Consider the following 55048-nt stretch of genomic DNA (forward strand, 5'->3'; position numbering starts at 1 on the left):
TATATTGTAGGTGGCGTCGCGCACCACACTGCCATCAGCACCCCACTATTCGTAGACAGCGTCAGATGTGTATAAGAACCAGGTCTATACCGACGCGCAGGGCACACCGCTGGCCGAAGCCGATGCCAGCGGCAACATCACGGCGACGTTCGACTACGCGCCCTACGGCAACCAGGCGTTGGGAACCCCGCCGAGCGGGCCGGGGTATACCGGGCATGTGAATGATCCGGATACGGGATTGGTGTACATGCAGGCGCGCTATTACGATCCAGACGTCGGGCGCTTCCTCAGTGCCGACCCGGTGGGGCCCGGACAGGGGAACGTATTTAACTTCAATCGGTTTGCGTATGCGGATAACAATCCGGTGGCGAATGTGGATCCAGATGGGCGGTGTACAGGATCGCATTTGTGTGTAGATTCGGTGGGAGTGGCAGGGATAGGTAGTGTGACGTTTGTGAGTCCTGGTCAAAGCGGTGGAGGTTCAACATCGCATTCAGTTCCTAAAAACACGCCAGTTTCGATGAGGCATTATTTTGAAAAATCGGGTCCCGAGGAAATGCGAAAAGCAGCAGTCGGCGTTATGGATTATTTTGGCATTGACCATACAGGCGTCGATTGCTGTGACATCGCAACAGGCGGAAACGTACGTGCTGAGATGTGGCCGGATGGGAGGTTAGACATTGGCGAAAAGCTTTTTTCTAACTCGTTTGGAATGATTGCCGCTACTCTGTATCATGAAGTAGAAGTTCATTGGAACTTGCAACTTTCCAAGCCCGACGTGGTTCTGGGTGACACCCAGGCTTGGTACATGCGCGAGGTCCAGGCCTACGACTTGGAAATAAAAAATAGTAGTAGATTTAATTTGAGTCCAGACGAAGTTAAGTCGTTAAAAGATAATCGTGCATATTACCTAAATGGACTTAATAGTTGGAACCGGTCTAGCGTTGAGAGCGGTATCTATAAGCCATAAATGAATAACGGATCGTTGACGCTATGAAAAAAATGATTCTATTACTTTTGCTTTTGCTTTTAATCCCGTTTGCGCAAGGTAGGGCCGCCGATGTCCTGTTGAACTTAAATAGAAGTGGTGATTTAATTATTGTTTCTATAGTTAATTCGTCAAGACACGATATGACGGTCAGTAAGGTTTTTACGATAAATCCAGCGTTTGGACTAATTAAATTTTACGTTAATGTCAATGGGCGCATACACCCCGCCGTGGGCTATCCGGACGAAATACTACCAAGTGTCTCAGATTACACAATCTTGTCGCCGTTTGACGTGGTCGGTAGGGCATTCGATATATCGGAAATAAGAAGACGATACCGTACCGGAAAAGATTGTTTCGATCTCCACGTTGAATATCATGATGCCATGGCCAAAAAATTCGGTGCGTACCAAGGGATATTAGAATCTAATACAATTGATGTTTGCGAGGAATGAAGGGGAGCAAAGGCCGGGAGGAAAGGGGACGGAGGCTGAGGTTTCCCCACGTTTTCATGCCGCCGCACCTATCCGATCGAGTAGCGCCGGACTTGGCTTTCGTATCTGCTCCATGAGTTCGTCGAGCTTGGCATTTGACCATCGTCGCACCATCGCCTCAAGGCCGAGTCGCATGATCGAGGACTAAAGGGGACGTGGGGATTAAAAGGGGACGTGGCTAATTAAATTTGTTCCGGTCGGCCTCAGGGACTACGGACTGGAGAGCCATGGCATACCTCCCTACGTTGTTGTCAAGCTGACAAAGCCGTTCAGCGCTTGATCTCTTCGTCCATCACGTCGCTCATCTGTGTCTTCCCCTCGAAGTATCACCTGAGCAGGATTTCACTGGGTCGTTACAGAGATTCGAAAGTCCGCCTTGGCACCATGTTGTTACCCGCCGCCGGATTGACACCTTCACCGCATCGCACCACAATGCGCGCGCCCTCCGGCGCGCTGCGCCGCATGGCTTCCAGTCCTGACAAACCAAGGCATATGGACGTTTACCCTAGTCGCAACGTCGACATCCGCTCGCTTCGGGTGCCGGCGCCGCACAACAACAAGCTGAACGCCTGCGGCGACCGCCTGCGGTCGGCTGGTGCTTTCCACTAGGGAAAGTCCGGCCCATCCCTGAGGACGCCGACGGCGTCGTTACCAGGAGATGAGCCGATGAAGCTCCTTCACGATTTCTTCCGCTGGCCCTTTGCCGGCGTCCGTGCCGTGGCGTCCCGGCCGGCGGCATTGCCGCGTGATTTCAGCGTCACCGTGCCGGCACCGCTGGCCGGGTCGGCGAGCGCTTCGCCGCTAACCCTCGAACCTTCACGCAACGAACGACGCGAGCCGGCCTCGTTCCTGCGCTCGCCGCGCCGCCGGCGACTGGGCCGCGCGCACCGATGATCCACCGCGGCGGACGCGGCCACGGGCAGTCCCCGTGGCCTGCCCGCGCCTCGCGCACTCGCTGACGCCGCGCGCGTCTTTCCCGGCCACGCGTTACCCGGACGCACCCGATGAGCAAGCCATTCCCGACGCGCGGCCGCGATGCCGCCGGCGCGCCGTCGCCCGCCCTTGCGGCCACCCTCGGGCATGCGTTTCGCAGCCCCGACGCGCTGCTGGACGTGCTGCAGAGCAACCCCGGCGGACTCGACGCCGAACAGATCCGCGCGCGCCTGCAGCGTGACGGCCTGAACGAGGTCTCGCGCGAGAAACCGCCGCACTGGTCGCTGCAGTTGCTGCGCGCGTTCCGCAACCCGTTCATCGTGGTGCTGCTGGTACTGGCCGGCGTGCAGCTGGCCACCGACGGCAACGACCTCACCGGGCCGCTGATCATCGCGGTGATGGTGGGCATCAGTGTGCTGCTGAGTTTCACCCAGGAATACCGCTCCTCGCGCGCCGCCGAACAGCTCAAGGCGATGGTGCGCAACACCGCCACCGTGCGGCGCCGCGCCTCGGACGGCCACAGCGAGCAGATCGAGGTGCCGGTGCGCGAGCTGGTGGTGGGCGACATCGTGCAGCTGGCCGCCGGCGACATGGTGCCGGCGGACCTGCGCCTGCTCGCCGCCAAGGACCTGTTCATCAGCCAGGCGATCCTCACCGGCGAGTCGGTGCCGGTGGAGAAGGCCGCGCCGGCGGCGACGGCGTCTGGCGCGGGCGACCCGCTGGCGCTGGCCGGCGTCTGCTACATGGGCACCAACGTGGTCAGCGGCACGGCCAGCGCGGTGGTGCTGGCCACCGGCGCGCGCAGCTATCTCGGCTCGCTGGCGCACAGCATGACCGGCGCGCGCGTGCAGACGAGCTTCGATCGCGGCATCCGTTCGGTGAGCTGGCTGCTGCTCCGCTTCATGGCGGTGATGGTGCCGGTGGTGTTCGTGATCAACGGGCTGGACAAGCACGACTGGGGCGAGGCGTTCCTGTTCGCGTTGTCGATCGCGGTGGGTCTGACTCCGGAGATGCTGCCGCTGATCGTCACCGCCAACTTGTCCAAGGGTGCGCTGGCGATGTCGCGGCGCAAGGTGGTGGTCAAGCGGCTCAACGCGATCCAGAACTTCGGCGCGATGGACGTGCTGTGCACCGACAAGACCGGCACGCTGACGCTGGACCGGATCGTGCTGGAGCGCCACCTCGGCCTCGACGGCGAGGCATCCGACCAGGCGCTGGAATACGGCTATCTCAACAGCCGCTTCCAGACCGGTTTGAAGAATCTGCTCGACAAGGCGGTGCTGGCCCATCGCGAGCTGGAACCGGTGGCCGCGCGCTACCGCGTGGTCGACGAGATCCCGTTCGACTTCCAGCGCCGCCGCATGTCGGTGGTGCTGGCCGACGGTGCGGGCGAGCACTTGCTGATCTGCAAGGGTGCGGTCGAGGAGATGCTGTCGATCTGTGCCTGGGCGCAGACCGGCGACGCGATCGAGCCGATGACCGAGCAGCATCGCCGCACGATCAAGGCAATGACGCACAGCCTCAACGAGGACGGCCTGCGTGTGCTGGTGGTGGCGGTGCGGCGGCTGCCGGCGCAGACGCGTGCCTATGGCGTGGCCGACGAGGACGGCCTGGTCGCGGTCGGCTGCCTGGCCTTCCTCGACCCGCCGAAAGACTCCGCCGCCACCGCGATACGCGCGCTGCACCAGCACGGCGTGGCGGTGAAGGTGATCACCGGCGACAACGAGGCGGTGACGCGCAAGATCTGCCGCGAGGTCGGGCTGGACGTGGCCGATTCGGTGCAGGGCCGCGACATCGAATCGCTCGATGACGCCGCGCTGGATGCGCTGGTGCCGCGCGTCACCGTGTTCGCCAAGATGTCGCCACTGCAGAAGGCGCGCGTAGTGCGCTCGTTGCAGCGGCTGGGCCACACCGTGGGCTTCCTCGGCGACGGCATCAACGATGCGCCCGCGTTGCACGACGCCGACGTCGGCATCTCGGTGGACACCGCCACCGACATCGCCAAAGAGTCGGCCGACATCATCCTGCTGGAAAAGAATCTGATGGTGCTGGAGGAGGGCGTGCTGGAAGGCCGCGTCACCTTCGGCAACATCATGAAGTACATCAAGATGACCGCCAGCTCGAACTTCGGCAACGTGTTCAGCGTGCTGGTGGCCAGCGCCTTCCTGCCGTTCCTGCCGATGCTGCCGCTGCAGATCCTGGTGCAGAACCTGCTGTACGACATCTCGCAGCTGTCGATCCCGTTCGACCGCATGGACGAGGAATACCTGAGCAAGCCGCGCAAGTGGGACGCCGGCGACATCGGCCGCTTCATGGCTTGGATCGGCCCGGTCAGCTCGATCTTCGACATCACCACGTTCTGGCTGATGTGGCGCGTGTTCGGCGCGAATTCGCCGGCACGGCAGTCGCTGTTCCAGTCCGGCTGGTTCATCGAGGGCCTGCTCTCGCAGACCCTGATCGTGCACATGATCCGCACCCGGCGCATCCCGTTCCTGCAGAGCGTGGCCTCCGCGCCGGTGCTGGGGCTGACCATCGCGATCATCGTGCTCGGCATGCTGATCCCGTTCAGTGCGCTTGGCGCGAAGATCGGCATGGTGCCGCTGCCGCCGATGTACTTCGCCTGGCTGGCGCTGACCCTGGTCAGCTACTGCGTGCTGACTCAGCTGATGAAGCTCATCTACATCCGCCGCTACGGCCGCTGGCTCTGAGCCTGTCTTGCGCCCTGGTGACCCTCCTGTAGGAGCGCACTTGTGCGCGATGCTCTTCCTCTGAAAACAACGAAAGCAAGAGCATCGCGCGCAAGCGCGCTCCTACAGAGGCGAATGATCGATCGCTCCGCCCAGCGCAGCCCCATGAAATCAATCCGCCTCGCGATCGTCCTCGCTGACGCGAGCTGCCCCGCGCGCCGCATACCGCCGCGCCACCACCGCACACACCATCAGCTGCAACTGGTGGAACATCATCAGCGGCAACACCAGCGCGCCAAGGCCGCCGGCCTGGCCGGCGAACAGGATCTTGGCCATCGGGATGCCGCTGGCCATGCTTTTCTTGGAGCCGCAGAACACGATGGCGATCTCATCCTCGCGTGAAAAGCCGAGCCGGCGTGCGGCCCAGGTGATCGTCGGCATGACCAGGGCCAGCAGCACGGCGCAGGCGATCAGGGTGGCGAGCAGGGCGGACACCGGCGTGTCGCGCCACAGGCCCTCGACCACCGCGGCGCTGAAGGCGGTGTAGACCACCAGCAGGATCGTGGCCTGGTCGGTGATGCCGAGCAGCGGCTTATGCCGGTCGACGAAGCCGCCGATCCAGCGCCGCGCGAGATGGCCGATCGCAAACGGCAGCAACAACAGCAGCACGATGTCCAGCACGCCATGCCAGGAAACGCCGCCGCCGCGGCTTTCCAGCAGCAACCCCACCAGCAGCGGAGTCAGCACGATGCCGAGCAGGTTGGACGTCGATGCGCTGACCACGGCGGCCGGCACGTTGCCGCCGGCGATCGCGGTGAACGCGATCGACGATTGCACGGTCGACGGCAGCAGGCACACGAACAGCAGGCCCAGGCTCAGTTCCGGCGTCAGCATGGCGTCGCCGAGCGGGTGCAGCGCCAGGCCGAGCAGCGGGAACAGCACGAAGGTGCTGGCCAGCACGGTCAGGTGCAGGCGCCAGTGCGTCAAGCCCTGCACGATCGATTGGCGCGGCAACTTGGCGCCGTGCAGGAAGAACAGCAGCGCGATCGCCGCGTCGGTGATCAGGTCGAAGGCACGCGCCGTGCCTTCGCGCGCAGGCAGCAGCGAGGCCAGCAGCACGGTGGCAAGCAGGGCGAGGGTGAAGTTGTCCGGAATGCGTCGGGGCCGTGCCATGCCGCCGATCAGTCCAGCGAGCAGCGGGCGCGGCGGCGATGGCGCCACCAGGCGATCAGCAACGCCAGCACGAGGATGCCCAGCAGCAGCCACAGGCTGGCCTGGCCGCGATGCATCCACTTCAGCAGCCACTGGTGGTTGTCCGCACCGACGAAGCCCAGGTAGACCCAGAACGGCACGCTGATCAGCGCGGCACTGCCATCGAGCAGCAGGAAGCGGGTGAACGACACCCGGTGGGTCATGCCCGCGGTGAGATAGACCGTGGTGCGCATGCCGGGCAGGAAGCGCGCGATGAACAGCACCCGGTTGCCATAGCGGTGGAACTTCTCCTGCACCTTGGCGTAGCGCGACGGAGTGAGGATGCGCGCCACGAAGCGCCACTGCAGGATGCGCGCGCCGTAGCGGTAGCCGAGCAGGAAGATGGCACAGTCGCCCAGCAGCACGCCGAACATCGCCAGCGCGACCATCGCATGCACGTTGGCGTAGCCCAGGCCGGCGATCACGCCGCCGGCGACCAGGGTGATGTCCTCCGGCAGCGGCAAGCCGGCGCCGCAGATCATCAGCGCGATGAATACCGCCAGGTAGCCGTTCTCGGCAAAGATCGTGACCAGGTGCTGCAGCAGGTCCATCAGTGTTCTCGTGCCTTCCGCCGTCGCGCGCCGGTCGCAACCGCGCATGATCCCACAGCCGTGGCTTCGCGGCGGCACACCGGGACAGCTTGCCGCAGGTCGGGGGCAGTCCCGCACGAACCGGCGAGCATCATGCCGGCGCCGTCGGCGGGGCCACGCGGGCGGCCAGCAGCTCGCGCAGTTCGGCCTTCTCGGCGCTGTCCAGCGCGCCTTCGCGGCTCTTGGCGGTGAGCGCGTCGCGGCGCTGGCTGACCGCCTGTTCCTCCATCCGCTGGAGGGCATCGAAGAACTCTGCGGCCTGCGCCTCCGCCTCGCCCACCACGGTGGCGGCCATCAGTTTCTGCAGGGCCGGGTACTCCGGGCGCTCGGCGAAATGTTCCACCAGCATCGCCGGGTTGATGCCGGGACGCGCGCGCGCCAAGTCGAGCAGCTCGGCCAGCAGCTCCACGCCGGGCTTGTCCAGACGCAGGAAGCGATAGGGTTTCTCGACCCGGTCGGCCATGCCCGGCTGGGTCAGCAGCAGCGAGATGGCGCTGCGCACCAGGCTGCGCTGCACTGCCATCGGGCGCTGCACCGCACGATGGGCGGCGGGGTCGGCCTGCAGCATCGCGCGGGCACCGCTGCGCTTTTCCAGCTCCTGCGCCATCAGGTCGCGGAAGGCACCGTCGGGCAGCTTCGCGATCAGCGGCCGCGCGCGCTCGGCCAGCCGCGCGCGGCCGTCCAGGCTCGCCATGTCGACGTCGCGCGACAGTTCGCCGAAGAAGTAGTCCGACAGCGGCATGGCTTCTTTGATGCGCCGTTCGAAGCCCTCCTTGCCCTCCTTGCGCACCAGCGAATCGGGGTCTTCGCCGTCGGGCAGGAACAGGAAATACGCCTGGCGCCCGTCGCGCAGCCGCGGCAACGCCGACTCCAGCGCCTTCCACGCCGCGGCGCGGCCGGCGCGGTCGCCGTCGAAGCAGAACACCACGTCGGGCGCGGCGCGGAACAGCAGTTCGGTGTGCTCGGGGGTGGTCGCCGTGCCCAGCGTGGCCACCGCGATCGGCAGGCCGGCCTGGTGCAGCGCGATCACGTCCATGTAACCCTCGACCACCACGATGCGCGCGAGGCTCGTGTTGGCCTGCTTTACTTGCCACAGGGCAAACAGCTCGCGGCCCTTGTGGAACAGCGTGGTTTCGGGCGAGTTGAGGTATTTGGGGGATTGCTCCGAGCTGAGCACCCTCCCGCCGAACGCGATCACGCGTCCGCGTCGGTCGAGGATCGGGAACATCAAGCGCTCGCGGAAGCGGTCGTACTTGCTGCCGCGCTCGCCGGTGGACACCATGCCGGCTTCGTCGAGCAGCTCCATGCGCCGCGGACTGCTGCCCAGCGCCTTGCTCACGCCGTCGTAGCCGGCCGGCGCCCAGCCGAGGCGGAAGCGCGCGATGGTATCGGCGTCCAGGCCGCGCTTGGCGCAATATGCCTTCGCCTCGGCACTGCCGGGAAGCTGCTGCTGGTACCAGCTGGCGCTGGCGTCGAGCAGGGCATAGAGATCGGTCTTGTCCTCGCGCGGGCGTTCGTCGCGGCCGCCTTCGCGCGGCACGGTGAGGCCCACCGACTGCGCCAGTTCCTCCACCGCGTCGGGGAACTCCAGCCGATCGTAGTCCATCAGGAACTTGATCGCGCTGCCGTGCACGCCGCAGCCGAAGCAGTGGAAGAACTGCTTGGCCGGGCTGACGTAGAACGACGGCGTGCGCTCGTTGTGGAACGGGCAGCAGGCGGTCCACTCGCGGCCGGCCTTCTTCAACGGCACGCGCCGCTCGATCACGTCGACGATGTCGACACGGGCAAGCAGTTCATCGATGAAGCTGTCGGGGATCAGGCCGCGCATAGACCCCCTAGTCTAGTCGGTCGCCGCCGGGGAGGCGTGCGGGTGATCCCGCCAGGGGCGTGCCGGCGGCGGGACCGGGCCGGCTAGAACAGGCTGATCACGCCGACCAGGGCCAGCACGGCCAGCAGGAACAGGATCACGAAGCACGCGAACAGCACCTTGGCGATGGTCGCGGTGGCACCGGATACGCCGCCGAAGCCGAGCCAGCCAGTGATCAGCGAAATGATGGCGAAGATGATGGCCCACTTCAGCATGCGGTCCTCCGGAAGACGATGGGGTTTGCGGAGGTTGTAGCCGGGGCGGCGTGAAGGCGGCGCATCGCCGGCCATGCGAGGCGTCAGCCGGCGAGGCGTGCCTTGATGCGCGCCGAGACCACGCCCATGTCGGCGCGGCCGGCGGCCTTGTCCTTCACCGCGGCCATCACCTTGCCCATGTCGCGGGGCGAGCTGGCGCCGGTATCGGCGATCGCGGCGGCGATCAGCGCGTCGATCTCGGCCTCGGCCAGCTTGGCGGGCAGGTAGGTTTCGATGATGGCCATCTCGGCGCGCTCCACCTCGGCCAGGTCTTCGCGCCCGGCGGCGGCGTACTGGCTGACCGAGTCCTTGCGCTGCTTCATCATCTTTTCCAGCACGGCGAGCACCTGGCCGTCGTCCAGCTCGATGCGCTCGTCCACCTCGCGCTGCTTGATCGCCGCCAACATCAGCCGGATCACGCCCAGCCGCGGCTTGTCGCCGCCACGCATGGCGGTCTTCATGTCCTCGGTGAGCTGCTGCTTGAGCGCCATCACGATGCCTCGCTGGGGTGGATTTCGATTCGTCGGAAACGGCAAAGCCGGCGTTGTCCGCTTCGGAACAACGCCGGCCATGGCCTATCCGGATGCTTGCGGCGGCAGCGAGAACCCGCGCCTGCCGCATGACCGTTGCCGCTCGACCCGCCGACGCACGGCGGGGAGGGCACTCAGTACAGGCGGACCTTGCGCGAGACGTCGCGCGAGAGACGACGCAGGTGGCGCTTCACGGCAGCAGCGCGCTTGCGCTTGCGCTCCTGGGTCGGCTTTTCGTAGAACTCGCGCTTGCGCGTCTCGGCCAGCACGCCGGCCTTCTCGCAGGTACGCTTGAAACGACGCAGTGCGATCTCGAACGGCTCGTTCTCGCGAACTTTTACGTTGGGCATGGAAACTCCAGGTGGTAATCTGCCCGCTCTTGCGGGACAGTGGAAAGTGGTGAGCCGCGAATTATACCGTGGATAACAAAGAATTTTCAAAGCCGGCCAACCGGCCGGTGCTGGGCATCGAGAGCTCCTGCGACGAAACCGGGGTGGCGATCCTGCGCTGGGAGCCGGACGCCCCGGGCAAGGGCCTGCTGGCCCACACCCTGTACAGCCAGATCAAACTGCACGCCGATTACGGCGGCGTGGTGCCGGAACTGGCCAGCCGCGACCACGTGCGCAAGCTGCTGCCGTTGATCCGCGAGGCGCTGGCACAGGCCGGACTGGGCGTGCGCGACCTCGGCGGGGTGGCCTACACGGCCGGCCCGGGCCTGGTCGGCGCGCTGCTGGTGGGTGCGTCAGTGGGCCGCGCGCTGGCCTGGGCGCTGGATGTGCCGGCTCTCGCCGTCCACCACATGGAAGGCCACCTGCTGGCCCCGCTGCTGGAGGAGGACCCGCCCGAGCCGCCGTTCGTGGCCTTGCTGGTGTCCGGCGGCCACTCGCTGCTGGTCGAGGTCAAGGCGATCGGCCAGTACACCATCCTGGGCGATACCCTGGACGACGCCGCCGGCGAGGCGTTCGACAAGACCGCCAAGCTGATGGGCCTGCCGTATCCGGGTGGCCCGGCGCTGGCGAAGCTGGCCGAGCAGGGCCGGCCGGGGGTGTTCCGCTTCTCGCGGCCGATGACCGACCGGCCCGGGCTGGATTTCAGCTTCTCCGGCCTGAAGACCCAGGTGCTGCTGGCCTGGCAGAAATCCGACCAGAGCGAGCAGACCCGCGCCGACGTGGCCCGCGCCTTCGAGGAGGCGATCGTGGACACGCTGATCATCAAGTGCCGCCGTGCCCTCGAGGCGACGGGCGCGCGGCGGCTGGTGATCGCCGGCGGCGTCGGTGCCAATCGCCGGCTGCGCGCGGAACTGGTCGCGGCCGGCGAGCACGATGGCTTCCGGGTGTACTTCCCGCGGCTGGCCTTCTGCACCGACAACGGCGCGATGATCGCGCTGGCCGGTGCGATCCGGCTGGCCAGCGGCCAGCGCCAGGACGAAACCGTGCAGGTGCGCCCGCGCTGGGACCTGCAGAGCCTGCCGGCCGCCTGACCTGCTTGTAGGGCGGGCACGGTCCGCCGCCGTTCCCGAGGTCGCAAGCGCCGGCGGGCAGTGCCCGCCCTACGGACGCGTCGCGGTTACGCGCTCACCATTGCGTGCGCCCGGGCAGCAGGCCTTTCAGTTCGGCGTCGGTGAGATTGCGCCACTGGCCGGGTTTCAGGTGGGCCAGCTTGACGTTGTCGATGCGCACGCGGCGCAGCTGGGTCACGCGGTAGCCGAACGCAGCGGCCATCAGGCGGATCTGCCGGTTCAGCCCCTGGGTCAGCACGATCGAGAAACCGAACTTCGCGATCCGGCGCACGCGGCAGCGCTGGGTCAGCTGGCCGTGGATGCGCACGCCCTTGCCCATGCCGGCGATGAATTCGTCGGTGACCGCCTTGTTCACCCCGACCAGGTATTCCTTCTCGTGGTGGTTCTCGGCGCGCAGGATCTCGTTGACGATGTCGCCGTTGCTGGTCAGCAGGATCAGTCCTTCGGAATCCTTGTCCAGCCGGCCGATCGGGAAGATCCGCTGCGGATGGTCGACGAAGTCCACGATGTTGCCGGCCACGGCCTGGTCGGTGGTGCAGGTGATGCCGACCGGCTTGTTCAGCGCGATGTAGACCGCCTTCTTCGCCGCCGGCGTGGCCGCCAGCACGCGGGCCCGGACGACCTCGCCGTCCACCCGCACCTCGTCGCCGTCCAGCGCCTTGGCGCCGGTACCGACCACCTCGCCGTTGATGCTCACGCGCCCGGCGAGCAGCCATTCGTCGGCTTCGCGGCGCGAACACAGCCCGGCTTCGCTGATGTATTTGTTGACGCGCATGTCGGGCCTCGATGCGGGGCGTTCCCCGCCGCCGTTTTCAGGATCGAAGCCCCACGCCGCGTCTGAGCAGGTACAGCGCCGCCATCGTCAGCCCGGCGATGAACATCAGCATCACGGCGAAGGCTCCGCCCACCGACACGTCGCTGATGCCGAGGATGCCGTAGCGGAAGGCGTTGACCATGTACAGGATCGGATTGGCGTGGGAAATGGCGCGCCACGGCTCGCCCAGCATGTTGATCGAGTAGAACACGCCGCCCAGGTAGGTCAGCGGCGTGATCACGAAGGTGGGCACCAGGGCGATGTCGTCGAACTTGCTGGCGAACACCGCGTTGATGAACCCGGCCAGCGCGAAGATCACCGCACCCAGCAGCACCGCGGCCAGCGCGGTCAGCGGGTGCGCCACGTGCAGCGACGTGAAGAACAGCGCGACCACCAGCACCAGTGCGCCGACCACCAGGGCGCGTGCAACCGCGCCGATCACGTAACCGTACAGGATCGCCCAGTTGGCCATCGGGGCCACCAGCATCTCCTCCACCGAGCGCTGGAACTTGGCGCCGTAGAACGAGCTGGAGATGTTCATGTAGCTGTTGTTGATAATCGACATCATCACCAGGCCGGGCACGATGTATTGCATGTAGCTGAAGTCGCCCTCGATCTTGCCGATGCGGCTGCCGATCAGCTTGCCGAAGATGATGAAGTACAGCGTCATCGTGATGACGGGCGGGATCAGCGTCTGGGTCCAGATGCGCAGGATGCGCACGATTTCGCGCCGCGCGACGGTGTACAGCGCGACCAGATTGGTGGAACTGCTCATGCCGCCTTCTCCCGCTCCGGGGTACGGCCTTGTTCGACCAGTCGCACGAACAGTTCCTCCAGCCGGTTGGTCTTGGTGCGCATCGAATGCACCGTGATGCCGTGGTGGGTGAGTGCGCTGAACAGCGTGTTGAGATCCTGCTTGCGGGCCATCTCCGCTTCCAGCGTGCGCTCGTCGATGCGGCGCAGGGCGATGCCGGCCACGCTCGGCAGCTCGCCCGGCGGTTCGGCCAGGTCGAGCACGAAGGTTTCCACGTCCAGCGTCGCCAGCAGGCGCTTCATGCTGGTGTTCTCGATGATCGTGCCGTGGTCGATGATCGCGATGTTGCGGCACAGCGACTCGGCTTCCTCCAGGTAGTGCGTGGTCAGGATCACCGTGGTGCCGGCCGCGTTGATCGCGCTGACGAAGTGCCACATCGAACGGCGGATCTCGATGTCCACGCCGGCGGTGGGCTCGTCCAGGATCAGCAGCCTGGGCTCGTTCATCATCGCGCGGGCGATCATCAGGCGGCGCTTCATGCCGCCGGACATCTCCCGCGCCTGGTGGAAGGCCTTGTCCCACAGGCGCAGTTCCTTCAGGTATTTCTCCGCGCGTTCGGCGGCGAGCTTGCGCGGAATGCCGTAGAAGCCGGCCTCGTTGACGCAGATGTCGAACGGCTTCTCGAACTGGTTGAAGTTGATCTCCTGCGGCACCAGCCCGATCAACCGCATCGCTTCGCTGCGCTCGCGCGCGACCGAGCGGCCGAACACGCGCGCGTCGCCGCTGCTGGCGTTGACCAGCGAGGAGAGGATGCCGATCAGGGTCGACTTGCCGGCGCCGTTGGGGCCGAGCAGGGCGAAGAAGTCGCCGGGCTGCACGGTGAGGCTGACGCCCTTGAGCGCTTCCACGCCGTTGCGGTAGACCTTGCGCAGGTTGTCGACGACCAGCGCGGGGGGCGAATCGTTTTGCGTGAAGGACATGGGCTGCGCCAAGGGGGACAAGCCGCTTATTATACGGGGCTGACCACCACCGTCCGGGTCCGCCCGACGCACACACTGTTTCGGGAATGCCATGGCCGACCACTTCCAGCTCCGTCTCGTCGACGGCTACATGCTCGCTCCGACGGTGCGCCATCTGGTGTTCGAGCGCGTTGACGGACAACCGCTGGCGTTCCAGCCGGGCCAGTTCCTGCAGGTGCATTTCCATTACGACGACGGCACCGCCACCAAGCGCAGCTATTCGGTGGGCAGCGTCGGCGACGGCTCCTCTCCCGTGCGGCACATCGAGATCGCGGTGAGCTACGTCGAGGGCGGCGCCGCGACGAAGCTGCTCGGCGAACTGCCGGTCGGCGGCGTGATCGACGCCAGCGGCCCGTACGGCCGCTTCTGCCTGCAGGAGGCCGACACCCACCCGCGCTACCTGCTGCTGGCCACCGGCACCGGGGTTACCCCGTACCGCGCGATGCTGCCGCAGATCGAGAAACTGCTGGCCGGCGGCGATCGCGAAGTGGTGCTGTTGTACGGCGCCCGCAACGAAACCGAGCTGCTCTACGGCGAGGAGTTCGAGGCGTTCGCGCAGAGCCACCCCGGCTTCCTGTTCCATGGCTGCCTCAGCCGCGAGGCCCGCGCCGTGCCGCGCCCCGGCGATCGCGCCGGCCACGTGCAGAACGTGCTGGCCGAACTCGGGCCCAGCGCCGAACGCGACATCGCCTACCTGTGCGGCAACCCCAACATGGTCGATGCCGCCTACGCCGCCCTGCAGGAGTTCGGCCTGCCGGTGAAACAGATCCGCCGCGAGAAATACATTTCCTCGCGCTGACCTCGCCGACCTTTCCCGTTCACGACTCTTCCACGCGCGCGTCACCTGCGGTGCGGTATGCAGGCGCAGATGGAATCGGCATGCCGTTCTTGCCCGGCTGGAATGTGACGTGCATCACAATTTGCGATGCGCGCCGGCGCCGCCGCTAAAGTCCGCGCGAGCACTGCCGAAAGCCACTTGAGTTACCCCGTCATGGGCGGGGGTCACGCAAGAGGTGCAGGGCATGAAGAGTCCGCTGGGCAGCGGCATGGTCGGTGGCGCATGGCTGGCGCTGGCGCTGGCGGCTGCCTTTTCGGTCGCCGAAGCCGGCAATGGGCGCATCTCGTTCTCCGGCGCGGTGGTCGAACCGACCTGCGCGGTCGCCCGTAACCAGCTCGCCGCCAGCCTCGTCGTGCACGCCGCCGAGGCGCAGTCATCGCAGCGGCTCGTCTGCGGGCGGACGTCCAGCGATCCCGGTCGGACCTATTCGCGCGTGGTGGTGGATCTCGATGCCGCGCGCGCAGCCGACGATCGCCTGCTCAACTACATGATCCGTCGTGCGTCCCCCGCTGTCGCAGGCAGCGCGTCCTACAAGCTGGTCGTGCGCACCTACGATTGAGCGGACCCGGCTTCACCACAATCACTGATAGAAGAGATCGAAGGTCACCGTGGCCTTGACCGCCCCGCCAGTGACGGTCGGCGCCGTCTGGAAGTACTGCGCGAAGTACGGGATCGAGGTCGTCGCATTGGGGGGCGTGACCACCGTCTGGGTCTCGAACTGCATCGGGTTGGAATTGTTGTCCAGGATGCGCACGCCGATGCCTGCCGCGTAACCGGCCCCGGAAGGCGCCACCACGCCGGCGTGGCTGTCCGGGTTGGAGGCATGCATGGTAATGCTGGCCACCGCGGTGCCGGCAGGGCAATTCAGCTGGATCTGGAACGGCGTCTTGCCCGAGGTCGAGCCGATCCCGCCGAATGCGCTGGTGGTCACCGTGGGCAGGGTCACGTAGATCGGATTGGTCACGATGGTGCAGCTGGGGGTGGTGAAGGTGATCGAGTTGCCGAGGCGGAAAGTCTCCGGAGTCAGCGTGTTTCCCGATGAGTCATTCCAACGCCAGTCACCCAGGTTGCCGGCGGCAAGCACGCTGCCGGAGGTGATCGGGCCGGTCTTGACCAGCTCCAGGCCGGACGTGACGCTGAACGTCGAATGCGAGATCGACTCGCTCTCGAGCGGGTAGCGCTTCAGGTAATCGTCCGGATGGATAATGCGGTAGCTGAGGCCGGGAACGCCCGTCGCGTAGGTGGTGTTGTCCACGTTCCCGCCGCGGGCGTTGACCACGCCATAGGTCAGCGTCTCCGTTCCCTCCTGCCAGTACCTGTATCCGAAGAAGTTCCTCCACGAACCACAGGTGATCACCGGCGGATTTGATGGCGCGGCCTGCGCCGAGGTGGCGATAACCGTCCCGTTCGGCGTATTGGCCGCGATCGTGATGGCCGAGGGCAGGCTGAAGGTCACCGGGGTGTTGTTGCCGGACTCGTAGCGGCATTCGGCCCGTGCACCCAGCGGCAGCAGCACCAGCAGTACCAGCCAAAACCAGTTGGCGCGCATCATGTTCCACTCCCGGCGACCTGCGCCGTGTCACGTGAGGGCTCGCAGGTGGCTTCGATCTGTTCGATCGTGCCGGCTGCGCGCTTCGCCTTGTCGTGAGCTTTCAGGTGATACGGCAGCGAGCAGGTGCGGGTGACGTCCTGGTCCTGCCACTGCACGCTGAGGCGGCCGCTTGCATGGGGCACGCGTACCATGATGCGTCCGGCCTGGCCGACCACGCCCACCGGCGTGCCCCGCGCGTCATCCACTTCGGCGCCGAACGGCAGCATCTTGCCGTCGGGCAGGCGGGTCTGGATCAGCACGAAGCGGCCGCTTTCGCTCTTGAACTTGATCAGCACCACCGCGCCGGCGCGCGGGGCGATCTGCGCGCTGGTGTTGTCCAGCTGCACGTCCAGCGACAGACCGGCGGGGTCGATGTCGATCCGGTTGAGCTGGTACGGAGTGAGGTACGGGATCAGCGCATAGCCGGCGTGCCCGATCTTCAGGCCGGCGGCGTTGATGACGCGTGCACCGGCCGCGTCCTGCGCCTCGACGATGCCTACCGTGTCGCCCAGCGGCTGGCCGAAGGTCACGCCGCCCGGATGCGCCACGATGCCGCCGGCCAGGTTGAACGAGGCCTGCGAATAGCCGCTGCCCGCGCCGAAGCCGGCATTGAGCTGCACGTGGCTGCCGCGATAGCCCGCGTTGACGCTGCCGCTGGTGCCCACCGCGCCGCTGTCGCGACCGCTGTCGTGGGTGGCGGTGACGCCGTAGTTGAACTGGTCGTTGTCGCCGGCGGTGCCGCTGACGGTGGCCTGCTCCTGCGTGGCGTCGCTGCCGCTGCGGCTCAGTGCGCTGGTGAGGATCGGCGCGTGCGCACCGTTGCCAAGCGGGATGGTGAGGTTGAGCATGAAGCGGTTTTCGCTGCGCCCGAACAGGTTGCGCTCGCGGCTGGCCGAAACGTTGTAGTTCAGCCGGCCGATCGAATTGTTGTAGCCGACCTGGAATTGCGTGTCGGTGCCGCCGCGGTTCCAGTAGTCGCGCGCCGAACCGGTGACGTAGAGCGAGCCGCCGGCCGTGCCCAGGCGCTGGCTGAGGTTGATGCTGAAGTTGTCGCGCTGGCGATCGACGCCGGCCGTGTCGATCACGCCGGTGTAGTTGACGCCGGCCAGCGCCGCCTGCTGCTCCGGAGTCAGCAGGCCGGCCACCGGCACGCCGTTGATCAGGATCGGCTGGGCCGGTCCGCTGGCGAACACCGGCAGGCCGCGTTGCGCGTAGTCGCGGGCGCGCGCGGCATCGCGCAGGCTCAGGTAACCGCTGGTGGAATAGCGGTAGGCGGCCACCGAGAGCGAGGTGCCGGTGGGCGCCATGATCTTGCTGTAGCTCAGCCGCACGCTCTGGCCGGACATGCTCCCAAGGCCGGGGATGCGCGTGCGCGCGCCGGTGATGTCCATCGCGAAGGCACCGTAGCGGGTGTTCAGCGCGCTGCCCAGCAGTACCGCGCCGTAGCCCGGCGAGCCGACCACGCCGGCGTAGCCGGTCAGCAGGTTGGTGAAGCCGTGCTGCAGGGTGGCCTGCACCACGTTCGGCTCGTTCTCGATGGCCTGCGCGCGCATTTGTCCCGCCGCGATGCTGAAGCGGTTGACGCCGGGGCGCAGCAGCTGCGGCACCGAGGCGTACGGCACCGAGAAGGTATGCACGCGGCCGCTGGCCTCGGTCACGCTGACTTCGAGGTCGCCGCCGTAGCCGGTGGCATAGAGGTCGTCGATCACGAACGGGCCGGGCGCCACCGTGGTCTGGTAGATCAGCATGCCGTTCTGGCGCACCACCACCTTGGCGTTGCTGTCGGCCACGCCGCGCACGGTGGGCGCGTAGCCGCGCAGCGACTGCGGCTGCATGCGGTCGTCGGTGGCGATCTGCACGCCGCGCAGGCCGAAGCTGTCGAAGATCTCGCCGCCGGTCCACGAATCACCCACGGTCAGCTGCGCGCGCAGCGCGGTCAGGTCGCGTTGCGCGTAGGTCGCGATGTTCTGCCAGTGATGCGAGGAACCAGCGCCGGCCGTGCCGGATTGCCAGTTCAGCGTCGAATCGTGGCGGATTCGCCATGCGCCGAGATTCAGGCCGGCGTCCAGGCCGAGATAGGTCGAGGTCTGGTGCAGGCCGCCGGCGCTGGTGCGGTAACTGTTCAAGTTGTAGTTGAGCAGGCCCGCGGTCACGCCGGCGTCCCAGTATTTCGGGTCGACGTAGCCGCGGGCGACGCGGCCCAGGAACGCCTGCGGCACGCCGGCGTCCAGCCGCAGGTCGCCCAGGTCGAAGCCCAGGCTGGCGCCGGGGATCACGCGCGTGATGTCCACGCAGGCGGCGGGATCGGCCATCTCGGCGAGCAGGGCGTCGGAGAGATCGGTCGGATGCAGGCCCAGCGTGTCCAGCAGCGCCTGGGTCACGCAGGGCGTGGCGCTGGCATCGGGAGACGGCGCGGCCAGGCGTACGTCGGTGCGTCCGACCGGCGCCTCGTTGAGGAACAGGTCGACGCTGTAGGTTCCCGCCGGCACGAAGTTGCCGCGCTCGAAGCGCGACAGGTCGGTGGTGTTCTGGCCCGCGCCGGCGAGCATGCTGCGGTCGAAGTTGGCATCCGCGGCGTCCGCCGCGGCGCTGGCATCGGCGCTGGCCGCGGCAGCGTGGGTGGTACCGGCGACGGTGGCCAGCGCCAGCAGGATCGACAGCGCCAGCCGACGGCTGGCGACCGCGTGGACGCGGGGGGTCGATGCGCGGGCGCGGGCGCGCTTCACGGCGTGATCGTGCCCTGGTTGGCGTCGGCGGCGCCGAAATCGTTGATCGTCGTGAACGCGACGGTGGCGCCGGCGGCAAGGGCCGGCACGCCGTCGGCAAGCGGCAAGCGCAGGGTCGACAGCGGCGCAACCATGCCCGCGTCGGTCGCCAGCGTCGCCTTGCCGGCACCCAGCGACACCTTGCTGAAGGTGACGTGGTAGGGCGTCGGGTTGTGCGCCACCAGCGCATGGCCGTCGCTGGCCACCGACCAGGTGACCTGCGCGGCGGCGGTCAGCGGGTTGCCGGCCAAGCCGGCCGGGCGGAAAAACAGCTTCAGGCGCGAACGCACGGCGAACTGCAAGGTGTTCTGCGCCTCGCCGTTGACGGTGCCGGGTTTGGGCGGAATCTCCAGCACGTTCAGCCAGAACAGCGACTCGCGATCCGTCGGCAGCGGCTGGCCGGTGTAGACGATGCGCAGGCTCTGGCCCTTGCCGGCGTTCATGCGGAACAGCGGCGGCGTGATCAGGAACGGCACGCGCGCGGTATCGGGGGTGGAATCGGGATTGCCGGCGTCGATCCAGGCTTCGACCAGGGCGGGTTGTTCGCCGTTGTTGTTCAGGCGCACGGTGACCTCGCCGCCGGCGGCCGGGAACACCACGCGGGTGCCGCCGATCACGACGCTGGCATCGGCCGCGCCACTGAAGGCAGCCAGGACGAGCAGCGTTGCGCCAAGGGCAAGCAGGTTCTTCATCGAAGGGTTCCGTGGTGGGACATGCGGAGGGCGAGTGACGGGAAGAGCGGCGCGCTGCAGCCGGTCTGGCGACTGCAGCGCGCCGACGTCGCGCTTACTGGTAGCTCAGGGTGAAGTTGACGGTCGAGGCGACCATGCCGGCCGAGGTCGAGGCGCTGGTGGCAATGTACCGGGCCGACATCGAGGCGCTGCCTGCGCCACTGGTGAGGCTGATCACCGGGGCGTTGTTGTTGCTGGAGGTGTTGATCACGGAGGCGCCGTTGAGCAACTGCACCTGCACGTTGGAGCCGCCGACCGAGGTGTTCTTCAGGTTGCCGGTGCCGGCGTCGATGTTGCTGCCGCTGAACGCCATCGTGGCGGTGGTGGTGTTCGAGTCGCAGCCGCTCAGGTTGACGGTGAACGGCTTGGTGCCGGCGGTGTCGCCCACGGCAGCGAAAGCGCCGGTCATCACGGTGGGCAGCGCCACGGTGGCGCCGCCGTTGATGGAGACCGTGCAAGTGTCGGCCAGCACCTTGCCGGAGATGGTGATGGTGCCGGTGTTGGCCGCCTGGGCGGTCGGGGCGAAAGCGGTGGTGGCGACCACGGCAACCAGCGCGGTGGCGAGCAGAGTCTTGTTCATGGTGTTGTTCCTCGTTGGTGGATGGTTCGGGATTTTTTTGGCATCGCCGCACGAGGGGTCCCGGTGTCGGCAAGGCGTCTGATGCAAAACCGGGGAGTGTTCCTGTTGGGTGGCGCTCATTCCCCGGACGAAGCGCAGACCACGATTTGCCGTGGCTTGCCGACGCCAAAGCAACCGGCATGCCAATCGTTCTGATCGTCCTGCGCGCCCCTGCCACCGCCAGATTTGCCGCGTGGTTTTTCTGCCGCGGGGCAAAAAATTGGCAGTGTTTGTCAGTGTTCCCCTACAGATCGCGTCACAAAAAGTGCGAACTGCGTCACAAAGAGTACGACTAAACGGGGTTTGAGCGATACCTCTTCATCTTGCCCATGAAGTTGTGTCAATGGCACTTGACATGGCGTGGGGGGATGGATAGGCTCGCAAATGTCAAGTGTGCTTGACAAATTTCTTCCCGGAGCAGGTCATGAATCTCTTTCGTCGTTTGGCCCCCGCGTCCTTTCGCGGGTTGATCGCCGCACTCTGTCTGGGCGCCGCAGCCGCCGCGCTGGCGCGGCCTGCTGCCCCGGTCGAGCGGGTCGGCACGCTGCAGGTGGAGCGCCACGGCGCGCAGGGGCCCGCGGTGATCCTGATTCCGGGGCTCGAGGGTGGCCCGTGGGTCTGGCAGCGCACCATCGAGCAGTTGCAGAAGGATCATGTGGTCTACGCAGTGACCCTGGCCGGTTTCGATGGCGTGCCGGCGCCGCGCGACGGCGGCAACCTGCTCGATCGCGCCGATGCCTCGCTGCTGCAACTGATCCGGCAGCACAAGCTCGACAAGCCGGTGCTGGTCGGCCACAGCCTGGGCGGCACACTGGCGCTGCGCTTCGCCGGTGAGCATGCACAGTTGCTCGGCGGCGTGGTGGCGGTGGATGGCCTGCCGATCTTTCCCGGCATGGAGCGGTTGGGTGCCGAGCAGCGCCAGGCGATGGCGGTGCGGATGCAGCAGCAGATGTCGGCGGCGACGCCGGAGCAGTTCCAGGCACAGGCGCTGGGCTACATGCAGAAGATCGGCGTGATCGATCCAGAGCTGGCGGCACGCTATGCGCCGATGAATGCGCGCAGCGACGTCAAGGCCACCGCGCAATACGCGGCCGAGGACATGGCCGCCGACTACCGGCCGGGCCTGAAGCAGGCCCGGGTGCCGATCCTGGAGATCTCGCCGTACTACGCGCCGGATTTCAGCCAGCCGCCGATGAGCATGAGCGAGGCGCAGAAGACCGCTTACTATCAGTCGCTGCTGGCGAACGCGCCGACTGCCACGGTCGTCTCGATCAGCCCGTCGCGGCACTACGCGATGCTGGACCAGCCAGTGAAGTTCCAGCAGTTGCTGGAGGGTTTCCTGGCCCGCGTCGGCGCGCCACGATGAGCGGCATCGGTGCAGAAGCAGGAGGGTGGGGCATGAACGACAAGCGCTCCGGTTCGATGAGCAGCCGCCGCATGCTGATGATCCTCGGCGGGTTCGCGCTGGCGCTGGGCATCGTGTTGGTGGGCGCTGGCGCAGGCTTCGGGCATCGCAGCGTGTTCTGGGGCGGCGTGTGTGCGTTGCTGACGGGCCTGTTCTGGCTGGTCTGCGCGCGCCGCACCCGCGAGGAACCCATGCGCCCCGCGCAGCGCAACTACCTGCGCGAATTCCTGCCCGCGATGGCCGCCTACATGGTGCTGTTGTTCGTCTCGCAGCTGCTGCTGCGGCAGTTGCAGGCGGTGCCGCTGCGGGTGCTGGTGGTGCTGTTGCCGATCGTGCCGATCGTGTTCGTGGTGCGCGCCATGGTGCGGCTGGTGCTGGCCAGCGACGAGCTGGAGCGGCGCCTGCAGCTGGAGGCGATCTCGATCGCCAGCATGAGCGTGGGCCTGCTCAGTTTCGCCGCGGCGTTCCTGCGCGGCGCCGGCCTGCTGCCGGTCGACAATGCGCTGATGCTGGTGTTGCCGGCGCTGTTTGCCGCCTACGGCATCGCCAGCTGGTGGGTGCGGCGGCGTTTTCGCGGTGAGTGAGCGCAAGGGAAGGCGGCGCGGGGCCAGGCGACCGATGGCGGGGTGGCAGTCGTGAACAACTGCCTGCGCGAGCTGCGTGGAGAACGGGCGTGGTCGCAGGCCGAACTGGCCGAGCGACTGGACGTGTCGCGGCAAACGGTAAACGCGATCGAGACCGGCAAATACGATCCCAGCCTGCCGCTGGCGTTCAAGATCGCGCGCCTGTTCGGCCGGCCGATCGAGTCGATCTTCCTGCCCGACGCGGATCCCGCGGAGCCGCGCTGACGGGACGGCTTGGCTAGCGCGGTGGCGCAGTCAGTTCGCCTGCGTCCAGGCTGCCGTCATGGTTGCGGTCCAGCCGATGGAACTGGTGGCGCAGGTTGTCCTGGAATGCCTCGAGCGATATCGGCTCGCCGCGGCGGCCGGGCAGCTCGTCCGTCTCCAGCACGCCGTCGCCGTTGGCGTCCATCCGCGCGAAACCGCGGCTCATGTACTGCACGTACTCGGCCTCGCTGACCCTGCCGTCGCCGTCGCGGTCGAAGAATCCCAGGTACGCCGCGCGCGAATCCTGCGCGTGCACAACGGCCGCCAGCCACAGCAGCGGCACGGCGCACCAGCAGGCGCGCACGTTCAGCGGGCGCTGCCGTGGATGCCGATGAACTGCAGGAACTCGTTGCGCGTGCGCACGTCGTCGCGGAAGCTGCCCAGCATCTGGCTGGTCACCATCGACACGCCGCGCTTGTGCACGCCGCGGGTGGTCATGCACTGGTGGCTGGCGTCGATCACCACCGCCACGCCGCTGGGCTGCAGGGTTTCCTGGATGCAATGGGCGATTTGCGCGGTGAGTTTCTCCTGCACCTGCAGACGACGGGCGAAGCCGTCGACCACACGGGCCAGCTTGCTGATGCCGACCACCCGGTTGGTCGGCATGTAGCCGACATGGGCGCGGCCGATGATCGGCGCCAGGTGGTGTTCGCAATGGCTCTCGAACTGGATGTCGCGCAGCACCACCATCTGGTCGTAGCCGGCCACCTCCTCGAAGGTGCGCCGCAGGAACTCCGCCGGGTCCGATTCGTAGCCCGAGAACCAGTCCCGATAGGCCCTGGCCACCCGCTTGGGCGTATCCAGCAGGCCCTCCCGCGTGGGATCGTCGCCGGCCCAGCGCAGCAGGGTGCGCACGGCGTCCTCGGCCTGCTGCTGACTGACTTCCTGGGAATGATGCTCTTCGTTCATGTGCGGGCCTCGGGATGGCTGACTTGCCAGTCTAACGTTCCCAGTGGATGACGTCTGCGCGTCCCGGGTTCCCGGGCCGGGCGGACTTCGTCCGGTCGGTGGGGCATGAGGCGGGGCAAGTGAGCAGAAGTCTCGCGGAAACGCCCCGCCCTACGCCTCGGTGTCGTCGTCGCCTTCGTCCAGCGCGGGCATGTCGCCGAGCAACTGCTGGGTGACATCGCCGGACAGCGTTTCCACACCGCGCAGCTTGCGCTCGATGGCACGCGTGCGCTGGCCGGCGCTGTCGATGCTGTTGCGCACCGTGTCGAGCTGCTTGCGGGTTTTCTCCAGCACCACGCCGAACTTGCCGAACTCGTTCTTCACCGCGCCGAGCAGCGCCCACACCTCGCTGCTGCGCTTGGCGATCGCCAGCGTGCGGAACCCCATCTGCAGGCTGTTGAGCAGGGCGCTGAGCGTGGTCGGGCCGGCCACGGTGACGCGGTGTTCGCGCTGCAGCAGTTCGAACAACCCCGGGCGGCGGATCACCTCGGCGAACAGGCCTTCGGTGGGCAGGAACAGCACGGCGAAATCGGTGGTGTGCGGCGGCGCGATGTACTTGCCCTTGATCCGCTTCGCCTCCTCGCGCACGCGCCCTTCCAGCGCGCGGCCGGCGATCGCCGCCGCTTCGATGTCCGCGGCCTCCTGGGCCTCCAGCAGGCGCTGGTAATCCTCCATCGGGAACTTCGCGTCGATCGGCAGCAGGATGTGCTCGCCTTCGTCCTGGCCGGGCATGCGGATGGCAAACTCGACCCGCTCGCTGCTGCCCGGCGCGGTGATCACGTTCGATTCGTACTGCTCGGCGGTGAGCATCTGCTCCAGCAGCGAGCCCAGCTGCACCTCGCCGAGGATGCCGCGGGTCTTCACGTTGGTCAGCACGCGCTTGAGGTCGCCCACGCCGGTGGCCAGGCTCTGCATTTCGCCCAGCCCGCGCTGCACCGCTTCGAGCCGCTCCGATACCAGCTGGAAGGACTGGCCCAGCCGCGTTTCCAGCGTGCTCTGCAGTTTCTCGTCCACGGTGGCGCGCATCTGTTCGAGCTTCGCCGCGTTGTCCTGCTGGATCGCGCCCAGCTTGGCCTCCAGCGTGGCGCGCACCTCGCCCATGCGTTTCTCGTGCTCGGCGCCGAGCGCGGCCAGCCGTTGCTGCTGCTGTTCGCCGAAGTGATTGAGCGCCAGCGTGGTTTCCTCGCGGCTCTTGCGCGCGTCCTCGGCCAGTCGCTGGGCCAGCGACTGCAGGCCGGTGTCGGTGCGCTCGGTGAGCAGGTTCAGGCGCTGGCCGAAGCCGTCGATGCGCTCGCCCTGCTGTTGCGACATGCCGCCGAACTGCTCGCCGAGATGGCTGCGGAAACGGTCGAAGCCCTGCTGCAACTCCTCGCGGCCGGCGCGCTGCTCCTCGCGCAGCGTGCGTTCGACGCGGGCGCTGTCGTCTTTCAGTGCATCCAGCTTGGCGATCACCCCGGCGTCGCCGCGGCCGCGCAGCAGCGCCACGAGCTGCAACAGCAGCACCAGCACCAGCAGGATGACGAGGACGATCTGCAGGATTTCAGCGAGCGGCATGGAACGTTTCCCGGGGTCGATGCGTCCAGTGTACGTCGAGCCGTCTCATGGGCTGCGCGCGCGCTTCACGCTGGCGTGGCGGGCGTGGTGCATGATGGGCGGAGTGCTTGTTCAAGGAGAAGGTCATGGAACACGTCCACGATTACCTGATCATCGGCGCAGGCATGGCCGCCGATGCGGCCGCCAAGGCGATCCGCGAGGTCGATCCGGCGGCCGACGTCGGCCTGGTCGGTGACGAGACCTCGGCGCCGTATCAGCGTCCGCCGCTCAGCAAGGGGCTGTGGAAGGGCGACAAGTCGCTCGCCGACGTCGACCTGGCCACCGCGGCCAGCGGCGCCAGCCTGCATCTCGGCCGGCGCATCGAATCGCTGGACCGGCTCACCCACGTCGCCCGCGACGACCGCGGCGACACCTACCGCTATCGCCGCCTGCTGCTGGCCACCGGCGCCACGCCGAGGCGGCTGCCGTTCGAAGGCGGCAAGCGGCTGATCCATTACCGCACGCTGGCGGATTACCAGGCGCTGCACGGCTTTGCGCAGCCCGGCGCGTATATCGCGGTGATCGGGGGCGGCTTCATCGGCTGCGAACTGGCCGCCTCGCTGGCCTCGCTGGGTTGCAAGGTCAGCCTGCTGTTCCCCGGCGAGCTACTGGGGGCGGGACGCTATCCCGACGGCTTGGCACGCTTCCTCACTGAATATTTTGCGCATCATGGCGTGGACGTGCGAGCCGGCGCGCAGGTCACCGGCAGCAACCCGACCGATGGCGGCGTGGAGCTGAGCCTGTCCGACGGCAGCCTGCTGCGCGTCGAGGCCGCCGTGGCCGGCATCGGCGTGACGCCGAACGTCGCGCTGGCCGAACAGGCGGGGTTGGCGGTGGACAACGGCATCCTGGTGGATGCGCAGCTGCGCAGCAGCGACCCGGACATCTGGGCCGCCGGCGATGTGGCCAATTTCCACAGCGTGAGCCTGGATCGGCGGATGCGCGTGGAGCACGAGGACGCCGCCGTCAGCATGGGTCGCCATGCCGGTCGCGCGATGGCCGGCGTCGCGGCGGAGTACGTCACCCAGCCGTTCTTCTACTCCGACCTGTTCGACTTGGGTTACGAGGCGGTGGGCCTGCTCGATACGCGGCTGGAGGTGGTCGAGGACTGGCGCGAACCGAACCGCGAAGGCGTGGTGTATTACCTCGACGGCGGCCGGGTGCGCGGCGTGCTGTTGTGGAACACCTGGGACCAGGTCGATGCCGCGCGCGCGCTGATCGCCGAGCCCGGTCCGTTCGACGCGGCCTCGCTGCGCGGACGGCTGCCGCGCAGCGCATGACCGGGCACGTTCACCCGTAGGAGCCCGCTCGCGGGCGATGCTGTTGCTCTTAGAATCCCGAATCCCTGTTCAAAAGCATCGTCCGCGAGCGGGCTCCTACAAGGGATCTCGGACTCAATCCACCCGGCAGAACACCGCCTTCAGATAGCGCCCTTCCGGCACGTCGGTGCGGAACGGGTGGTCGGCGCCGGCGCCGCGCGCTTCCAGCACCTGGATCGTGCGGCCGGCGTTGAGCGCCACCCGGCGCAGCATTTCCAGGAACTCGCCTTCGCCGACCAGGCCGGTGCATGAGCAGGTCAGCAGCAGGCCGCCGGGCGGGATGATGTCCAGCGCCATGCGGTTCATCGCGAAGTATTTCTTCAGCGCGTCCATCACCTTGCTGCGATCGCGGGTGAGCTTGGCCGGGTCGAGGACCACCGCGTCGTACTTTTCGCCGCGCGCCACCGCGGCGCGCACCCAGTCGAAGATGTCGGATTGCTCGAACGTCACCGCGACGTGGTTCGCTTCGGCATTCGCGCGGGCGACTTCCAGGATGCCCGCATCCAGATCCACGCCGACCGCCTTGCGCGCACCGGCTGCCATCGCATGCACGGCGAAGCCGCCGGCGTTGCAGCACAGGTCGAGCACGCGACGGCCTTTCGCCAGCTCGGCGAAGCGCCTGCGGTTGTCGCGCTGGTCGGCGAAGAAGCCGGTCTTGTGACCGAGCCCCGGCGCGGCGTGGAAACGCAGGCCGTGTTCGTGCACCTCGAACGGCGCCGGTACCTCGGGGCTGCGGCAGTCGAACGACTCCTGCTTCTGCACGTGCGACTCGGCGAACCAGTACAGCTGCGCGCCGGGGAAATGCGTGAGCAGCGCGGCGTGGATCGCTTCGCGAAAACGCCACATGCCGGCAGCGAAGTATTCGATCACGATGACGTTGGCGTAGCGATCGACGATCAGCCCGGAGAGATCGTCGCCCTCGCTGTGCACCACGCGCCACGCATCGCTGACTTCGTCGAGCTGAAGCCACTCGCGGCGCAACCGCACCGCACGGTCAATGCGCGCGGCGATCCACTCGGCGTCGATCACGCTATCCGGATGCGTGTCCAGCAGGCGCAGTGCAATGCGCGCATGGCCGTTCCAGAATGCGCGGCCGACGAAACGCTCCTTCGCATCCTGCACTTCGACCACGCTGCCCGGCGGCAGCTTGGCCTCGGGCTTGTGCAACTGTGCCGACCATACCCACGGGTGGCCGGGGGCACGATCGGATTTCAGGCGGATGACGGGCAGCGCGGCGGGGATATCCATCCGTGCATGATAGCCGGTGGCTTCACTCCTCTCCGCCCTGCTTCAAGGCTTCAACGCAGGCGCAGCACCAGCCAGGAGAGCAGGGCGAGCAGGTTGATGCCCAGGCGCGACACCGACGGGCCGGCGACCGCGAGCACGAAACCCTGGCTGCCCAGGTGCCAGTCCAGGCCCAGCCGCGGCGTGGCCTGCAGGGTGGCGAACACGTTGATGAAGGCGCCGCAGTGCAGGCCGTAACTGAACACCGGCAGGGCGATCAGCGGCAATTGCAACAACTGCGCCCAGCGCGACAGTCGCACGCCATGCTCGGTGCCGGCGACCAGTTGCACGCCAGCGGCGAGCACGAAGCCGTACAGCACCAGACCGATCAGGGTGATCACGCTGTCATGCGCGCCGAGCGGCCACAGCCGGCGCAGCATCACCGCCAGGCCGTACAGGCCGCCGGCGATTTCGAAGACGCCGATCAGGCGGAACAAGGTGGTGCGCATGCAAGAAACTCCTGAAAGCAAGTCGGTGGATTGTAGAAGCCCGCTCGCGGGCAATGTTCCTGCTGCATCCCGAATCCGGGAACAGCATCGCCCGCGAGCGGGCTCCTACGAGGGGGCGCCGAGTTCGTCGGCCAGCTCGTGCAGATCGGCGACGTGCTGGTCCCACCAGCGCGATTCGGCGACGAAGGGGAACGCGGCGGGAAACGCCGGATCGTGCCAGCGCGCGGCGATCCATCCGGCGTAGTGCAGCTGGCGCATCGCGCGCAATGCCGGGACCAGCGCCAGTTCGCCGTCGTCGAAGTCGCGGAACTGGCGGTAGCCTTCGAGCACGGCATCCATCGCCCGTTCGTCGTTGGCCAGCATCCAGAGATCCTGCACGGCCGGGCCGGTGCGGGCGTCGTCGAGGTCGACGAAGTGCGGCCCGGCGTCGGTCCACAGCACGTTGCCGGGATGGCAGTCGCCGTGCAGGCGCAATTGGCGCACCGGCCCGACCGCCTCCAGGCGCGCGGCGATCGCCGCATCCAGCCGGCTCGCGGCGGCGCGGTAATTCGCCTGCAGCGTGGCCGGCAGCAGCGACGAGGCGAGCACCGCGCGCATCGGCTGCTGCACCATGGTGTCGCGATCGAGCCGGCCGCGGTGGACGAACGGAGTACGCGCGCCGACCACGTGGATGCGCGCGATCAGCCGGCCCAGCCACTGCAATTGGTCGACGGCTTCCAGTTCCGGCGCCCGACCGCCGCGACGCGGCGTCAACGCGTAGCGGAAGCCGTCATGCTGCAGCAGGGTGCGGCCGTCGAATGCCAGTGGCGCGACCACCGGCAATTCGGCTTCGGCGAGCTCCTGCGCGAACGCGTGCTCCTCGATGATCGCCGCGTCGCTCCAGCGACCGGGCCGGTAGAACTTCGCGATCACCGGCGGCGCGTCTTCCAGGCCCACCTGCCACACCCGATTCTCGTAGCTGTTCAACGCCAGCAGCCGGCCGTCCGGCCACAGTCCGCAGGCGCTTACCGCATCAAGCACCAGGTCGGGGGTGAGGCTGGCGTAGGGCGCGTCGGCTGTCATCGAGTGCCATGCCTTTTGCGTTTGGTTCCTCTCCCTTGGGGGGAGGATTGAGGTGAGGGGGCGCGTTTTTGCAGAAAATCCGTGCTCAACGCGTGCCCATGCCGCGCGCGGCGATCACCGCCATGGTGATGCGCGAGATGCACACCAGCGCGCCGTCCTCGTTCTCGATGCGGATTTCCCACACTTGGGTGGTGCGGCCGATGTGCAGCATCTTCGCGGTACCGGCGACGGTGCCCGAGCGCACGCCGCGGATGTGGTTGGCGTTGATGTCCAGGCCCACCGCCAGTTCCTGGGCCGGGTCCAGGGTGAGCATCGCCGCGGTGCTGCCCAGGGTCTCGGCCAGCGCCACCGAGGCGCCGCCGTGCAGCAGGCCATAGGGTTGGTGGGTGCGCGCGTCGACCGGCATGGTGCCTTGCAGCCAGTCATCGCCGATCGCGGTGATGCGGATGCCCAGCGCCTCCATCATCGTGTTGGCGCTCCAGCCGTTCAGGCGGGCCAGGTCGGTGGGTTGTTTCCAGAGGCTCATCGTCGATTCCCGTAACGCGGGTCCGCATTGTTGTCTGTCGCGTTCACGGCGACAATGCTGCCGGTGCCCATCGTTACCCTGAAATCCTCCGGCCGACAGTTCCCCGTGGCCATCGGCGAGACCGTGCTGGAAGCGGCGCAGCGCGCGGGCGTGGCGTTGCCGTATTCCTGCCGCGCCGGCGTTTGCGGCAGTTGCAAGGCCACCTTGCTGCAGGGGCGCTGCGAGTACCCGCGCAACCCGCCGCTGGCGCTGAGCGCCGATGCGGTGGCCCATCACGCGGTGCTCCTGTGCCAGGCCGTGCCGCTCACCGACCTGCTGCTGGAAGCGCGCGAAGTGCCGTCGGTGGAGGACATCGTGCGGCGCCAGCTGGGCATGGAGGTGATCGACAAGTGGCGCCTGGCCCCGGACGTGATCGGCCTGCGCCTGCGCCCCGAACGTGGCGAGCGGCGTCTGCGCCGGCTGCCCGGCCAGTATCTGGACGTGGTGCTGGAGGACGGCCGGCATCGGCCGTTCTCGATCGCCAACCGGCCGCAGCCGGACGGCAGCATCGAGCTGCACGTGCGCCACGTCGCCGGCGGCGGTTTCACCTCCTGGGTCAACGATGCCTTGCAGGTCGGCGACCGCCTGCGCGTCGAGGGACCGCTGGGCACCTTCGTGCCGCGCGAGGATTCCGAACGGCCGATGATCTTCATGGCCGGCGGCACCGGCTTCGCGCCGGTCAAGGCGATCATCGAGCACTTCATCGCGCTGGGTACGCGTCGCCCGATCCGGTTCTACTGGGGCGCACGCAGCGCGGACGAGTTGTACCTGCGCGAGCTGGCCGAGCAGTGGGCGCGCGACGTGCCCGGCCTCGATTTCCATCCGGTGGTGTCCGATGCCGCGCGTGCCGACGGGCTGCGCACGGGCCTGGTGCATGAGGCCGTGCTGGCCGACTGGCCCGACCTGTCAGGTCACGACCTGTACATGAGCGGCCCGCCGGCGATGATCGACGCCGCGCTGCCGCGCTTCCTCGCCGCCGGCCTGCCGGAGGATCGGCTCTACTACGACTCGTTCGAATACGCGCCCGACGTGCTGGCGCAGATCATCGCCGGGCGAGCCGGCATCCACGACCTGCCGTTGTAGGACCCCGCTCGCGGGCGATGCTTTCGGGCCGGAACTCGAAAAGCATCGCGCGCCAGCGCGCTCCTACCGGTTGCCCTTGGCCACCGGCAGCTGCGCCGCATGCCAGGCCAGCACGCCGCCGCCGAGGACGTGCACGTGCTCGAAACCGGCCTTGAGCAGGCGTTGCGCGGCCTTGGCCGCATTGCCGCGGCCATCCTTGTCCATCAGCACGACCGGCAGGGATTTGGCGGCGGCCAGATCCTTCTTCTCCGGATCGAACTGGCTCATCGCCACATGCTTCGCGCCGGGCACGTGCATCTTCTCGAAGTCCGCCAGCGCGGACAGGTCGATCAGCAGCGGGTTGTCACGGTTGATCAGGCCGGTGAGCGCGGCCGGGCTCAGCTCCCTGATCTTGCTGAACATGATCCGCGCCTGGATGACCAGCAAGGCCACCAGCAGGATCACGAACAGCACCGACAGGGCGACATGGTTGCCGACAAAGGCGGGCAGCTGGTGCAGGAAATCGTTCATCGTCAGTCCATCGGCGCGCCGCGCGGCGCCGGTTCGGGTAAACCCGCGATTATACGGGTTGCGTGCGGCGGCCGGCGCCGGCGCTCATTCGCGGGTGATGTCCGGCAGCCCGCTGGTCAGCCACCAATGCTTGGTCTGCTCGTCGTAACGCCAGGTCTGGCGGTCGATCACGCTGCGCTCGGCCTGGGTGTGGATGTTGACCACGCTGATGCGCACCGTCTGCTGCACCTCGGTCGGGCCGAGTGGCACCGGGCCGCTGCCGTCGTCGTACTCGGTGACACGCACCTGCTTGTAACGCGCGCGGTCCAGTTCGCTCAGCGGATGCTCGGCGCGGAGCTTCGGGTCGATGAACTGCGCGGCACTGGCGAAATCGCCCCAGCGCAGCGTGCCGGCATAGGCCGACAAGGTGGTGGTCAGCGTGCGGCTGCGTTCCTGCGTGGCGCAGGCGGCCAGCAGCAGGAGCGACAACACCAGCAGGAGGTGCGGGATGCGGCGCATGGATGGTTCTCCTTGGCGGTAGCCGGGCCATTCTGCCTCAATCACGCCTGGGAGCGTGGGCGGTAGAAACCAAGCGGCTGCGGCTGCGTGGTTTTGGCCAGCTTTTCCGCTCCTTTTCGTTGAATAGCTACGGCTATTCGCCTCAAATGATCGAAAAATCTGACTCAAAACCATTTTGCCTCGCTCACTTGGTTTCTACTGCCCACGCTCCCCGGGGGGCGGCTCGCGCCGCTTGGCCACGAAGCGCGCCGCCAGCGAGGCCGCGGGCTGGCCGTCGGTGCCGGGGACGATGCATTCGACCGCGATGCGGGCACGTCCGCGCGCGGCCAGCGTGTCGAAGAAGGTGCCCCACTGCGCGTCGGGTGCGAGCCGTGCCTCACTGCAGAAGTCCTGCCACAGCGGCGCGAGGTAACGCACGCCGGACTCGGCCACGAACACGTCGCAGTCGATGCCGCGCCGGCGCAGCGCCAGTTCGACCAGCGCCCAGCCGCTCAGCGTCATCAGGCTGACCAGGCTGCCGCCGAACGCGCAGCCCTTGTCGTTGACGTTCGGCGCCAGCGGCGCGCACAGGCGCAGCATGTCGGCGTCGTGGTGCTGCAAGCGCAGGTCCATCGCGCGGGCCAGCGGGATTTCGTCGCGGATGAAGCGGATCAGGCGCTGCGCGTCGTCGTTGTCGGAAAGAGTGTCCACGTGGCTCGGTGATGTGGCGGAAAACCCCGCAGTGTAGGGCCGCCGCTACACTGCAGTCATGCCCGACCGTCCATCCCGCGCGCAAATCCACCCGCAACCGGCGCGGCGAGCCGACGCCTTGCGCGCCCGGGTGCTCGTCATCACCCGCCCGGTGGGCACCGGCGCGGCGCTGTCCCGTCGCGTGCGCGCGCTCGGTGGCGTGCCATTGTCGCTGCCCGGTCTGGCGCTGCGCGCAGCGGACGATCCGGCGGCCATGCGCGCGCAGTTGCGCGAGGCACTCGCCGCCGAACTGGTGATCTTCACCAGCCCCGCGGCGGTGCGTCACGCAGCGGCGCTCACGCCACTGCGCACGCGGGCGATCGTGCTGGCGGTGGGGCAGGGCACCGCGCGCGCGCTGCGCCAGCATGGGGTAAAGCAGCCGTTGTGTCCGGCCCGGCAGGACAGCGAAGGCCTGCTCGCGCATCCGGCATTGCAGGCACTGCGCCAGCGTCGCGTGGCGCTGGTCGGGGCGCCGGGTGGCCGCGGCGTGCTGCGCCATGAACTGGCCGCGCGCGGCGCGCGCCTGCGCGAGGTGCAGGTCTATCGTCGCGTACCGCCGCGGCTCGATCGCCGCCATGTGAGCGCGCTGCAGGCTCTGCCGCGTTCGGCACGCGTGCTGCTGTCCAGCCAGGAGGCGCTGCACAACCTGTGCAGCTTGCTGCCGCCACCGGCGTTGGCGCGTCTGTGCGCGGCCACTGCCGTGGTGAGCAGCGAGCGGCTGGCGGAGGCCGCCGGTGCCGCGGGTTTCCGGCACATCGTGCAGGCGGACTCGGCGCTGGCCGAAGACATGCTGGCCGCCGCCGCGCGCTGACGCCGTTTTCACGCGCGGGCGCTACGAACGCAGGCGTATGGCCTGCTAGCATGCGAGCCATGAGCCAGCCAGATGAACCCACCGAGCCGTCCGCCGCGGCCGCCAGGACCCCGGCTTCGCCGCGGGACATGCAGCCCGATCCGGTGATCGTCGACCCGCCGCGCTCGCGCCCGGCACCCACCGCCCGCGCGCCCCAGCCGCGTGGCGGCGGCACCCTGGCATTCGCCCTGATCCTGTCGCTGCTGGCGCTGGCCGCCGCGGCGTGGGTCGGCTGGCAGCAATGGCAACAGCAGCGCGGCAGCACCGCCGATCGCCAGGGCGTGGCTGCCCTGCAGCAGCGCGCGGAAGGCATCGAGTCGCGCCTGGGCGGGCTGGCCGACCAGCGCGCCAGCCTCGACCAGCGCATGGACGACGCGGCGGCGGTCAACCGGTCATTGCGTGAAGAATTGCTGGGCCAGAACGAGCGCATCCGCAACCTGGAAGACGCCGTGGCCAAGCTGGCGGAGAAGAGTCTCTCCGGCCACGACGCCATGCTGCTGGACGAAACCGATTCGCTGCTGCGCATGGGGGCCGAACGTTACCGCCTGTTCCACGACGCGCCAGCGGCGGCTGCCGCCTATGGTCTGGCCGACCAGACCCTTGCGGCGGTCAACGACGGCGCCTTCAGCGGCGTGCGCCAGGACATCCAGGCCGAGCGCGAAGCCCTGCTGAAAAGCCAGCCGACCGACCAGGCCGGGCTGCTGCAGCAACTGCAGGCACTGCGCGGCACGATCGGCGAGCTGCCGCTGAAACCGCTCGATACTCCTGCTGCTGCGCAGGCCACCGACGCCTGGTCGCGCATCCGCCGCGCACTGGGCAGCGTGGTCAGCGTGCGTCGCGACAACGGTGCGCCGCTGGCGGTAGCCGATGCCCGCTTCGCGCGCGAGCTGGCCGCACTGGACCTGGCGCAGGCACAGGCCGATCTGCTCGCCCATGACAGCGTCGCCTATGCCGCGGCATTGCAGCGGGTGGACGCCAGCCTGGCGAGCCAGTTCGACAACGACGCCAGTTCGGTGCAGCAGGCCCGCGCCGCGCTGAAGACGCTGCAGGAACAGCGACCCGCCGACAGCGCCGTGGAACTGGGTGCGGCCTTGCGTGAACTGCGCAACCTGCGCGCGGTGCATGCGCTCGCGCCCGCGTCGGCCCGGTCCGCGGCGAAGCCCGCCGTTCCGGCGGCACGCCGGGGTGGAGCGCAGCCATGAAGTGGTGGCGCTGGCTGTTGCTGCTGGTGATCGTGGCGGCCGTGGCCGCGTTCGGCTGGCACTGGGTGGCCGAAGATCCGGGCTACGTGCTGCTGCGCATGCGTGGCTGGCGGGTCGAGACCACGGTGGTCGCCGCGGTGGTGCTGCTGCTGCTCGCATGGGCCGTGCTCAGTCTTGCATGGACCCTGCTGCGCTGGCCGTTCGGCGCGCTCTCGCGGCGCCATCGCCGACTCAGCCAGCAACGTCTGGGCGAAGGTCTGGTGGCACTGATCGAGGGCCGCCACGGCGATGCCGAGCGCGACCTCAATCGCGCCTCGCGGCTGGAAAGCCTGCGCGGCCCGGCCCTGCTCGCCGCTGCCGAAGCCGCGTCGCGCCGCAGCGAGTCCAGCCGCGCGCTGGACTCGCTCGATCGCGCCTCGCAATACGCCCCCCAGGCTGCTCGCGTGTTGCGCGCCCGCCTGCTGCGGCGCTTCGGCCGGCCGGCCGAAGCGCTGGCGCTGCTGGCGCCGGAAGCGGACAAGGGCACGCTCACCCCCGGCGGCTGGCGCGAGCTGGCGCAGGCGGCACGCGAAAGCGGCGACCTGCGTCGCGCGCGCACCGCGCTGGAACCGCTGCAGAAGAGCGGCGCGCTCGGCAGCCGCGCTTACGCGGCACTGGAAGCGCAGATCCTGGCCGACACCTTGCAGGCCGCACCGGACGGCGCCGCGCTGAACACGCTGTGGTCGCAGTTGCCGAAAGCGCAGCGCCGCGTGCCGACCGTGGTCGACGCCTACGCGCGCCGCGCCGCGTTCTTCGGGCTGGTGCTGCCGGCGATGGACGAACTGGAGTCGGCGCTGCGCCGCGAATGGTCGCCGCGCCTGATCGAAACCTGGGGCCTGCTCGCCGGCGACGATCTCGAACCGCGCCTGCGCCGCGCCGAAGCCTGGCTCGACGTGCATCCGAACGACGCCCACCTGCTGCTCGCCCTGGGCCGCATGTGCGTGCGCCTGAGACTGTGGGGCAAGTCCCGTCAGTATCTCGAACGCTCGCTGGCGCTGGAGCCCGCTGCCGGCGCGTGGGAAGCCCTCGGCGACACGTTCGCCGGCCAGGGCGATGCCGGCGAGGCGCAGCGCTGCTATCGCAACGCGCTGGCGATGACCCGCGGCGAAACGGTACGCGCCACGCCGGGCAAGGCTGGCTCCGGCATCGACACCACGGCCATCGCGGTGGAAGAGCGCGACCAGCACGGCGTGCCGAGGTTGCGCGGCTGAACCCGGCCCACTCGGGCCGCGCCAAGCCTCCGACCTCCACCGGCGAACTTCCATCCATTGCCCCGGTCACAGACCCGATCTCGAACCGGAGCAGCGCATGGAATATCGACCCGCGGGACTGCTTGGCCTGGCCTGCAGCGGCCTGCTGATTGCCGCTGTGGCGACGGCGGGTTCGCCGCCGCCCGCGACCACGCCCGACAGCTATGCCCAGCCCGGGCAGCGCATCGCCATTGATCACGGACGCAGCCTCAACCTGCGTTGCAGCGGCAGCGGGCCGATGACGGTGCTGCTGGAGGCCGGTGCGCATGCCGATTCGCAGAGCTGGTTCCGCGTGCAGCCGCTGCTGGAATCGCATGCGCGCGTGTGCGCCTATGACCGCGCCGGCTACGGTTTCAGCGACGAGGGCCCGTTGCCGCGCGATCTCGCCGCGGACGTCGCCGACCTGCGCGCGCTGATCCGCGCCGCCGGCCTGCGCGCACCGCTGCTGCTGGTAGGTCATTCGCTGGGCAGCAACATCGTGCGCCGCTATGCCAGCGAGCATCCGGACGATGTCGCCGGGATGGTGCTGGTCGACCCGCCGGCACAGGACCAGGCACGTTTCCTGCCGGCATCGTGGACGAAGGACGAAGCCGCGCTGACGACGCAGCGCGACGCCTTCATCGCCAGCTGCGAGCAGGGCGCCGAGCACGGCACGCTGGACCAGCCGCCGCCGGCGCTGGCCTCGTGCGTCGGTGGCCCGCTGCCGTGGCAGAGCGCGGCGGTGGCCGCCGCCGATCACGCGCGCAAGCTGCGCCCGGCGTTCTGGCACACCTTGCGCTCGGAGCTGGCGCAGAACGTGTCGGTGTTCGCCGCGCCGGTGCCGGCAAACGAATCGCATGGCGGTATGCCGCTGCTGGTGCTGCAGGCTTCGGGCACTTATGCGGACGCGCCCGCTGCCATGCGCAGGCCGCTGGAGGCCGCGCGCGCGGCGACGCAGCAACGCATCGTCGCCAGCTCGACCCGCGGCATGCTGCGCAAGGTGGCCGACAGCTCGCACGACATCGAGATGGACCAGCCCCAGGCAATAGCCGATGCGGTTATGCAGGTGCTGAAGGAACTCGCTCCGGCCCGGGCCGACGTGGCGTCGCGCGCGCCGGCTACAGCGCAGTGAGGTTGGCGTAGGCCGCCACCAGCCACTTGCTGCCCACGCCTTCGAAGTTCACCTGCAGGCGGGTGTGCGCGCCGCTGCCTTCGGCGCTGAGCACCACGCCTTCGCCGAAGCTGGGATGGCTCACGCGCTGGCCGAGTTTCACCGGCAGCGACTCTTCCAGGGAGGGCGACGTCTCGTGCGCACGACCGGCGTACAGCGGACGGGTCACGTGCACGCGCGGGCGCACCTCGTCGATCAGCTCGGCCGGCATTTCGGCGAGGAAACGCGACGGGCGGGTCAGCATCTCGGCGCCGTGCATGCGGCGCGATTCGGCATGGCAGACAACCAGCCGTTCGCGCGCGCGGGTGATGCCGACATAGGCGAGCCGGCGCTCCTCCTCCAGCCGACCCTCGTCGTTGACCGAGCGCTGGCTGGGGAACAGGCCCTCCTCCATGCCGACCAGGAACACCACCGGAAACTCCAGCCCCTTGGCCGAATGCAGGGTCATCAGCTGCACGCAGTCCTCGCCTTCGGCGCCCTGGCTTTCGCCCGCCTCCAGCGCGGCATTGGAGAGGAAGGCGTTGAGTTCGCTCAGGCCTGCGTCGATGTCCTCCGCCGAGCGCTCGAAGCGGCTGGCCACGTTGACCAGTTCGTCCAGGTTCTCCACCCGCGCCTCGGCATTGCCGCGACTGTCCTTTTCGTAATAGTCGCGCAGGCCGCTGTGGGTAATGGCGTGGTCGATCTGTTCGGCGAGGGTGAGGCCCTGGCTTCCCTCTGGGGATGAAGGTACGGGCGGCACGGAGCTTTCCGGTGATTCCGTCCCCGCACTCCGGCCCTGTTCCCCGAGGGAGAGGGTCTGAAAGGCGTGCGCCATCTGGTCGATCATGGCCAGGAATCCCTTCACCGCATTCTTCGCGCGGCCGGCCAGCTCGTTGCCGCTGGCCAGTTCGATCAGCGCCGCTTCCCACATGGAGACATTGTCGCGCCGCGCGCGTCGGCGCAGTACGTCGAGTGTGCGCTCGCCAATGCCGCGCGGTGGGGTGTTCACCGCGCGCTCGAACGCGGCATCGTCGTGGCGGTTGGCGCTGAGGCGCAGGTAGGCCAGCGCGTCCTTGACCTCGGCACGGTCGAAGAAGCGCTGGCCGCCGTAGACGCGATAGCCGATGCGGCGCTGGACCAGCTGCTCCTCGAAGTTGCGCGATTGCGCGTTGGAGCGATAGAGGATCGCGCAGTCCTGCGCACTGCCGTGCTCGTCGATGTACTCGCGGATGCGCTCGACCACGAAGCGCGCCTCGTCCTGCTCGTTGTAGGCGGCATACAGCGCAATGCGCTCGCCGTCCTCGCCGGCCGTCCACAACTGCTTGCCGAGGCGGCTGCTGTTGCGCTGGATGACGTGGTTGGCCGCCTGCAGGATGGTCGAGGTGGAGCGGTAGTTCTGCTCCAGCTTGATCGTGCGCGCACCGGGAAAATCGCGCAGGAACTGCTGCATGTTCTCGACCTTGGCGCCGCGCCAGCCGTAGATCGACTGGTCGTCGTCGCCGACCGCGAAGACCTTGCCGGTGCTGCCGGAAAGCACCCGGATCCAGGCGTATTGCAGGGTATTGGTGTCCTGGAACTCGTCGATCAGCAGGTGGCGCCAGCGTTGCTGGTAGTGCTCCAGCACGGCGGGATTCTTCAGCCACAACTCGTGCGCACGCAGCAGCAGCTCGGCGAAGTCGACCAGGCCGGCGCGGCGGCAGGCTTCCTCGTATGCCGTGTAGATGTTGACGAAGGCATGCGTCACCGGATGGTCGCGATGTTCGATGGCGTCCGGTCGCTTGCCCTCGTCCTTCCACTGGTTGATCTGCCAGCAGGCCTGCCGCGGCGGGAATTTCGCCTCGTCCAGTCCCAGCCCGGCCACCACGCGCTTGACCAGCCGCTGCTGGTCGTCGGAATCCAGGATCTGGAACGTTTCGGTGAGACCGGCCTCGCGCCAGTGCCGGCGCAGCAGGCGGTGGGCGATGCCGTGGAAGGTGCCCACAGTCAGCCCCTGCGTGCCGCCGGGGATCAGTGCGGCCAGCCGCGCGCGCATTTCGCCGGCCGCCTTGTTGGTGAAGGTGACGGCGAGGATTGCCCACGGCGGCACGCCTTCGGCCTGCATCAGCCAGCCGATGCGGTGGGTCAGCACGCGGGTCTTGCCGGAGCCGGCGCCGGCCAGCACGAGGTAATGCCCGGGCGGGGCGCAGACGGCTTCGCGCTGGGCTTCGTTCAGCGGATCGATCAGGTACGAGACATCCATCCTGTCCATTGTAGTGGCCACCAACGAAAACCGCCGCGAAGTGCGGCGGTTTCCGGTGGGTCGATGCGTTTCAGCGCTTTTGCATGAAGCCGCCGATGGCCAGCAGCGCGCCGACCACGATGCCGACAATGCCGATCCACTGCGGCACGCCCTTGTCGTGCGTGGCGGTGAGCTTGGCCGAACCGATCTGTACCAGCGTATCGGTGTCCTGGTAGAAGGCATGCCCCGCAACCACCCAGATGCCCGCGGCGACGAGAATGATGCCAATGACGATCAGAGCTGCACGCATGATATTCCCCGTGGTGATGGTGGATCGAGTATGCCCGGGCGGCCCGCACGGATGAAGTGAAGAAGCCCCACCAAACCGCGGGGATGGAACGGCTCTTTCTGAAGAGTGCGGCCATGGATGGCCGCTTCTTGAACTTGGCGTTCATGGACGAACGCACAAGTACTGCCCAAAAAAAGGCCCCGAAGGTTAGGGGGAACCTTCGGGGCCGGGGCAGACGCGAAGACCCAGGGGAGAGGTTCGCGACTGTGGCCGCCCAGGGAGGTGGGCTAGGCCGCGGATGCCGTTGCGTGCATCCGATGAATTAGATGCGGCTGGACCGGGAAAGTTGCAAGGTTTCCGCAGAAATTCAACCGCGATTCATTCTCATGAAAAATTAACGCATGCCGGGTCAATGCGCCTCGTCCCAGTTGGCGCCCACGCCGACGTCGACCAGCAGCGGCACGGACAGTTTCGCGGCGCCGGACATCCGCTCCGACACCGCGCGGCGGACCTCCTCGACGGCGTCGGCGCGCACCTCGAACACCAGTTCGTCGTGCACCTGCATCAGCATGTGGGCGTCGTCGCGTTCGGCCAGCCATGCGGCCACGGCGATCATCGCGCGCTTGATGATGTCCGCCGCGGTGCCCTGCATCGGCGCGTTCACCGCGGCGCGCTCGGCGCCCTGGCGCAGGCCGGCGTTGCGAGAGGTGAGGTTCTCCAGGTACAGGCGGCGGCCGAACAAGGTCTCCACGTAGCCGTCGCGGTGCGCCTGTTCGCGGGTGGCATCCATGAACGCGCGCACGCCGGGGTATCGCGAAAAATAGCGGCCCATGTAGTCACTGGCTTCGCCACGATCCACGCCGAGCTGGCGGGCCAGGCCGAATGCGCTCATGCCGTACATCAGGCCGAAGTTGATCGCCTTGGCGGCGCGGCGCTGGTTGGCGCTGACCTCCTCCGGCTTCAGCCCGAACACCTCGGCGGCGGTGGCGCGGTGCACGTCGCCGCCTTCATGGAAGGCCTTCAGCAGGCCCTCGTCGCCGGACAGGTGCGCCATGATGCGCAGCTCGATCTGCGAGTAGTCCGCCGCCATCACCTTCCAGCCGGGCGGCGCGATGAAGGCCTGGCGGATGCGCCGGCCTTCCTCGGTGCGCACCGGGATGTTCTGCAGGTTCGGGTCGGACGAGGAGATCCGCCCGGTTGCCACCGAGCCCTGGTGGTAGCTGGTGTGCACGCGGCCGGTGCGCGGGTTGACGATGGCGGAAAGCTTGTCGGTGTAGGTGCTGCGCAGCTTGGCCAGACCGCGGTAGTCGAGGATCAGCCGCGGCAGTTCGTGCACGTCGGCAATCGCCTCCAGCGCCTCCTCGTTGGTGGAGGGCTGGCCGGTCGGCGTCTTCAGTCTTGCCTCGAGGCCCAGTTCGTCGAACAGCACCGCCTGCAGCTGCTTGGGCGAATCGAGGTTGAACTCGTGCCCGGCCAGCGCGTACGCCTGCTGCTGCAGCTCCAGCATGCGCTTGCCCAGTTGCTGGCTCTGCCGGCGCAACTCGTCGCCGTCGATCAGTACGCCGCGGCGCTCCATCTCCGCCAGCACCGGCACCAGCGGAATCTCGATCTCCTCGTACACGCGTTGCAGCGAGGGCACGCTCTGCAGTTTCGGCCACAGCGCGTGGTGCAGGCGCAGGGTGACGTCGGCGTCCTCGGCGGCGTAGCGGCAGGCGGTGTCCAGGTCCACCTGCGAAAAGGAAATCTGTTTGGCACCCTTGCCGGCGACCTGCTCGTATTTCACCGTCTCGTAGCCGAGGTATTTCCTCGCCAGCGAATCCATGTCGTGGCGCGTGGCGGTGGCGTTCCACACGTAGGATTCCAGCATCGAATCATGCTTCACACCCTGCACCGTGATGCCGTAATGCGACAGGATGTTGATGTCGTACTTGGCGTGCTGGCCGAGCTTGGGCCGCGTGGGGTCCTCCAGCATCGGCTGCAAGGCGCGCAGCACGTCGCCGCGGTCGAGCTGCGGCGGCGCGCCCGGGTAGTCGTGGCCGAGCGGGATGTAGCAGGCCTGGCCCGGCTCCACCGCGAAACTGATGCCCACGATGTCCGCGCGCATCGCATCGAGGCTGGTGGTCTCGGTGTCGAACGCGATCAGTCCGGCGTGGCGCAGCTTCTCCAGCCACGCATCGAGCTGTGCCTGGGTGGTGACGAGTTCGTAGGCACCGTTGGCCGAGGACGCGAAGCCCGTTTCCGCCGGGGAGGGCGGTTGGAGTGCGGCTTCGGTGGCGCCGTGCGCTCCTGCCGCGCCCTCGCCCCCGACCTCCCGGCCGGCGGGAGCGGATGTTGAAGTATCCGCGCCGGCATCCAGCTCCTTCAGTGCCGCCTTGAACTCGTAGCGCGCGTACAGCTCGCGCAGCCGCTCGACATCGGCTTCGCGCCGGGCCAGGTCGGTGGGGCCGAACTCCAGCGGCACGTCGGTCTTGATCGTCGCCAGCTGGCGCGACAGCGGCAGTTGCGGCAGCGTCGCGCGCAGGCTCTCGCCGATCTTGCCGCCGACCTTGTCGGCATTGGCCATCACGCCGTCGAGCGAATCGAACTCGGCCAGCCATTTGGCGGCGGTCTTGGGGCCGCACTTGGGCACGCCGGGGATGTTGTCGATGGCGTCGCCGGTGAGCGCGAGGAAGTCGATGATCTGCGACGGCATCACGCCGAATTTTTCCATCACGCCGGCGCCGTCCAGCACCGTGTTGCTCATGGTGTTGACCAGGGTGACGTGTGAACCGACCAGCTGGGCCATGTCCTTGTCGCTGGTGGAAACCTCCACCTCGATGCCTTGCGCCTGTGCCTGCAGGGCCAGCGTGCCGATCACGTCGTCGGCCTCGACGCCGGGGACGCGCAGGATCGGGAAACCCAGCGCGCCCACGATCGCCAGCATCGGCTCGACCTGGGAACGCAGGTCGTCGGGCATCGGCGGGCGGTTTGCCTTGTACTGGGCGTACAGCGCGTCGCGGAAGGTCGGCCCGGGCGCGTCGCTGACGAAAGCCAGGTAGTCGGGCTTCGCCTTCAGTGTGGCGCGCAGCATGTTGACCACGCCGAACAGTGCGCCGGTGGGCTCGCCGCGGGCGTTGGAAAGCGGCGGCAGCGCATGGAAGGCGCGGTAGAGGTAGGAGGAGCCGTCGATCAGGATGAGTTTGGGCATGGGCGCGATTCTCGCATGCACGGCGAAATGTCGCGTTTCACGGAAGCGCCTCGGGTGCGCTGCTATGCTGCCCTCCCCATCGAGGTTGCCGCCATGAAAATCCCCGCCGTGCCGGTTGTTGTCGCCACCCTGCTGTCCGCCGCGGTGTTCGCCGCGGCGCTGCACGCCCAGACGGCCGCGCCGAGCCCGGCCTTGCCGCCGCCCGGGATGAACGATCCCGGCGTGCAGGCAACTCCGCCGCCCGCCACGTCGGCGGCTCCCGCCACCGCGTCGAAGCCCGACCTGCGTCCGCTCACCCTGCCGGCGATGAAGAGCGGCGACAGCCGCATGGGCCGCCCCGCGGACGAACCCGAGGTGCAGATCCGCCAGCAGGGCGACAACACGGTGCAGGAATACAGCCGCAACGGTCGCGTCTACATGGTGGTGGTCACGCCCAAGCACGGCCTGCAGCAGACCTACATGGTCGACCCGCAAGGCCGACTGGTGGACGAACACGGCCAGCGACGCGCCACACCCGCGCTGTACAAGGTGCTGGAATGGGGCAAGAGTCCCCCGCCGGCCGAGCCGGCCGACAATGCCGGCGCGCCGGCTTCCAGCAGCAGCCGTTGAGCCTCGCCATCGGCGCGGCTGCTCAGGCCGGGTCGTCCAGCTCCGGGTAATGGCGGAAGATGCCGCTCTCGTTGAACGGCACGCGTCGCGACGAGGCCAGGTAGGCCGCGATGCGCGGTCGCTTGGCCACGCTGGCGTGCAGCGCGTGCAGCAGGGGCAGGTCGGGATGCAGGCGTTGCATCGCGCGGGGAAACGCGTAGCTCAGGCCGCTCACCAGCTGGAACAGTGACAGGTCGACGTATGAGTGCCGGCGCAGGGCATGGCCGCCGCCGCGCTCCAGCACCTGCTCGAAATGGTCGAGGAACTTCGGCAGCCGCTGCGTGCGCAGATCGCCGGCCCGGCGGAGCGCCTCCTCGCGCTGGTCCTCGTAATACAGGCTGCTGGCGATCGGATGATGCGAGTCGTGCACTTCGGCCACGAGATCGGCGATGGTCAGTTGCAGCTGGTTGGCGTAGAGCCGCGCGCTTTCGCTTTCCGGTGCCAGCGACAACTTGCAGCCCAGGTACTCGAGGATGTTCGCGGTTTGCGCGATCAGCAGCCGGCCCGCCTTGAGGAAGGGCGGCGCGAACGGCAGCGGCCCTTCGTGCACGCCGTCGAGGTAGCGCAAGATGGCATCGTCGCCTTCCTCGCGCGCCACGTCGACGTAATCGGCGCCGGCATCCTCCAGCGCCAGCCGCACGAATTCACCGCGGCCCTGGATGCCGCTCCAGTAATACAGTTCGTAGCGCATGGCGGTCTCCGCAGCGGGATATCCGATGCTGCGGCGTGACGCTTCTACGCGACGTGTAGGAGCCCGCTCGCGGGCGATGCTCTTGCCTTTGCGAAGCCCCGGGAAAAGCATCGCCCGCGAGCGGGCTCCTGCCGGGCGTGCGCTCAGTGGCGGAAATGGCGCATGCCGGTGAACACCATTGCGATGTCGTGTTCGTCGGCGGCGGCGATCACCTCGCCATCGCGCATCGAGCCGCCCGGCTGGATCACCGCGACGATGCCGGCTTCGGCCGCTGCGTCGATGCCGTCGCGGAACGGGAAGAACGCATCGCTGGCCATCACCGAGCCGCGCACTTCGAGCTTCTCGTCGGCGGCCTTGATGCCGGCGATCTTCGCGCTGTAGACGCGGCTCATCTGGCCGGCGCCGATGCCGATGGTCTGGCGATTCCTTGCGTAGACGATGGCGTTGGACTTGACGAACTTGGCCACCTTCCAGGCGAAGATCAGGTCGTGGATCTGCGCCTCGGTGGGTGCCTTGCGCGTGACCACTTTCAGGTCCGCTGCGGTGATCATGCCGGTATCGGCGCTCTGCAGCAGCAAGCCCGAACCCACGCGCTTGGAGTGCATGCCGGGGTGAGCGTCACGCAGGTCGCCGTGCGTCGGCAGCGGGATCACCAGCACGCGCACGTTGCCTTTCTTGTGGAACGCCTTCAGCGCGTCGTCCGCGTAGGCCGGCGCCAGCACCACCTCGACGAACTGGCGTTCGACGATCGCCTTCGCGGTGGCGCCGTCGACTTCGCGGTTGAACGCGATGATGCCGCCGAAGGCGGAGGTGGGGTCGGTCTGGAAGGCGAGGTCATACGCCTTGCCGATGCCGTCCAGGCTCACCGCCACGCCGCAGGGGTTGGCGTGCTTGACGATCACGCAGGCCGGCTTGACGAAGCTGCGCACGCATTCCCATGCGGCGTCGGCGTCGGCGATGTTGTTGAACGAGAGTTCCTTGCCCTGCAGCTGGCGAAAGCAGGCCAGCGTGCCCGGGTGCGGGTACAGGTCGCGGTAGAACGCCGCGCTCTGGTGCGGGTTCTCGCCGTAGCGCAGGTCCATCAGCTTGACGAAGCGGCCGTTGACCTGGCCGGGGAACATGTCGTGGCCGGCGATGGCGTCCTGCGCGTCGTTGAGTTGCAGCGCGGACAGGTAATCGCTGATCGCGCCGTCGTAGCTGGCCACGTCGTTGAACGCGGCCACCGCCAGCTTGAAGCGCGTCGCGCGGGTCAAGCCGCCCTGCGCCTCGATCTCGTCCAGCGCCGCGTCGTACTGGGCGGGCGAGGTCAGCACGGCCACGTCGTTCCAGTTCTTCGCCGCCGAACGCAGCATCGCCGGACCGCCGATGTCGATGTTCTCGATCGCCTGCTCCAGCGTGCAGTCGGGCTTCGCCACCGTACTCTCGAACGGGTACAGGTTCAGCACCAGCAGGTCGATCGGTGCGATGCCGAGTTCGGCCATCACCGCGTCATCGGTGCCGCGCCGGCCGAGCAGCGCGCCGTGCACCTTCGGGTGCAGCGTCTTCACGCGGCCGTCCATGATCTCGGGGAATCCGGTGACGTCGCTGACTTCGGTGACCGCGATGCCCGCCTCGCGCAACGCGCGCGCCGAGCCGCCGGTGGAGAGCAGTTCCACTCCCATGGCCGCAAGGCGCTGCGCCAACTCGATCAGTCCCGTCTTGTCGGAAACGCTGAGCAAGGCGCGACGGACGGGAACGATGGCGGGGGCAGACATGGCTTCTCCGGTATGCGGGATTCGTGACGGGTCGTGGCGGCCGTGCGGGGGAGTTCGGTGACGCGGTTTCGGCGGTGGCGAATCCGGCGTCCCGAATCCCGGCTCAAAGCAGGCCGTGCGTGGCCAGCTTCTTGCGCAGCGTGGCGCGGTTGATGCCCAGTGCCACGGCGGCGCGGCTCTGGTTGCCGCCGTGGAAGGCCAGCACCTCGCGCAGCAACGGCACTTCGACTTCGCGCAGCACCAGTGCGTGCAGGCCCTCGGCGCATTCGGTATCGCCGATGTCGGCGAGGTAGCGGCGTACCGTGCGGCTGACGCATTCGCTCAGGGCGCTGCTGGAGCCGTGCGCAAGCGCAGCTTGCGACGAGGTCGATACGGCAGCCTCGGCGGCAGGCAGTCTGGCGGCATTCACGGATACTTTCCCTCGCATGCGGTGCGGCGGCTGCGAGGGCCGCTGCGTTCACTGGTGGCAGTTGGTGCGTTCGCAGCTGGATCGAATGCCGGACGGCACTCGGCGCGAGCGACTGAGTCTACCCTTGTGCGCGGTCGATTTTAAGTCCCTCGACAGGCGCGGGATGTTCTGATCCGTTCAGCGCCCGTGTCCCCCCGGCTTCGTGTTCGTGGCCAGTCGTATCGGTCTCGTCACGTTTGTCTGGTGGACAACATGCCGTTTGCGCCGGATGGGTCGGGCCTTCGTGGGCCGTCGATCCACGCGCTGCCGGCGTGGTTCATTCGAAGCCGAACTCGAACGCGACGGCCTTGTCGCCGGGATCCTTGACCTCCAGCAACAGCACGGCCACGGCACCAGGTGCCAGGCCCTGGCGCAAGGTCACAGGATCGTCGAGATACTCCGCCGGCTGCAGCCGGCGCATGGCCAGGCGCTGGCCCTGCGCGTCGGACAGCGTCACCGTCACCACCGGATAGGGTTGGGCGAAGCTGGCGTCGTTGCGCACGCTGGCACTGATCATCAGGGCGTTCGGCACGCTGGGATGCGCCTGCACGTTGCTGGCGAGCAGGCGCAGGCGCTCCGGCGCGGCCACCAGTGGCAGCCGGCAGTGCAGCACGGCACAGCTGCTGCGCAACCAGCTGCCTGCGGTCGGATCGCGGATCAGGGCGTCGCGTTTGGCCCAGGCCAGTTGCGCCAGCAACAGCAGCGTCAGCACACCGCAGGCAAGTACCCACGGCCAGTTGCGTTCGCCCGAGGCGGCGCGCATGCGATGGGGTTTTCCGTGCGCGTGCCTGGGTCGGCGACCACGTGGCTCGCGGGCGAAGCGCGGCGCGAACACCAGCCGGGAAAAATCGTCGGGCAGCGCGCTGGCCGGCTGCTCGATCGCCACCACCTCCGGCTCGGGTTGCGGCCGATAGACCACCAGGTCCAGCAGCGGCGGCTCCAGCGCAGGCTCGTTGATGGCCAGTTCGACGAACGGCTCGGGCGGCAGCTGTTCGGTGAGCGTGGCCAGGCTGCCGAAGCTGGCGTTGCAATGCCCGCACACTACGTGACCGTGTGCCTTCGCCAGCGTCTGTGCATCCAGCGAAAACACGGACAGGCATTCGGGGCATTGGGTATACATGCGTCGCCGCTTCAACCGGTATCGCGCAAGCTTAACAGGCTGTCCGGAGCATGCGGACGCAGCGCCGGCGTCAGTGGCGACGACGCCCGCTGATACGCACCCAGTCGTCGCGAAGGTCCGCGCGCAAGTCCTCGAACCATTCCGCGTAACGCGTCAGCAACTCGTCCTGCTGGCCGGCGAGGATGCCGGAGATCGCGAATGGCGCGCCGGGTTTTGCCGCGGCGGCGAAGGTCGGCGCCAGTGCGTCGAGCGGCCCGGCGAGGATATTGGCCACGAACACGTCGGTGGCGTCGCCGGGGTGATCTTCCGGCAGGAACAGCGTCAGGCGATCGACCACGCCGTTGCGCCCGGCGTTGTCGGCCGAGGCGGTGAGTGCTTGCGGATCGTTGTCGATGCCGATCGCAGCGCTGGCGCCGAGCTTCAACGCGGCGATGGCCAGGATGCCGGAACCGCAGCCGTAATCGGTGATCGTCTTGCCCTGCAGGTCGAGCCCGTCCAGCCATTCCAGGCACAGTGCGGTGGTCGGGTGGGTGCCGCTGCCGAAGGCGAGGCCCGGATCGAGCCGCACGACGACGCTGTCGTCGCCGGTTGGTGGCTCGATGTTCCACGGATAGATCCACAGCCGGCGGCCGAATGCCATCGGCTTGAACTGGTCCATCCACGTGCGCTCCCAGTCCTGGTCGGCGACGTCGCGGAAGCTCAGCTGATCCGGCTCCAGCCACGGCAACAGGTCGCCCAGTGCCGCGGCTAGGCCGCGCCGGTCGGCACGCTCGTCGAACAGCGCATCCAGCGTGATCGTCGGCCACAGCGGCAGCTCGCCCACGCCCGGCTCGAAGATCGCCTGCTCGTCCGGCGTCTCGGCGTCGGCATCGCGCAGGGTGATCGACAGCGCGCCCAGATCCTCCAGCGCTTCTTCCACGCGCGGCTGCTGCTCGGTGCGGACGATCAGGGAGAGTTCGAGGAAGGGCATGGGCGAGGAGTGGGGAGTTGGGAGGTGAGGGAAGTGCGGGAGCCGGGCGGGTGTGTCGGAGGGGAGAGGCGCGAGGCGCGCGCCTCCCCTCTGCTCACTTTCCGTCGCTCACTTCTCCGCCGCGCCGGCGGCGGCCTTTTCCTTCTGCTCGGCCATCCGCTTCTCGAGGTAATGGATGTTCTGGCTGCCTTGCTGGAAGCCGACGTCGGCCATGATCCGCTGCTGCAGCGGGATGTTGCACTTGACGCCTTCGATGACCGTTTCGGCCAGCGCCAGCTGCATGCGCGCGATGGCGGTCTTGCGATCCGGGCCGTGCACGATCAGCTTGCCGATCATCGAATCGTAGTTCGGCGGGATGCGGTAGCCGTCGTAGAGGTGGGTGTCCACGCGCACGCCGGGGCCGCCCGGCGCCTCGAAGCGCCTCACCGTGCCGGGACTGGGCATGAAGGTGTCCGGATCCTCGGCGTTGATGCGGCACTCGATCGCGTGGCCGTTGATCTCGATGTCCTCCTGGCGGATCGACAGCTTCTCGCCGCCGGCGATCAGCAACTGCTCGCGCACCAGGTCCACGCCGGTGATGAACTCCGTCACCGGGTGCTCGACCTGGATGCGCGTGTTCATCTCGATGAAGTAGAAGCGGCCGTTCTCGAACAGGAACTCGAAGGTGCCGGCGCCGCGGTAGCCGATGCGCAGGCAGGCATCGACGCAGACCTTGCCGATCTGCGCGCGCAGCTCGGGCGTGATGCCCGGCGCCGGCGCTTCCTCCACCACTTTCTGGTGGCGGCGCTGCATCGAGCAATCGCGCTCGCCCAGGTGGATCGCGTGGCCCTGGCCGTCGGCCAGCACCTGGATTTCCACGTGGCGCGGGTTCTCCAGGAACTTCTCCATGTAGACCTGATCGTTGCCGAAGGCCGCCTTGGCCTCCTGCTTGGTCATCACGATGGAGTTGCCCAGGTGCGCCTCGGTGCGCACCACGCGCATGCCGCGGCCACCGCCGCCGCCGGCGGCCTTGATGATCACCGGGTAGCCGATCTCGCGCGCGATCCTGATGCTGGCGTCGACATCCTCGCCCAGCGGCCCGCCGGAGCCCGGCACGCAGGGCACGCCGGCCGCCTTCATCGCGCGGATCGCCTCGACCTTGTCGCCCATCAGGCGGATCACGTCGGCGGTGGGCCCGATGAAGATGAAGCCGGACTGCTCCACCTGCTCGGCGAAGTCGGCGCGCTCGGAGAGGAAGCCGTAGCCCGGATGGATGGCCTGGGCGTCGGTGATCTCCGCCGCCGCGATGATGCGCGGGATGTTGAGGTAGCTGTCCGCCGACGGCCCCGGGCCGATGCAGATCGCCTCGTCGGCCAGGCCGACGTGTTTCAGGTTGCGGTCCACGGTGGAGTGCACCGCGACCGTCTTGATGCCAAGGCTGTGGCACGCGCGCAGCACGCGCAGCGCGATCTCGCCGCGATTGGCTATGACGACTTTTTCTAGCATGGGAAGCTCCGAAGGAGCAGGGAGCGGGAGCGTGGAAGCGGTGGACGGGGACGAGCGCGATGCCGCAGCGGCTGGCTCTCCTCCGTTCTCCGTTCCCCGTTCCGTGCCCCCCGCCGAATCACGCAATCACGAACATCGGTTCGTCGAATTCCACGGGCTGGCCGTTCTCGATCAGGATGGCCTGTACGGTGCCGGCGACTTCGGCTTCGATCTGGTTGAACATCTTCATCGCCTCGATCACGCCCAGGGTGTCGCCGACCTTGACCTGCTGGCCGACCTTGACGAAGGCGGGCGCGCCCGGCGAGGCGGAGGCGTAGAAGGTGCCGACCATCGGCGCCTTGATCACGTTGCCGGCGGGCAGGGTGTCGGCGGGCGCGGCTTCGGGCGCGGCGACCACGGGAGCGGCGGCGACCGGAACGGGCGCTGCCGCCTGCGGAGCGACGGCCGGCGCGGCGGCCACCATCGGTGCGGCACCCTTGGGTACGCGCGAAAGGCGCACGACTTCCTCGCCCTCCTTGATCTCCAGTTCGGCGAGGTTGGATTCCTCGAGCAAGTCGATCAGCTTCTTGATTTTGCGCAAATCCATCGGATCAGCCTTTGGTCAGTCATGCCGCCACCGGGGCGGCTGGAAGGAAACGGGTGTCGCCGGCGCTCAGGCGTCGGCCGGGGTGGGCGCTTGCAGTCGCTGCATTGCCGCGTCCAGCGCCAGCGCGTAGCTGGCGCTGCCGAAGCCGCAGACCACCCCGAGCGCCAGGTCGGACAGGTACGAGTGGTGGCGGAACGGCTCGCGCGCGAACACGTTGGACAGGTGCACCTCGATGAACGGGATCGCCACCGCGGCGAACGCGTCGCGCAGGGCGATGCTGGTGTGGGTGAAGGCGCCGGCATTGCAAAGGATGAAGGCGGTACGGTCGTCGCGCGCCTGGTGCACGCGACCGATCAGCTCATGCTCGGCGTTGGACTGGAACCACAGCAGCTCGTGGCCCGCCGCCTGGGTGCGTTCGGCCAGACTCTGGTTGATCCCGGCCAGCGTTTCGCGGCCGTAGATCTGCGGCTCGCGCGCGCCCAGCAGGTTGAGGTTGGGTCCGTGCAGGACCAGGATCTTCGCCACGAAACCACCCGAGTTGCGTCCGGAGGCCCCGGAACCCGGCGCAGTGTGCGCGTCTCGTTCGATGTTGTCCAGTTCGCGGCAGTTCGGCGATGTTCAGCGGAGAACCATGGCGATCCCCCTGCGCTGGCGTATGTTGGCAAGGGCTCAGTGGGTGCCCTGGACCGGTGCCAGCCACCGGGTCAGCAGAGCCGGGGAGAGCATGCCGGCATGGGAGGCGATAATGCGCCCATCGGCGCCGATCAGGACGCTGAACGGCAGGATCTCGGCCTCATCGCCAAGTTGCAGCGACGTGCTTGGCGCGTCCAGACTGCCCAGCAAAATCGGATAATTCACCGGTTGGTCGGCCAGAAACGCGCGAACGTGATCGGCCTGATCCATCGCAATTCCGAGCACGATCACGCCCTGATCGCCGAACTTGCGCTGGGCATCGTCGAGCGCAGGCATCTCCTGCAGGCACGGGCCGCACCAGCTGGCCCAGAAGTTGATCAACAGGCGGCGGCTGCGGTACTCGTCCAGTGCATGCACCCGCCCATCCAGATCCGCCAGTGTCAGCGACGGCAGCGGCTGGCCGATCATGGTCGATTCGCCCGGCGCGACGACCGGCATGGCGGGGGTTGGGTGGTGGCGCCGGTACTGGGCCAGGCCGCCACCCAGCACGGCGGCCAGCACGGCCAGCGAGAGGATCACGCCGGAGGTGCGATCGAGCATCAGCGAGCCGCGTCGGTCAGTGCCCGCTCGACCATCGAGGGGGTCAGCACGGTCGACAATTGCCGGCCGGGGCCGCCATCCTTCGGAAACACCACGTACAGCGGCACGCCCGGTGAGTGGTACTGCGCCAGGAAGGCGCTGATCGCCGGGTCCACGTCGGTCCAGTCGCCCTGCATGTAGACCGCGCCGGTGCGCTGCAGCAGGTTGCGGAAGCGCGGCGTGTCGAGCACCGTGTGCTCGTTGGCCTTGCAGGTCACGCACCAGTCGGCGGTCATGTCCACGAACACCGGCGTGCCCGCCTGGCGCAGCGCGGCCAGTTTCGCGGCCGAGTAAGGCACCACGCCTTCGATGGTGCGGGCCGCGGCCGAGGGCGGCGGTACCTGGCTGAGCAGGCTCATCGGCACCAGCGTCGCGATCGCCAGCATGGCCACCGCCAGCTTGCTGATCATGCCGCGCGAGCGGCTGCGCTCGAACCACCACAGGGTCATCGCGAGCAACACCATCGCCACCAGCACCAGGCCCACGGCGTCGGCGCCACGCTGGTTGGCCAGCACCCACACCAGCCACGCGGTGGTGAGGTACATCGGGAAGGCCAGCACCTGCTTGAGCGTTTCCATCCAGCGCCCCGGCTTGGGCAGCCAGCGCGCCACCGCCGGCACGAAGCCGATCGCCAGGAACGGCAGCGCCAGGCCCACGCCCAGCGCCAGGAACACCAGCAGCGCCGACAGCATCGGCGCGGTAAACGCATAGGCCAGTGCGCCGCCCATGAACGGCGCGGTGCAGGGGCTGGCCACCACCACCGCCAGCACGCCGGTGAAGAAGTCGCCCGCCGGACCGGCGCGCCGCGCCAGGCCCGCGCCGGTGTTACCCAGCGACGTGCCGAACTGCACCACGCCGGACATCGACAGACCCACCGCCAGCATCACGCAGGCCAGCACGCCGACCACCAGCGGTTGCTGCAACTGCGTGCCCCAGCCCAGCGCGTGGCCGGCGCTGCGCAGGGCGAGGATGCCCAGCCCCAGCACGGCGAAGCTGCACAACACGCCGGCGGTATAGAACAAGGCATGGTGGCGACGTGCCTGCGGACTGCTGCCGCTCTCCAGCACGCCGACCGCCTTGATCGACAGCACCGGCAACACGCACGGCATCAAGTTGAGGATCAGTCCGCCACCCAGCGCCAGCGCCAGTGCGGCGAACAAGCTGGTGCGCAGCGGGCCGCCGTTGGCGACCGGTGGCAGTTCCTTGGCAGTACTGGTCGGCGTGCCGGTGGCGATCGCGCCACTGCCGACATCGAGCTGCACCGTGCGTGTCATCAACGGGTAGCACAGGCCGCCGTCCTGGCAGCCCTGGAAGGTCGCCTCCAGCGTCAACGGTCCCGGGCCGGCGGGTGCGCCGGTGAGCGCCACCGGTACCTCGACCTGGTCGAAGTACACCGTGACTTCGCCGAACTGCGGGTCCTGATGGCGCACGCCGGCAGGCCACGCGGGCGTGTCCAGGCGTGCGCCGTCGGCGTCCTTGAGCTTGAGCGTGGTGTGATCGCGATACAGGTAATAGCCCGGCGGCATCGTCCAGCGCAGCAGCAGTTGCTGCGGGCTCTGCGCCAGCGCGTCGAAGCGGAACGCCTGCTCGGGCGGCAGCGGCGCCTGCGTCGTGCCGGCGGACGCGGCGGAACCGCCGCGGCCGAGCCGGCCCAGCGCCGCGCCCAGCGAACCGGCTGCCGCAGTCGATTCACCGGCGGCGGTGGGCAGCGCCAGATCCAGCTGCTCGGTATGCGGCGGGTAGCAGATCTTCGGGTCGACCTCGTGGCAGCCCTGGTACTGCACGCCGAGCTTCAGTCGGGTGGTGCCCGCGGCGACGGTGTAGGGAATGCTGGCGTCGATGGTGTGGCGGTAGGTCTCCACGTCGCCGAGGTATTCGTCGTGGTGCTTCGTGCCGTCGGGGAGTTGCGCCTCGCCGAGGGTGACGCCGTCGCCGGCCTTGAACTTCATGCGGCCGCGATAGAGGTAGTAGTCCGGTGCGATCTTCCAGTGCAGCTTCAGCACGCCGGGCGTGCCGGCGTCGGCGCTGAGCTGGTAGGCCTCGGTGACCGGCAACAGCCCGTCGGTTTCCTGCGCGAAGACGGGCAGGGCGGCAAGCAGCAGGCCCACGCCCAGCAGCAGGCGGGCAAACATCGGGCCGACGAACAACGATCGCATCACGACTCCGGAACACATGAGGCCCGCGCGCGGGCAGCGGCCCATTATGGCGCAGCCGGTTCGCCGGGCCGTGGCGTGCTTCATTTGACCGCGCCGGGGGAAGGTTTGCTCAGCCCCGGCTGTGCTGGCGCACCCAGTCGAGGTAGGCGGCGTGACCTTGCGCCACCGGCACGGCGATCAACTCGGGCGCCTCGTAGGGATGCAGTTCGAGCAGGCGACGTTCCAGCGCCGACAGGCGGGCGGCGGTGGTCTTGATCAGCAGCAGTTCCTCGGTATCGGTGTGCACCGCTTCCTGCCAGCGGTAGGTCGAACGCACCGCGGCGACCTCGCTGACGCAGGCGGCCAGCCGTTCGTCGACCAGCGCCCGGGCAATCCGCCCGGCGCTGTCGCGGTCGGGGCAGGTGCAATAGCAGAGCAAGACGGTGTCGGGCATGCCGGCCAGCCTAACCGGCGGAGCCGCCGGGCGCACCCGGTCCCGGGCACGTCGCCCGCCCCTTGAAAGCCGTACCCACCCACCCAATTAGCTGTACGTTCCGGTTCGAACGTCTTGCAGCGGCGGCTTGTGTCGCTAAAATTGGCACTCACTTACCCCGAGTGCTAACAAGATCGCCGGATCGGGGTCCTGAAAGCCTTGTTCCACCTCAAAAACGACATCGGAGTCCTTCCATGAGCAAACTGCGTCCGCTGCATGATCGTGTCATCGTCAAGCGTCTCGAAGAAGAGCGCATCTCCGCCGGCGGCATCGTCATCCCCGACAGCGCCACCGAGAAGCCCACCCGCGGCAAGGTCATTGCCGCCGGCACCGGCCTGATCATGGCCGACGGCAAGGTGCGTCCGATGTCGCTGAAGGAAGGCGACACCGTGCTGTTCGGCAAGTACGCCGGCCAGGAAATCAAGATCGACGGCGAAGAGCTCGTGTTCCTGAAGGAAGACGACATCGTGGCGGTGATCGAGGGGTGATGGGCTCTGACTGGTTGAGCGCGAACAAGAGCGCGCACGCCAGTCGCCTTCGGCTCCTTTCCGCAACGCTTTCGAAACCCGTTCCTTTACCTATTCAATTTTTTTGAGGCAAAAAAATTATGGCAGCCAAAGAAGTACGTTTCGGCGAAGACGCCCGCGCCCGCATCCTGAAGGGCGTGAACACCCTGGCCAATGCGGTCAAGGTCACCCTGGGCCCG

Annotated in this window: 56 protein-coding genes (1 of these 56 cut by a window edge); 19 read left to right on the forward strand and 37 right to left on the reverse strand. The window is 67.9% G+C overall.

What is annotated here, in order from left to right; genetic code table 11:
- The first annotated feature begins 67 nt into the window (after nt 1-67).
- The 4 genes from B1991_RS05590 (at nt 68) to mgtA (ending at nt 5123) form a co-directional block, all read left to right on the forward strand.
- Nucleotides 68-970 (forward strand): RHS repeat-associated core domain-containing protein, encoded by a 903-nt coding sequence (locus B1991_RS05590; RefSeq protein ID WP_136257733.1) that lies wholly within the window; start codon nt 68-70, stop codon nt 968-970.
- A gap of 23 nt (nt 971-993) precedes the next feature.
- Complete coding sequence (locus B1991_RS05595; protein WP_136257734.1) at nt 994-1443, forward strand: hypothetical protein; 450 nt, start codon at nt 994-996, stop codon at nt 1441-1443.
- 705 nt (nt 1444-2148) lie between these two features.
- Nucleotides 2149-2376 carry a hypothetical protein gene (locus B1991_RS05600; protein ID WP_136257735.1) on the forward strand — a complete coding sequence of 76 codons (228 nt, stop codon included), beginning with the start codon at nt 2149-2151 and terminating at the stop codon, nt 2374-2376.
- Nucleotides 2377-2486: 110 nt separating this feature from the next.
- On the forward strand, nt 2487-5123 hold the full coding sequence (gene mgtA, locus B1991_RS05605) for a magnesium-translocating P-type ATPase (protein WP_136257736.1): 2637 nt from the start codon (nt 2487-2489) through the stop codon (nt 5121-5123).
- A gap of 150 nt (nt 5124-5273) precedes the next feature.
- Here mgtA and B1991_RS05610 read toward each other — a convergent pair whose 3' ends face one another.
- The 6 genes from B1991_RS05610 to rpsU all read right to left on the reverse strand — a co-directional run bounded on the left by B1991_RS05610 (nt 5274) and on the right by rpsU (nt 9944).
- Nucleotides 5274-6275, reverse strand: a complete 1002-nt coding sequence (locus B1991_RS05610; RefSeq protein WP_136257737.1) for a bile acid:sodium symporter family protein — start codon at nt 6273-6275, stop codon at nt 5274-5276.
- A gap of 8 nt (nt 6276-6283) precedes the next feature.
- A complete protein-coding gene (locus B1991_RS05615; RefSeq protein ID WP_136257738.1) occupies nt 6284-6904 on the reverse strand; it encodes a DedA family protein in 621 nt (206 codons plus the stop codon).
- Nucleotides 6905-7034: 130 nt separating this feature from the next.
- Nucleotides 7035-8771, reverse strand: coding sequence for a DNA primase (gene dnaG / locus B1991_RS05620; RefSeq protein ID WP_136257739.1), 1737 nt, complete (start codon nt 8769-8771; stop codon nt 7035-7037).
- Between the two features lie 83 nt (nt 8772-8854).
- Entirely contained in the window at nt 8855-9025 is a 171-nt protein-coding gene (locus tag B1991_RS05625) for a DUF1328 domain-containing protein (RefSeq protein ID WP_136257740.1), read from the reverse strand.
- Between the two features lie 83 nt (nt 9026-9108).
- Nucleotides 9109-9555, reverse strand: a complete 447-nt coding sequence (locus B1991_RS05630) for a GatB/YqeY domain-containing protein (protein WP_136257741.1) — start codon at nt 9553-9555, stop codon at nt 9109-9111.
- A gap of 173 nt (nt 9556-9728) precedes the next feature.
- Nucleotides 9729-9944, reverse strand: coding sequence for a 30S ribosomal protein S21 (rpsU, locus tag B1991_RS05635; protein WP_007081639.1), 216 nt, complete (start codon nt 9942-9944; stop codon nt 9729-9731).
- A 68-nt stretch (nt 9945-10012) separates the two neighbouring features.
- Here rpsU and tsaD point away from each other — a divergent pair, with 68 nt between their 5' ends.
- Entirely contained in the window at nt 10013-11074 is a 1062-nt protein-coding gene (tsaD, locus tag B1991_RS05640; RefSeq protein ID WP_246031067.1) for a tRNA (adenosine(37)-N6)-threonylcarbamoyltransferase complex transferase subunit TsaD, read from the forward strand.
- 94 nt (nt 11075-11168) lie between these two features.
- Here tsaD and B1991_RS05645 read toward each other — a convergent pair whose 3' ends face one another.
- Genes B1991_RS05645 through B1991_RS05655 form a run of 3 tightly spaced genes read right to left on the reverse strand, consistent with a single transcriptional unit; the run spans nt 11169 to nt 13661 of the window.
- On the reverse strand, nt 11169-11888 hold the full coding sequence (locus tag B1991_RS05645; protein ID WP_136257742.1) for a pseudouridine synthase: 720 nt from the start codon (nt 11886-11888) through the stop codon (nt 11169-11171).
- Between the two features lie 37 nt (nt 11889-11925).
- Entirely contained in the window at nt 11926-12702 is a 777-nt protein-coding gene (locus tag B1991_RS05650; RefSeq protein ID WP_136257743.1) for an ABC transporter permease, read from the reverse strand.
- Nucleotides 12699-13661, reverse strand: coding sequence for an ABC transporter ATP-binding protein (locus tag B1991_RS05655; RefSeq protein WP_136257744.1), 963 nt, complete (start codon nt 13659-13661; stop codon nt 12699-12701). The genes B1991_RS05650 and B1991_RS05655 overlap by 4 nt, the downstream gene beginning before the upstream one ends.
- Nucleotides 13662-13752: 91 nt before the next feature.
- Here B1991_RS05655 and B1991_RS05660 point away from each other — a divergent pair, with 91 nt between their 5' ends.
- On the forward strand, nt 13753-14499 hold the full coding sequence (locus B1991_RS05660) for a ferredoxin--NADP reductase (protein WP_136257745.1): 747 nt from the start codon (nt 13753-13755) through the stop codon (nt 14497-14499).
- A 223-nt stretch (nt 14500-14722) separates the two neighbouring features.
- Nucleotides 14723-15097, forward strand: a complete 375-nt coding sequence (locus tag B1991_RS05665) for a hypothetical protein (protein ID WP_136257746.1) — start codon at nt 14723-14725, stop codon at nt 15095-15097.
- A gap of 21 nt (nt 15098-15118) precedes the next feature.
- On the opposite strand, the gene B1991_RS05670 is transcribed toward B1991_RS05665, so the two are convergent.
- The 4 genes from B1991_RS05670 to B1991_RS05685 all read right to left on the reverse strand — a co-directional run bounded on the left by B1991_RS05670 (nt 15119) and on the right by B1991_RS05685 (nt 20205).
- On the reverse strand, nt 15119-16090 hold the full coding sequence (locus B1991_RS05670) for a fimbrial protein (RefSeq protein WP_136257747.1): 972 nt from the start codon (nt 16088-16090) through the stop codon (nt 15119-15121).
- The gene (locus tag B1991_RS05675; protein ID WP_246031068.1) at nt 16087-18855 is read right to left on the reverse strand and encodes a fimbria/pilus outer membrane usher protein; all 2769 of its coding nucleotides are present in this window, start codon (nt 18853-18855) and stop codon (nt 16087-16089) included. Before B1991_RS05675 ends, B1991_RS05670 begins: the two co-directional genes overlap by 4 nt.
- Nucleotides 18852-19586 (reverse strand): fimbrial biogenesis chaperone, encoded by a 735-nt coding sequence (locus B1991_RS05680; protein ID WP_136257748.1) that lies wholly within the window; start codon nt 19584-19586, stop codon nt 18852-18854. The genes B1991_RS05675 and B1991_RS05680 overlap by 4 nt, the downstream gene beginning before the upstream one ends.
- A gap of 94 nt (nt 19587-19680) precedes the next feature.
- Nucleotides 19681-20205 carry a fimbrial protein gene (locus tag B1991_RS05685; RefSeq protein ID WP_168709588.1) on the reverse strand — a complete coding sequence of 175 codons (525 nt, stop codon included), beginning with the start codon at nt 20203-20205 and terminating at the stop codon, nt 19681-19683.
- Nucleotides 20206-20668: 463 nt separating this feature from the next.
- On the opposite strand from B1991_RS05685, the gene B1991_RS05690 reads away from it, so the two are divergent.
- Genes B1991_RS05690 through B1991_RS05700 form a run of 3 tightly spaced genes read left to right on the forward strand, consistent with a single transcriptional unit; the run spans nt 20669 to nt 22497 of the window.
- Nucleotides 20669-21610 carry an alpha/beta fold hydrolase gene (locus B1991_RS05690; RefSeq protein WP_136257750.1) on the forward strand — a complete coding sequence of 314 codons (942 nt, stop codon included), beginning with the start codon at nt 20669-20671 and terminating at the stop codon, nt 21608-21610.
- A gap of 32 nt (nt 21611-21642) precedes the next feature.
- The gene (locus B1991_RS05695; protein ID WP_136257751.1) at nt 21643-22233 is read left to right on the forward strand and encodes a hypothetical protein; all 591 of its coding nucleotides are present in this window, start codon (nt 21643-21645) and stop codon (nt 22231-22233) included.
- 51 nt (nt 22234-22284) lie between these two features.
- The gene (locus B1991_RS05700; RefSeq protein ID WP_210772094.1) at nt 22285-22497 is read left to right on the forward strand and encodes a helix-turn-helix transcriptional regulator; all 213 of its coding nucleotides are present in this window, start codon (nt 22285-22287) and stop codon (nt 22495-22497) included.
- Nucleotides 22498-22510: 13 nt separating this feature from the next.
- Here B1991_RS05700 and B1991_RS18970 read toward each other — a convergent pair whose 3' ends face one another.
- The 3 genes from B1991_RS18970 to B1991_RS05715 form a co-directional block, all read right to left on the reverse strand.
- Nucleotides 22511-22840, reverse strand: a complete 330-nt coding sequence (locus B1991_RS18970; RefSeq protein WP_246031069.1) for an EF-hand domain-containing protein — start codon at nt 22838-22840, stop codon at nt 22511-22513.
- Between the two features lie 2 nt (nt 22841-22842).
- Nucleotides 22843-23445, reverse strand: coding sequence for a GTP cyclohydrolase I FolE (folE, locus tag B1991_RS05710; RefSeq protein ID WP_136257752.1), 603 nt, complete (start codon nt 23443-23445; stop codon nt 22843-22845).
- Between the two features lie 150 nt (nt 23446-23595).
- The gene (locus B1991_RS05715) at nt 23596-25038 is read right to left on the reverse strand and encodes a DNA recombination protein RmuC (protein ID WP_136257753.1); all 1443 of its coding nucleotides are present in this window, start codon (nt 25036-25038) and stop codon (nt 23596-23598) included.
- A gap of 125 nt (nt 25039-25163) precedes the next feature.
- On the opposite strand from B1991_RS05715, the gene B1991_RS05720 reads away from it, so the two are divergent.
- Nucleotides 25164-26357 carry an NAD(P)/FAD-dependent oxidoreductase gene (locus tag B1991_RS05720; RefSeq protein WP_136257754.1) on the forward strand — a complete coding sequence of 398 codons (1194 nt, stop codon included), beginning with the start codon at nt 25164-25166 and terminating at the stop codon, nt 26355-26357.
- A 114-nt stretch (nt 26358-26471) separates the two neighbouring features.
- Here the strand turns inward: B1991_RS05720 and B1991_RS05725 are convergent, their stop codons facing one another.
- The 4 genes from B1991_RS05725 to B1991_RS05740 all read right to left on the reverse strand — a co-directional run bounded on the left by B1991_RS05725 (nt 26472) and on the right by B1991_RS05740 (nt 29717).
- Nucleotides 26472-27644, reverse strand: coding sequence for a class I SAM-dependent rRNA methyltransferase (locus tag B1991_RS05725; protein ID WP_136257755.1), 1173 nt, complete (start codon nt 27642-27644; stop codon nt 26472-26474).
- A gap of 50 nt (nt 27645-27694) precedes the next feature.
- Nucleotides 27695-28129, reverse strand: coding sequence for a hypothetical protein (locus tag B1991_RS05730; RefSeq protein WP_136257756.1), 435 nt, complete (start codon nt 28127-28129; stop codon nt 27695-27697).
- Nucleotides 28130-28234: 105 nt separating this feature from the next.
- Nucleotides 28235-29191 carry a serine/threonine protein kinase gene (locus tag B1991_RS05735; RefSeq protein ID WP_136257757.1) on the reverse strand — a complete coding sequence of 319 codons (957 nt, stop codon included), beginning with the start codon at nt 29189-29191 and terminating at the stop codon, nt 28235-28237.
- 85 nt (nt 29192-29276) lie between these two features.
- Nucleotides 29277-29717 (reverse strand): hotdog fold thioesterase, encoded by a 441-nt coding sequence (locus B1991_RS05740; protein ID WP_136257758.1) that lies wholly within the window; start codon nt 29715-29717, stop codon nt 29277-29279.
- A 54-nt stretch (nt 29718-29771) separates the two neighbouring features.
- Between B1991_RS05740 and B1991_RS05745 the strand changes: the two genes are divergently transcribed.
- Entirely contained in the window at nt 29772-30839 is a 1068-nt protein-coding gene (locus B1991_RS05745; protein WP_136257825.1) for a 2Fe-2S iron-sulfur cluster-binding protein, read from the forward strand.
- A gap of 63 nt (nt 30840-30902) precedes the next feature.
- Here the strand turns inward: B1991_RS05745 and B1991_RS05750 are convergent, their stop codons facing one another.
- From B1991_RS05750 to B1991_RS05760, 3 genes are all read right to left on the reverse strand, one after another.
- A complete protein-coding gene (locus B1991_RS05750; RefSeq protein WP_136257759.1) occupies nt 30903-31349 on the reverse strand; it encodes a rhodanese-like domain-containing protein in 447 nt (148 codons plus the stop codon).
- An 84-nt stretch (nt 31350-31433) separates the two neighbouring features.
- Nucleotides 31434-31847, reverse strand: coding sequence for a hypothetical protein (locus B1991_RS05755; RefSeq protein WP_136257760.1), 414 nt, complete (start codon nt 31845-31847; stop codon nt 31434-31436).
- A gap of 195 nt (nt 31848-32042) precedes the next feature.
- Nucleotides 32043-32537, reverse strand: coding sequence for a YiiD C-terminal domain-containing protein (locus B1991_RS05760; RefSeq protein ID WP_136257761.1), 495 nt, complete (start codon nt 32535-32537; stop codon nt 32043-32045).
- A 58-nt stretch (nt 32538-32595) separates the two neighbouring features.
- Between B1991_RS05760 and B1991_RS05765 the strand changes: the two genes are divergently transcribed.
- The 4 genes from B1991_RS05765 to B1991_RS05780 all read left to right on the forward strand — a co-directional run bounded on the left by B1991_RS05765 (nt 32596) and on the right by B1991_RS05780 (nt 37028).
- Nucleotides 32596-33387 (forward strand): uroporphyrinogen-III synthase, encoded by a 792-nt coding sequence (locus B1991_RS05765; protein ID WP_136257762.1) that lies wholly within the window; start codon nt 32596-32598, stop codon nt 33385-33387.
- A gap of 59 nt (nt 33388-33446) precedes the next feature.
- Nucleotides 33447-34628 carry a uroporphyrinogen-III C-methyltransferase gene (locus B1991_RS05770; RefSeq protein WP_136257763.1) on the forward strand — a complete coding sequence of 394 codons (1182 nt, stop codon included), beginning with the start codon at nt 33447-33449 and terminating at the stop codon, nt 34626-34628.
- Nucleotides 34625-35878 (forward strand): heme biosynthesis protein HemY, encoded by a 1254-nt coding sequence (locus tag B1991_RS05775; protein ID WP_136257764.1) that lies wholly within the window; start codon nt 34625-34627, stop codon nt 35876-35878. The genes B1991_RS05770 and B1991_RS05775 overlap by 4 nt, the downstream gene beginning before the upstream one ends.
- A 97-nt stretch (nt 35879-35975) precedes the next feature.
- On the forward strand, nt 35976-37028 hold the full coding sequence (locus B1991_RS05780; protein ID WP_136257765.1) for an alpha/beta fold hydrolase: 1053 nt from the start codon (nt 35976-35978) through the stop codon (nt 37026-37028).
- Here B1991_RS05780 and B1991_RS05785 read toward each other — a convergent pair.
- From B1991_RS05785 to polA, 3 genes are all read right to left on the reverse strand, one after another.
- A complete protein-coding gene (locus tag B1991_RS05785) occupies nt 37015-39285 on the reverse strand; it encodes a UvrD-helicase domain-containing protein (protein WP_136257766.1) in 2271 nt (756 codons plus the stop codon). The genes B1991_RS05780 and B1991_RS05785 overlap by 14 nt on opposite strands.
- A gap of 70 nt (nt 39286-39355) precedes the next feature.
- Nucleotides 39356-39574, reverse strand: a complete 219-nt coding sequence (locus B1991_RS05790; RefSeq protein WP_136257767.1) for a hypothetical protein — start codon at nt 39572-39574, stop codon at nt 39356-39358.
- Nucleotides 39575-39962: 388 nt separating this feature from the next.
- Nucleotides 39963-42740: a DNA polymerase I gene (gene polA, locus B1991_RS05795; protein WP_136257768.1), complete on the reverse strand. Its 2778-nt coding sequence runs from the start codon at nt 42738-42740 to the stop codon at nt 39963-39965.
- Nucleotides 42741-42833: 93 nt separating this feature from the next.
- On the opposite strand from polA, the gene B1991_RS05800 reads away from it, so the two are divergent.
- Complete coding sequence (locus B1991_RS05800) at nt 42834-43349, forward strand: DUF2782 domain-containing protein (RefSeq protein WP_136257769.1); 516 nt, start codon at nt 42834-42836, stop codon at nt 43347-43349.
- Between the two features lie 22 nt (nt 43350-43371).
- On the opposite strand, the gene B1991_RS05805 is transcribed toward B1991_RS05800, so the two are convergent.
- The 11 genes from B1991_RS05805 to cutA form a co-directional block, all read right to left on the reverse strand.
- Nucleotides 43372-44079, reverse strand: coding sequence for a glutathione S-transferase (locus B1991_RS05805; protein WP_136257770.1), 708 nt, complete (start codon nt 44077-44079; stop codon nt 43372-43374).
- A 143-nt stretch (nt 44080-44222) separates the two neighbouring features.
- A complete protein-coding gene (gene purH / locus B1991_RS05810; RefSeq protein ID WP_136257771.1) occupies nt 44223-45833 on the reverse strand; it encodes a bifunctional phosphoribosylaminoimidazolecarboxamide formyltransferase/IMP cyclohydrolase in 1611 nt (536 codons plus the stop codon).
- Between the two features lie 103 nt (nt 45834-45936).
- A complete protein-coding gene (locus tag B1991_RS05815; RefSeq protein ID WP_246031070.1) occupies nt 45937-46242 on the reverse strand; it encodes a helix-turn-helix domain-containing protein in 306 nt (101 codons plus the stop codon).
- 316 nt (nt 46243-46558) lie between these two features.
- Nucleotides 46559-47401 (reverse strand): zinc-ribbon and DUF3426 domain-containing protein, encoded by an 843-nt coding sequence (locus B1991_RS05820; protein ID WP_136257772.1) that lies wholly within the window; start codon nt 47399-47401, stop codon nt 46559-46561.
- 70 nt (nt 47402-47471) lie between these two features.
- Nucleotides 47472-48371 carry a 50S ribosomal protein L11 methyltransferase gene (gene prmA / locus B1991_RS05825; protein ID WP_136257773.1) on the reverse strand — a complete coding sequence of 300 codons (900 nt, stop codon included), beginning with the start codon at nt 48369-48371 and terminating at the stop codon, nt 47472-47474.
- 108 nt (nt 48372-48479) lie between these two features.
- Nucleotides 48480-49856: an acetyl-CoA carboxylase biotin carboxylase subunit gene (accC, locus tag B1991_RS05830; RefSeq protein ID WP_136257774.1), complete on the reverse strand. Its 1377-nt coding sequence runs from the start codon at nt 49854-49856 to the stop codon at nt 48480-48482.
- Between the two features lie 118 nt (nt 49857-49974).
- Nucleotides 49975-50442: an acetyl-CoA carboxylase biotin carboxyl carrier protein gene (gene accB, locus B1991_RS05835; RefSeq protein ID WP_136257775.1), complete on the reverse strand. Its 468-nt coding sequence runs from the start codon at nt 50440-50442 to the stop codon at nt 49975-49977.
- 66 nt (nt 50443-50508) lie between these two features.
- The gene (aroQ, locus tag B1991_RS05840; RefSeq protein WP_136257776.1) at nt 50509-50967 is read right to left on the reverse strand and encodes a type II 3-dehydroquinate dehydratase; all 459 of its coding nucleotides are present in this window, start codon (nt 50965-50967) and stop codon (nt 50509-50511) included.
- A 144-nt stretch (nt 50968-51111) separates the two neighbouring features.
- A complete protein-coding gene (locus tag B1991_RS05845) occupies nt 51112-51675 on the reverse strand; it encodes a TlpA family protein disulfide reductase (RefSeq protein ID WP_136257777.1) in 564 nt (187 codons plus the stop codon).
- Nucleotides 51675-53870, reverse strand: a complete 2196-nt coding sequence (locus tag B1991_RS05850) for a protein-disulfide reductase DsbD family protein (RefSeq protein WP_136257778.1) — start codon at nt 53868-53870, stop codon at nt 51675-51677. Before B1991_RS05850 ends, B1991_RS05845 begins: the two co-directional genes overlap by 1 nt.
- A gap of 109 nt (nt 53871-53979) precedes the next feature.
- Nucleotides 53980-54303, reverse strand: a complete 324-nt coding sequence (gene cutA / locus B1991_RS05855) for a divalent-cation tolerance protein CutA (RefSeq protein ID WP_136257779.1) — start codon at nt 54301-54303, stop codon at nt 53980-53982.
- Between the two features lie 233 nt (nt 54304-54536).
- On the opposite strand from cutA, the gene B1991_RS05860 reads away from it, so the two are divergent.
- Both B1991_RS05860 and groL read left to right on the forward strand, forming a co-directional pair.
- Nucleotides 54537-54830, forward strand: coding sequence for a co-chaperone GroES (locus B1991_RS05860; RefSeq protein ID WP_136257780.1), 294 nt, complete (start codon nt 54537-54539; stop codon nt 54828-54830).
- Between the two features lie 119 nt (nt 54831-54949).
- A protein-coding gene (gene groL / locus B1991_RS05865; RefSeq protein ID WP_136257781.1) for a chaperonin GroEL crosses the window boundary here: on the forward strand, nt 54950-55048 show its start. Its footprint extends 1551 nt past the window's final position; the window shows 99 of its 1650 coding nt (coding positions 1-99); the start codon lies at nt 54950-54952; its stop codon lies beyond the right edge, outside the window.

The sequence above is a fragment of the Rhodanobacter lindaniclasticus genome (assembly GCF_004799035.1).
GTDB classification, from domain to species: Bacteria; Pseudomonadota; Gammaproteobacteria; order Xanthomonadales; family Rhodanobacteraceae; genus Rhodanobacter; species Rhodanobacter lindaniclasticus.

Excerpts from the sequence above, each read along its gene's own strand:
- B1991_RS05595 (WP_136257734.1), top strand. The coding sequence starts at position 994 with ATGAAAAAAATGATTCTATTACTTTTGCTTTTGCTTTTAATCCCGTTT.
- B1991_RS05600 (WP_136257735.1), top strand. The coding sequence starts at position 2,149 with ATGAAGCTCCTTCACGATTTCTTCCGCTGGCCCTTTGCCGGCGTCCGT.
- mgtA (WP_136257736.1), top strand. The coding sequence starts at position 2,487 with ATGAGCAAGCCATTCCCGACGCGCGGCCGCGATGCCGCCGGCGCGCCG.
- B1991_RS05610 (WP_136257737.1), bottom strand. The coding sequence starts at position 6,275 with ATGGCACGGCCCCGACGCATTCCGGACAACTTCACCCTCGCCCTGCTT.
- B1991_RS05615 (WP_136257738.1), bottom strand. The coding sequence starts at position 6,904 with ATGGACCTGCTGCAGCACCTGGTCACGATCTTTGCCGAGAACGGCTAC.
- dnaG (WP_136257739.1), bottom strand. The coding sequence starts at position 8,771 with ATGCGCGGCCTGATCCCCGACAGCTTCATCGATGAACTGCTTGCCCGT.
- B1991_RS05625 (WP_136257740.1), bottom strand. The coding sequence starts at position 9,025 with ATGCTGAAGTGGGCCATCATCTTCGCCATCATTTCGCTGATCACTGGC.
- B1991_RS05630 (WP_136257741.1), bottom strand. The coding sequence starts at position 9,555 with ATGGCGCTCAAGCAGCAGCTCACCGAGGACATGAAGACCGCCATGCGT.
- rpsU (WP_007081639.1), bottom strand. The coding sequence starts at position 9,944 with ATGCCCAACGTAAAAGTTCGCGAGAACGAGCCGTTCGAGATCGCACTG.
- B1991_RS05645 (WP_136257742.1), bottom strand. The coding sequence starts at position 11,888 with ATGCGCGTCAACAAATACATCAGCGAAGCCGGGCTGTGTTCGCGCCGC.
- B1991_RS05650 (WP_136257743.1), bottom strand. The coding sequence starts at position 12,702 with ATGAGCAGTTCCACCAATCTGGTCGCGCTGTACACCGTCGCGCGGCGC.
- B1991_RS05655 (WP_136257744.1), bottom strand. The coding sequence starts at position 13,661 with ATGTCCTTCACGCAAAACGATTCGCCCCCCGCGCTGGTCGTCGACAAC.
- B1991_RS05660 (WP_136257745.1), top strand. The coding sequence starts at position 13,753 with ATGGCCGACCACTTCCAGCTCCGTCTCGTCGACGGCTACATGCTCGCT.
- B1991_RS05665 (WP_136257746.1), top strand. The coding sequence starts at position 14,723 with ATGAAGAGTCCGCTGGGCAGCGGCATGGTCGGTGGCGCATGGCTGGCG.
- B1991_RS05670 (WP_136257747.1), bottom strand. The coding sequence starts at position 16,090 with ATGATGCGCGCCAACTGGTTTTGGCTGGTACTGCTGGTGCTGCTGCCG.
- B1991_RS05680 (WP_136257748.1), bottom strand. The coding sequence starts at position 19,586 with ATGAAGAACCTGCTTGCCCTTGGCGCAACGCTGCTCGTCCTGGCTGCC.
- B1991_RS05685 (WP_168709588.1), bottom strand. The coding sequence starts at position 20,205 with ATGAACAAGACTCTGCTCGCCACCGCGCTGGTTGCCGTGGTCGCCACC.
- B1991_RS05690 (WP_136257750.1), top strand. The coding sequence starts at position 20,669 with ATGAATCTCTTTCGTCGTTTGGCCCCCGCGTCCTTTCGCGGGTTGATC.
- B1991_RS05695 (WP_136257751.1), top strand. The coding sequence starts at position 21,643 with ATGAACGACAAGCGCTCCGGTTCGATGAGCAGCCGCCGCATGCTGATG.
- folE (WP_136257752.1), bottom strand. The coding sequence starts at position 23,445 with ATGAACGAAGAGCATCATTCCCAGGAAGTCAGTCAGCAGCAGGCCGAG.
- B1991_RS05715 (WP_136257753.1), bottom strand. The coding sequence starts at position 25,038 with ATGCCGCTCGCTGAAATCCTGCAGATCGTCCTCGTCATCCTGCTGGTG.
- B1991_RS05720 (WP_136257754.1), top strand. The coding sequence starts at position 25,164 with ATGGAACACGTCCACGATTACCTGATCATCGGCGCAGGCATGGCCGCC.
- B1991_RS05725 (WP_136257755.1), bottom strand. The coding sequence starts at position 27,644 with ATGGATATCCCCGCCGCGCTGCCCGTCATCCGCCTGAAATCCGATCGT.
- B1991_RS05730 (WP_136257756.1), bottom strand. The coding sequence starts at position 28,129 with ATGCGCACCACCTTGTTCCGCCTGATCGGCGTCTTCGAAATCGCCGGC.
- B1991_RS05735 (WP_136257757.1), bottom strand. The coding sequence starts at position 29,191 with ATGACAGCCGACGCGCCCTACGCCAGCCTCACCCCCGACCTGGTGCTT.
- B1991_RS05740 (WP_136257758.1), bottom strand. The coding sequence starts at position 29,717 with ATGAGCCTCTGGAAACAACCCACCGACCTGGCCCGCCTGAACGGCTGG.
- B1991_RS05745 (WP_136257825.1), top strand. The coding sequence starts at position 29,772 with ATGCTGCCGGTGCCCATCGTTACCCTGAAATCCTCCGGCCGACAGTTC.
- B1991_RS05750 (WP_136257759.1), bottom strand. The coding sequence starts at position 31,349 with ATGAACGATTTCCTGCACCAGCTGCCCGCCTTTGTCGGCAACCATGTC.
- B1991_RS05755 (WP_136257760.1), bottom strand. The coding sequence starts at position 31,847 with ATGCGCCGCATCCCGCACCTCCTGCTGGTGTTGTCGCTCCTGCTGCTG.
- B1991_RS05765 (WP_136257762.1), top strand. The coding sequence starts at position 32,596 with ATGCCCGACCGTCCATCCCGCGCGCAAATCCACCCGCAACCGGCGCGG.
- B1991_RS05770 (WP_136257763.1), top strand. The coding sequence starts at position 33,447 with ATGAGCCAGCCAGATGAACCCACCGAGCCGTCCGCCGCGGCCGCCAGG.
- B1991_RS05775 (WP_136257764.1), top strand. The coding sequence starts at position 34,625 with ATGAAGTGGTGGCGCTGGCTGTTGCTGCTGGTGATCGTGGCGGCCGTG.
- B1991_RS05780 (WP_136257765.1), top strand. The coding sequence starts at position 35,976 with ATGGAATATCGACCCGCGGGACTGCTTGGCCTGGCCTGCAGCGGCCTG.
- B1991_RS05785 (WP_136257766.1), bottom strand. The coding sequence starts at position 39,285 with ATGGATGTCTCGTACCTGATCGATCCGCTGAACGAAGCCCAGCGCGAA.
- B1991_RS05790 (WP_136257767.1), bottom strand. The coding sequence starts at position 39,574 with ATGCGTGCAGCTCTGATCGTCATTGGCATCATTCTCGTCGCCGCGGGC.
- polA (WP_136257768.1), bottom strand. The coding sequence starts at position 42,740 with ATGCCCAAACTCATCCTGATCGACGGCTCCTCCTACCTCTACCGCGCC.
- B1991_RS05800 (WP_136257769.1), top strand. The coding sequence starts at position 42,834 with ATGAAAATCCCCGCCGTGCCGGTTGTTGTCGCCACCCTGCTGTCCGCC.
- B1991_RS05805 (WP_136257770.1), bottom strand. The coding sequence starts at position 44,079 with ATGCGCTACGAACTGTATTACTGGAGCGGCATCCAGGGCCGCGGTGAA.
- purH (WP_136257771.1), bottom strand. The coding sequence starts at position 45,833 with ATGTCTGCCCCCGCCATCGTTCCCGTCCGTCGCGCCTTGCTCAGCGTT.
- B1991_RS05820 (WP_136257772.1), bottom strand. The coding sequence starts at position 47,401 with ATGTATACCCAATGCCCCGAATGCCTGTCCGTGTTTTCGCTGGATGCA.
- prmA (WP_136257773.1), bottom strand. The coding sequence starts at position 48,371 with ATGCCCTTCCTCGAACTCTCCCTGATCGTCCGCACCGAGCAGCAGCCG.
- accC (WP_136257774.1), bottom strand. The coding sequence starts at position 49,856 with ATGCTAGAAAAAGTCGTCATAGCCAATCGCGGCGAGATCGCGCTGCGC.
- accB (WP_136257775.1), bottom strand. The coding sequence starts at position 50,442 with ATGGATTTGCGCAAAATCAAGAAGCTGATCGACTTGCTCGAGGAATCC.
- B1991_RS05845 (WP_136257777.1), bottom strand. The coding sequence starts at position 51,675 with ATGCTCGATCGCACCTCCGGCGTGATCCTCTCGCTGGCCGTGCTGGCC.
- B1991_RS05850 (WP_136257778.1), bottom strand. The coding sequence starts at position 53,870 with ATGCGATCGTTGTTCGTCGGCCCGATGTTTGCCCGCCTGCTGCTGGGC.
- cutA (WP_136257779.1), bottom strand. The coding sequence starts at position 54,303 with ATGCCCGACACCGTCTTGCTCTGCTATTGCACCTGCCCCGACCGCGAC.
- B1991_RS05860 (WP_136257780.1), top strand. The coding sequence starts at position 54,537 with ATGAGCAAACTGCGTCCGCTGCATGATCGTGTCATCGTCAAGCGTCTC.